The following is a 57,671-nucleotide window of genomic DNA, read 5'->3' as shown; positions in this document are numbered from 1 at the left end:
ACGAGGAAGGCTGCATGTCGATGCCGCCCTTCGAGATGTGGATCCGCGGCAAGGAATATTTGTCCGCCTTCTATTCGCTTACTCGCTGGCATTGCGAAGGATCGCGATTTGTGCCCATTACGGTGAATGGCGGTTATCCGGCGTTGGCCCAGTATATGCCGGGCAAAGAGGGCTCTGGCCTGGTACCCTGGGGCATCCACGTAATCGAAACCAAAGAAAATCAAATCCTGCACGTTCAAAACTTCATTCATACGCCATTATTTTCGCGATTTGGGCTGCCTGAGCGAATTGACCAATGAATTTCGTCATTGGCTTACGTCTATATCATTGAGAATAACCAAACGACGAATTTCATGAGAGAGGTGTCTATTTAAAATGGAAACGAGTCAACCGACGAAAGTAACCGTGCAAGCCGTCATTCAAGCCCCTGTCGAGAAGGTATGGCGCTATTGGACCGAGCCGGATCACATCACGAAGTGGAATCAAGCGTCCGAGGACTGGCATGCGCCGAGAGCCGAAAACGATCTGCGGGTCGGCGGCAAGTTTCTGACACGGATGGAAGCGAAGGATGGCAGCATGGGCTTTGATTTTGGCGGCGTCTACGATGTCGTGAATCGGCATGAGGCGATCGGCTACACCATGGAAGACGGAAGAAGAGTGGATATTGCTTTCGTCGATCAAGGGAATGAGACGAAGGTCATTGAAACGTTCGACGCGGAAAGCTCCAATCCCATCGAGTTCCAGTAAGCAGGCTGGCAAGCGATCAAAGCCTATACCGAACAAAACTAATCATCGCGAAGAAGACGCCGGGAAAGATGCCCGGCGTCTTTCTTTTTGAACCCTAGTACGAGCGTGCTCTCCGTTAGCCTTAACCTTGTGCCGCATCCATGTTCATGTAGTTAATGGCCCACAGATGGCCGTCCAAGTCCACGAAGCCCCAATGATACATGAACCCATGATCTTCAGGTTCAGCGTGCAATTTCCCGCCCAAGGAGACCGCGGTATTCACGATTTCATCGACCTTTTCCCGGCTCTCGAAGGCCAATGCGATCGTCATCTGCGCATACTTGCTCGTATCGACGGATTCCTTCTCCGTGAGCGTATTAAAGAATGCTTGATTGATCAGCATGACCTGCAGGTTGTCGCCGATCACGATGGCTACCGAATTCTCGTTCTCGGGGAATTGCGGGTTGAGCTCGAATCCGAGTCCGGTGAAGAACGCTTTCGATTGTTCTACGTTTTTTACAGGCAGGTTGAAGCTCGTGAATGCGGACGTTAATGCCATTTTCAAAACACCTCTTCATCAAATTAGTTTGTGTTCATTTATGCCTTCGTTTATATAGACGACAGCCGATCCGGGAATTCATCGGTCTCATGGATTCGGAAGCGTAAATTTTGAAAAATAACTTGGTATTGAGTTCGGATACCCGCCATTCCCGTAAGGTTGCTTATTCTTATTGTGCAGGGATAAAGATTGAACCTCTCTAAAAAGGAATTCGTCTGAATATATGACAATTAAAGGGTGGGTATCGAGTGACGGAATGAGGAACGGTATGGAAATTAATGATAAAACCGAAGTACGAAAGAAAAAGTTCGAAACCGTCGCCATTTCAGTATTAGGTTAAATGTCTTTTTCATGCTTACATTTCTCCTGTTCTCTTCACTAATCGTACGTTTTGCTTATCTGCAGTTCGTCGAGGGTCCGAGTCTCTAGGAACGCCAGACAAGCATGATCACGAAGGGCGTATCCATCCCGCCCATCCGCGGCAATATTTACGATTCTGAATGGCGGTTATCCCGCTCTGGCACAGAATGTGCCGGGTAAGGAGGCATCCATCCTAGTGCCTTGGGGCATTCACGTGATTGAAGTGAATGATAATCGGATATTCCATGTTCAAAATTTTATAAATGCAAAATTATTTTCCCGATTAGGGCTTCCAGAACAAATAGACCGATGAATTCGGAGATTGGAATTCGTCTATATTAATGAGAAACAAAATTCCCGTAAAGAGGTGTCCCCACAATGGAAACAAGCAATTCAACGAAAGTAACCGTAGAGACTGTCGTTCAAGCCCCTGTAGCAAAAGTATGGAGCTATTGGACCGAGCCGGACCACATTACAAAGTGGAATCAACCTTCCGAGGAATGGCATGCGCCAAGAGCGGAGAATGATTTGCGAGTAGGCGGCGAGTTCCTGACAAGGATGGAAGCGAAGGATGGCAGCATGGGTTTTGATTTTAGCGGAATTTACAACGAAGTGAAGCTGCATGAGACTATTGCCTACACATTGGGAGACGGACGGAAAGTGGATATTGCGTTCGTCGATCAAGGCGAGGCCACGAAGGTCGTTGAAATCTTCGATCCCGAGAGCACTCACCCCGTTGAATTCCAACAGGCGGGTTGGCAAGCGATTCTAGATAGTTTCAAACAATATACGGAAGCATCATAATAATAACGAAACGCGCTCTGCCTCCAAAAGATGGCAGAGCGCGTTTTGTCTGGATGAAAGAGCAATCAATCTTCGTTTGTTTTGTTCCCTATCCATTGTTGTTATTGTGCTCTATCGGTAGACGATAGCATGGCGACATGACGGCAACCGTCGTGTGATCACGAAAGCCTATGTTATTCTGCTAACGGAAACGATAGCTCCATAACAAAGATCAAGCAGGCTGCCGAAGATTCGCTCGGTGGCCTGCTGTGCTAACGAGATTAGTAAATACATCAAAGTATTGATATGGGAAATAAAGGATAATGGATAATGCCTCTAGAATGTATTATGCAAAAAAATATTCACCTGACATAGTCTGAAAGGAGTTATTACGGAATGAACCCCGAAAACCAAGTGCAACTGCTTGAATTGCCAGAGATAAAACTTGTAGGCTTGTATGTTACTTCCTCTTTTAAAGGACACCTTCCCGAAAGAGTAGAAGAAATGAAGCGAGAGTTCCACAAACGAAAAGGTGAAATACGTAATGTTATACGTCCTGAACGATATATTAGTCCGAGTTTTTCTTCAGAGGTTCTATTCACTTACTTGATCTGTATGGAAGTCGAGGACCTTTCGGATGTACCCGAAGGAATGATCGGATTTATGATTCCTCCTCATCGTTATGCGAAAGTAAAGTCAAAAGATGATCCTTATCAAGTCATCCATGACTATTTGGATGCTAACGGCCAACAAAATGACAGGAGAGCACTTTCTTTAGAGATATACCGTTTTGAAAACCCTGTTTGGCCTGACGAAGCTGAAGTTCTTATCCCTCTACACTAATCTTCTCACTAACGGATTAGAGAGCTTAATAAACAACAAGTCGAGGCTGCCGCGAAACGTACTAGGCCAGCCTCATTACGTTAACGGGCAGATATGCTCGATAATAAAAAAGGAAAATAAAGGGTATGTAAAGAATTTATCTAATAATTAGGGAAGTAGTATTTGTTAGAATTCTATCGTGCTTGGCATCAATTATATGTAAGGAATACTATATTTGGAGGGATTTCACTTGGTAGAAGATAAGGCTCTTCAACAGATTAGAAAATTAAGACTAAAAACTCTGGGATTGCTTGAGGCAGTAACAGAAGAACAAGCGTGCATTATTCCTATTGGATTTAAAAACCATGTTTGGTGGAACGCAGGTCATATTTTGGTTGCCTGGGATGGTATGACTTTCTCGTATTTAAATGAGGATAGAAAACTCTCAAGCATTCACTATAGAATGTTTAAGAAAGGAACCCGCCCCAGTGAATGGAATGAGGCTCCACCATCATATAACGAGGTTCAAGAACAATTAAAAAACCAAATAGAAGAAGTAATTAATTCTTGTAGAGGAAAACTTGATAACCCTCTTGCCATACCATTTATCCCAAGAATAAATACGATTGGAAAGATGTTGAAATTTTTAATTAAAGAAGAGACACACCACTTTAATGTTATTTTTAAGATAAAGGAATCTATAGAGCAACAACAAAACAAGTTTTCTGAGGGAGTACTAAGCTAACGCAAGCGATAGTTGAAAAAGAATACTAAAACAAGCTACCACTGATTTAATCTCGGTAGCCTGCCGCAAAACGGGCAGTAATGTTCAGTTAACCAACTACGAGTGAGCAAAAATTATAGCAAGGCATTTAGAAGTGGGACATGATTTCATCAAAAAAACCAATGGAGCTCCAATGGTTTTTTTGTATGGCTATTTTTTTCAACACCTTATTCAACATCATAACAATTTATAAAGAAACAGTCTATACTTTTAGTTGGATTTTTTATATAGTTTGGTTGCCGGCAAAACCTAAGAAACGGAGTGTTGTTCATTGAATTTCAAATGTCACCTTGCTCAATCTGATTTGCAAGAGTATATGGAAAAAATCTTTGGAACCAGTTTTTTAGTTTCTGGTGTAACGAAAATGCATGGTGGTGCACAAAAGGTGGTCTATAAGATCGACTGCAGTAATGGATTTTCCTGTATTCTGTATGTGTGGGATCTCACCATGAATTATTTTCAAGAGGAAATAGCGAACGGTGATATACATGAGCAATCATATGGTGGTGATTTATTTGAATTAAATAACAAGTATTTAACACAACAAGGGATTCAAACCCCTATTCTTTATGATCTGAATAAGGAAAGAAACCGTTATCCTTATGATTATGCTCTTGTTGAATATATAGATGGACAAAAGGCAGAGGTCTATTTCCAACATTCTGATTCACAAGTTAAAGATAAAGTGTTTCAGCGGCTAGGAGATATGCTGGCAGACATGCATGCCAACGAGAGACACACCCATGGGAAAGTGAATCAAAGTGGGATCAACACGGAAAAATGTCATCAATTGCAAATGAAGAATGCAAAAATAGATTTAGTTTATGCATACCAACATATTGACAGCATCAGGGCTAGTCATAGCAAGCTTCTCGATAAATTGTATGAGCTTGAATCAAAAATTGAGCCCAGAAGTCGTTATGGATTTATACATGGGGAACTAGGCCCTGATCATGTATTATTTAATGACAGACTAGAACCCTATTTGATTGATATCGAAGGGGCCGAGTTCTTTGATATTGAGCATGAGCACAGTTTTTTACAGTTTCGATTTGGGGATTATTATCGATATTTAAAGAATGACACTCTCGATCCCAACAGGATGTTATTCTATCGATTCCATCATCATATATCGTTAACTTCAGGTGGGTTGAAGCTTCTTCACAGAGGATTTCCGGATCAACAATTTGCAAAAGATCTTACCGACCACCATTCCCGTTTTGTACTGCGTTTTATTGATGGTTGATCATTCGGCTAAATATCATCTTTCCTTATAACGGCTCAACTAACGGTAACGATAGCTCAACAACGGGAAGAAGGCAGTCGATCACTTTTGGATCGTCTGCCTTTATTCAGCTAACTGTAGTAACGCTGCTTCGATACGTTTAGAATTTAAGTATCTGCAACATTATTTGGCTTGGTTCCGTTATTTAGACAGCAAGGAATATGAGAATACGGCGTCAAACAAGAAGAATATGCTTGTCGCCTCGTGTCTGTTACCTGTAAATGAGACAAACAGTACACTTCGACGAACAGCTTTTTCTTGCTGAATTATTCGTTGCAGAAGATTACAGTTAATAAAATTCTCAATAATTACTAAACAGGACAAATGTAACATTCTTAACAAATAGAACGTCTATGAATCATCATAGAAAAAGGGGAATGTGAAATGAAATTTCGTATTATTGTTTTAATCCTAATAATCGTGACAGCAATAACAGCCTGCACTAATGGAGAGAAAAAAGAAAATAAGTTAACGGTAGAAAATGTAATTACGGCAATTCGAGCAGAGGGTCCTGAGTTATTATCCAAAGGTCAACTTGATGATGAATTTGTTGTTCTTAACAAGGTGAAGCCAAATGTATTCAGTATTGGAAGTCCAATTGAAGATACAGCTAAGCTTGAGAACATCCACGTTTATATCTTTGATTCTGAACAAGCACGAAAAGATGGGCTTATAACATTTAATAAGCACCTTGAAACTGCCAAATTAGCGTTTTATGTAAAGGCGTATGAACAAAAAAACGCATTGGTCATATATTATAGCTTACTTGAGAAGGATTCAAAGTTCGGTGATAAGATTCAAAGAGCGATGGAAAAGTTATAAAGTTATTTTGGGAAACTATTGTCAATTTAGCCGCCTTCAGCGTAAGGCGGTTATTTTTTGGTCAATTATCAACATGGGTTTTAACTTTTTCGGCAAACGATATATGTTCTTGTTCGAAAAGCGTTAAGCATGTGGCCGAAAAAAATTCCGTCTCTTTTAACTTTCTTTCTTATCTGACATATGCTCCCCCTATTTGACTTGCTGCGGCTTTGCTTATTATGTAGGAGGACAAGATCATATATCCATTTGAATCCGCGATTTGAGCGGATTTTTTATTTTATGGATACAACTTCTTGTCTTTTCTAAAAAACAAGAAGTTGTATTGTTTTCCAATAAAGGACACTAAGTTGATACCTTCCCCGTAGTTGCTAAACGATACAGATTAGTGGTTTATTTAACATTATACAATACATCTTCATATCCTAAAATTCGGCTTTCATTACATGTTAATATTGAAACATAGCGATGCGAAAAACAGGCTCAAACTAATACAAAGGATAAACGGCCATAATCGGCTGATTTTGTTCAACGGGCAGTTTAGCGTGGAGCATCGATATGATAATATCCTTATAGAAACACTGACTGTGGGCAGAAAGTAGTCCTCGACCTGATCGAGGAGTGCTGTTGGAAGTGCCCCGCTGTGGCGCAGGACTACAAGATCTTGCTGCTTCTTGATGATCCTCATTATTGAATTCCTCCTGAAAACAAAAATGACCCTTCGAAGAGGGGGCTTGGTCTAGATCACGAATATGATATATGTAAGAAATTGTATTTGATTCCCTTATTAAGCTAACAGGCAGCATTCCTAGATATGAAGTAATAATCACGTGTAGATTTCAAAGTAGGAGATGATACATTGAAAAAGATTAGCGAGGGTCGAACAGCCGAAGTATTTGCTCAAGATCAGGAGAAGATATTAAAGCTCTATAGGGACGGATTTCCAATGGAAGCGGTGAAATATGAATATGAAGTAAATCGGATTGTGGCCTTCCTTGGAATTCCTGCTCCAAGAGCGTACGATTTGATTGACTTTGATCATAAGAAAGGTATTGTGTTTGAACGGATTGAAGGCTTAACACTGCTTCGTATGGGTGTCCAATATCCTAACGAACTCAATCGCTTGACCCGAGAGTTTGCTGATCTACATTATCGAATACATAAATATGAAGTTGATGTGGAACGAATTGGAGGATCATCCGTCCTTAATCAGAAAGAGGTTTTGGCTCGTAACGTTCAGAACGCTTCCCAACTATCTAACGAAGTGAAGCAAGAGATCATTGATTATTTGAAAAATCTACCGGATGGAAACCGTCTATGCCATGGTGATTTTCACCCGGAAAATGTTATGATCGGTGAGCGTAACTGGGTAATAGATTGGATGACAGGGATGATTGGTAATCCTGCTGGTGATGTCGCTCGCACTTTGCTATTATTCCGTTTTGGTACGCTGCCTGATGAGGCCCCAAGTAGCGTTAAAGATGCACTTGAACTGATGAGGGATAAAATAAACGAAGTATACTTGGAACAATATCTTTTATATTCTGGTCTGCAGTTCAGTGACATTGATGAGTGGATGTTACCGATTGCAGCGGCTAGATTATCGGAATGGATTCCTAACGAAGAGAAAGCGCTGCTGTTAAACTTAATCGAAGAACGATTGAAGTAACGAAAAACAACGGTTTTTGAGCGAGACAGATAGCGCGGTGATCCGTATCATAAATGAGAAGTATGTCGTTAAGCTAACGGAAACGATAGAACAACATATCAAGTAAGGCTGCCGGTCATCGGTACCCTTGCTGTATTTACGAGCAGAATAGTATTTGACCAATGAAAAGCTTCCTTAACCGATCGACATTCGGGTTGTTGTATATAGTTTTCCATTTTCAATTGGATAAAGTCTGACTTCGCAATCAGGTATCCAAATTCCCTTTTGCTCTATTGCAATTAAAGTCTCCTGTAATATCCGTTCGCGTTCTGGACGTTTTAATTGTCGTTGATGCTCGAGCATTAGAGAGATCGTTTTACTTCTGAGTAAGGAAGCGATCCACTCTTTTTGTCTCAGCTTTAAAGCGGAAAACTTCTTGTTGGTTTGAAGCAATCTTCCATTNTAGAGAGATCGTTTTACTTCTGAGTAAGGAAGCGATCCACTCTTTTTGTCTCAGCTTTAAAGCGGAAAACTTCTTGTTGGTTTGAAGCAATCTTCCATTTACTCGTATATGATTTTTCAACACTTCAAACCCCCAGTTTTTTGACGTTCATGGTATGAATCAACGATACCATGCCTTTTTTTTATTATAACTGATATTTCGATCCGCCACGACAAATGGAGGAGAGCTATTTTAACTAACGAAGTAATCCAACCAGTGACCCGTGATGCCGTTAAACTATCGGGCAAATTTGTACAACAACGGGGCAGGTTACATAGTCCGTTTGTCGAATATCATCATAATGCAACTCATTATTTTGGAGATGATTGTTTGAAACTATACGTTGTGAGACATGGTCAGACTGAATGGAATTATGAAAATCGAGTTTGTGGAAAGACTGATGTCCAATTAACGGATACAGGTGAAAAGCAAGCAGAGGAACTATCCAAAATATTACATGAGAAACAAATCAACATCATAATAACATCACCCTTGTTTAGAGCAGTTAAAACGGCTGAAATACTTTCAAGTGCCGTTAGTAAAGATCTTGTAATTGACAACAGACTTATAAAGCAGGACTACGGGGTATTTGAAGGGATTAATCGAGACAGTGAAAATTTTAAAGAAGCAAAAAGACATTTTCCAATTAAGCTTTCTAGAGGTGAGTCGATTCTACAAGTCGCACAAAGAATTTTTAATTTACTTGATGAAATAAAAGAAAAATATAGAAATCAGAATGTTCTAATTGTAACTCATGGTGGCGTCTGTAGAGTAATTAATGCCTATTTTAATGAGCAGACGAACGAAGAGTTTTATCATTTTCATATCGGAAATTGTGAATTGAAAGAGTATGAATTTCAATGGAAAAAAAACTTTTGATAGAGCGAAGAACGAGAGTGAATGACGGGGGCAGTTGCCACTTTGACCTGCCCAGTTCGTTGAAGTAATGGCAGCATTGTTGAACTAGCAACATAACAGAATAACTGGAGGCTATATGAAACCAATAAGAAATTCTGCCAAAGCAATTATTATTGAGAATGAGAAGATTTTATTGACGAAGAACAAAGATGACTTTGGTTTCTTTTATTTATTCCCAGGTGGCGGACAAGACCATGGAGAAGAACTGAAGGATGCCGTACAAAGAGAATGCTTAGAAGAAATTGGGGAAAAGGTGGTTGTCAGTAATCTTGTTTATGTACGAGAGTATATTGGCAAAAATCACGAATTCGCAGCATGGGATTCAGATGCGCATCAGGTTGAATTTTATTTTCAATGCTCATTAGAGTCAAGCGATTCAACATTCATGAACGCTACGAATCCAGATAAAGACCAAGTGGGTGTTGAGTGGATTGATATTAAGAATCTTGAAGAGATTAGATTATACCCCAAAGCACTCAGTAAAATTTTCAAAAACAATGAATTGGAAATTCGTTATCTCGGTGATGTCAATTAATAACTTTTCATAACTAACGCTAACGGAAAACTGGAGCAGCTGCGGAACGATTCCGGTAGTTCCATTGAGCTATCCGGCAGTTTTGTTCAGGAGAAGGACTATAAACGCCAATATGGAATTTACTTACTTGGGATTTCGTACCAATAAGGAGTGGGTTCGTTATGAACAAAGATGAACTTGGAAAATTATATCCAATAACAGTTGTCCCTTACGATGGAAATTGGACTTTATTGTTTAAAAATGAAAAACAATTTTTAACCAATCTTCTTGGCTCAGAACTAGCTCTAAGAATAGAACATATCGGAAGCACCGCTGTACCAAATTTATCAGCCAAGCCAACAATTGATATTTTAGTGGAGATTCCAAATGAAAGTGGAATTTGTGAATTGATAATGAGCAAGATGAATGAAAATAACTATATACACATGAAAGAGCAGAAAAATCATTTGATGGTTATTAAAGGCTATTCTCCGACAGGATTAGAAAAGGAATCCTTCCATATTCATATGGGGTCAAAAGATTTGGACTTTCTATGGGATAGAGTGTATTTTAGGGACTACCTACGTGAGAACCCTACTGTTGCCAAACAGTATGAAGAACTAAAGCTTAAATTAGCGGAAACTTATAAGTATGATAGGGAAGCCTACACTGACAATAAAACGGAATTCATTAGACAAATAACCAGATTAGCAAAAGAGAGGTAATAAATTTTGTCTTTATTGAACTATCGGAAACTTTAGCTGAATAAAGGACTCTATATAAGCGAAAAGGAGCTGCCGCGGCGGCTCCTTTTGACATATTTAATTAATAGGTTCAGACCTAGTAACGAAGCTAAACGGGAGCTTAGTTTAGTATTTGTTGCTTCTCGTTAAAAAAATATGGACTACCTATTTCCTATACATGGTAAAATTGAGTTATTTAGAATATATTGATGCCATCATTTTTTATATTGATTTTTTAACTTTTTTGCTTTCTTGAATCGTATTGCTCTTTATGATGTGAGGATCAATAAAATATAAGCCAATCCCCTAATGCTAAAGCACTTGTAACCAAGTTATTTTTTTTTTTTTTGCAATTTTGTTCAGTAACTGTTGTGGAGTGGCATCTACTTATATGAAAGACCTAAATATCTAGGAGGGCCGGCATGGGCGCAGATCATGGCAAACAATTGGAGATTGATGAGCGATCGACGGTAAATCAACAGGCGCTTCGTGACCGTGATCTTGCGGAACGGGCGAAGCTCGGTGATACTGAAGCATTCGGCGAGTTAATTCATATGCACCGGGGGCGGGCCCGGCAGTGGGCGGAACATATGACCGGCGACCCACATTTGGCAGATGATGTTGTTCAAGATGCGCTAATTCGAGCATTTCTACATGTGGGTACGTTGGCGGATACGAGCCGGTTCTTGCCTTAGCTGCATCGGATCGTACAAAACCAGGCCAAGATGCGTCTACGACGTGGAGGCCCGTTTCGGCGTGAACGACCGATAGGGGGATGGAATGAACAGGATACAGTTGGCGGCAGAAACGTGGATTGGGAGAATCTCGAATCTATCTTATATCACTTGACCCGAACAACCTCGATGGCAGCGGATAAAGAAAACAACCCCGAGGAACTATTGCTAAGGAAAGAACTGTATGAAACGATTCACATTCTGCTTCATTGCTTGAACCGTAAAGAGCGCGGTATGTTTGAAGCGCATTTCTTTCGGCAGCTGTCCCCAAATGAAATTGCGGCGATGTATCATACAACGACAGGTTCCGTACATACGTATCTCCATCGTTCCAGGCGTAAGCTCCGCCAAGCCCATGTTCGTGTTGTGTTAGGCTTTCCGCCAGAGAAAGGAGGAGCCGAAATAATGCATGCAAAGAAAGTCCTCTTGTCGGAATGGCCAGTGACTTCGGCTGTTCTTACGACGTTCATCGATCGTATAGGACACATGCTTGCTACAATGGGTGACCAGCGGATGATGTCAGAGTTAATGGGTGTGTCGGGATTTGCTTTTCGTTTTAAAATCTCTGACAAGACCACATATGCCGACGGAATTTACATCTTTGACTGGCGCCATACACTCAGTACTTTCATGGAGGAGTTGGGCTATAAAGTAAGTATTCTATGTGGCCAATTGTCGCAAGCAGCGATACCGTTGTTGGCAGCTGCAGAACGTTTTCCAGTCGTATTGCCAATTGAAGAGGCGGTCCTGCCGTTCATCCGCAAGTATGTGGATACAGGTAAACCGGTGTTGTATTTTGACACTTTGGCAACGTCCCCTCATGTCCATGAATGGACTTTAATCTATGGATATGACGACAACAAGCGGGAAGTGTATGTGACAGATATCATGCAACCGGAAGGAAAAACGTTGTCATACGAAGACTTGGCGGAAAACCCCTTGCGATTTCTGGCAGGGATCGATGAAAAGAATGAAGTTAAGAAAGAGTCAAAGGTAGGAAGGGCGATTAGACAGCTTCGGTTTGCTGTTAGCTATGCCCGTTCGGGATGCGATTATAGGCCGATGACCGTCTATTTATCATATACCTCAGGGCTATCCGCCTATGATCGCTGGATTGGGCACATGAATAACCCCTCCGTTTTTCCAAATCGTTATGGTATGGGGCAATTGTCTGCTGTGTATGTTGAAGCGAAGCAATATGCGGCCAAATTCTTGAAGACTGTTCCTTTAACAGGAGAAGCTATGCGGTTGGTACTGCTCGCTTCGGAAGCATACTTGCAAGCCGTTGAACAACTTGAGATGGTGAGTAGAAAGTTGCCTTTTTTGCGCAATTCCACTTTATTATCACCCGAGACTAGAAAAGAGTGCGCCGAACTATTGCAAAAGGCGAAAGAGTTTGAAACGGCAGCAATTGGCTATTTGGAAAATGCGTTAAGTACATGGAATCGGGAGGAAAATATAAATGAATAAAGTACAAATACGGTATTTAACACAATTTGAAAATGTGAATCAATTAATGATGGCAAAGGAATCTTTCGAAGCATCTCATCCAGATGTTGAGATCATTGTCGAACAAGCGGCTGATAACTTTGAATCTATGCGTGTATTTCAAACAGAAGCGCCAGACATCATGGATTCAGGTGGTTGGTGGCTGTTTAATCAAAAAGGGGTCTTTATCGATTTATTGCCATTCGTTCGGGAGACCCCGGGGCTTGAAGACGATCTGAACGCAGGCATAATGCGGGTGGCAACAAAGGATGGCACATTGCCAGGGCTTCCCGTCGATGTGGCGGTTCCGCTCATCCTCTATAAAAAAGCTATGTTGGATGCGGCAGGCATCGCTTATCCGACGGATGATTGGACATGGGACGACATGATGGCCATGGCGAAAAAGTTAACCCTACGCAATGAATCAGGCGTTGCAACACAGTTCGGCTTTGGTATCGGACCGGATATTGAGGATTACGAACCGTTCATCATGAGGAATGGTGGAGGTTATTTAGAACCGGACGGTTCGACTGCACGGGGGGCTATCGATAGCGATGCAACGGTCGAGGCGTTTCGGAAAATCATCGACATGTACCGCGAACATAAAATCACGAGGAAACCAGGGGAACCGTCGGGAGCAGGAGAGTTGCATCAACGTTTTGCCCTCGTATTTGGCTTTACTTGGTTTGCAGGCGGGTTGGAAAGAGCTGGTATTGGTGAGCTGTATGGGGTCGTTGGACTTCCGCGTATGCCTGGAGGAGTGGAGGCTAACATGATTTACATGGGTGCTAGTGGTGTTACGACGAAGTCTAAACATCCCGAGATTTCGTGGGCTTTTCTTAAACACTACATCTTGGAGCGGATGGAAAACTTTCAGCAGCCTCGGACTTTACCGATTACGAGGACACTATCCGAACAAAGCCGTATGAACAGGCATAGGTTTTGGTCGCGCTATTTGAAAGAATTGGATTCCGTGCAGGTTAGCGGCTTCTATATCAACGAAAAATGGAACACGTCCCGCCAACTCATCAACGATGACATTAACAAAATGATTAATAATGGAATGGACGTAAGGCAGATGTTGAAGTCGTGGACGCGGTTTTCATAGAACATCACGGACTATTGAATAACATAAAAATCTTTGGAGAGTGTCATGGATCATATTATTGTTCGACAAGCACACCTGCATCACTTGAAATATGTCGATGTGGACATACCGAAAGGAAAGCTCGTTGTTTTTACAGGAGTCAGTGGTTCTGGTAAATCTACACTTGCGTTTGATCTGCTGTTTGAAGAGGGCCGCAAACGATATTTAAATTCCATTGGTTTATCGACAGAGAGTGGGTGGAATGAAGGTGAGCCATTTACTAAGATTCGTGGTCTTCCTCCGGCAATTGCGGTTGCTCAGAATACCATTCGTCAGTCGAATCCCCGTAGCACTGTTGGTACAAAAACAAGGATTCTCGATTTATTATGTCGTTTATACTCTATAGAAGGAAAAGATTCTAATAGAAAGTTAATGAAGCTTCCTTCAGAGTTGTTTGCATACAACCGACCAGAAGGAATGTGTCCGGGGTGTTACGGCCTCGGATATGTGATGGAAGTCGATCAGCGAAAATTGATTCCAGACCAAGATTGGGCCATGGATAAGATTTGCAGAAAGTTCGGACACGTGCTTGCAAACACATTATCACATTTGGGTGAGGCGACTGGAGTCAATTGGAAGACCGCTCCCTATCGTTCACTAACTGAGCAGCAGAAACATGATTTTTTATATGGAGTACCTCATGCATTCGAAGGAGTCATTCCTTTTCTTAATGCTCGTAGAAATACTTCACCTATCTCAAGGGTACTATTCGAGAGACGGTTTTACTCCTCTTCAATCTGTAGTCTATGTCATGGCTATCGTGTGAAGGAACAAGCTTTGAATGTCAAAATTGAAAACAAGCATATTGGAGAATTGCTTCTGATGCCAGCTTCTGATTTAGAATCGTTCCTGCAATCATTAAATAGCCGCATCAGGCTTCAGCCAGAAAGTAAACCTATTATAGATTTCGTAATTTCGAAATGCGAACAGCTAATTAATGTAGGTCTAAAGTATTTAAATGCATTACGTTCTATTCCGTCTCTAAGTGGGGGAGAGTTGCAACGACTCTACCTCATGCTCCATCTACAAAGTGATTTTGATTCGCTTCTGTATATATTTGACGAGCCTACTGCTGGGCTTCATGAAGTTGAAAAAGGACCATTCTTGGAACGGTTGCGAAATCTAACAAAGTCTGGAAATAGTGTAATTATCGTGGAGCATGATGCATCAACGATTCTAGCTGCCGACTATGTTATAGAAATGGGACCTGCTGCTGGAAAAAACGGTGGAGAAATCATTTATTTTGGATCGGTAGAAAGAATGACTGAAGACTCTCGCTCGGTAATTAGCCCTTATTTAACAGGTGCAAAGAAGTATCCTCCGAAAGAGAATAGAAATAACATGACGGATACTGCCCGATTCATGATACGGAATGCATCCTTGCACAACTTAAAAGACATTACAGTTGAGTTTCCAATTGGCGTAATGGTTGGCGTCTGCGGAGTTTCAGGTAGCGGAAAAAGTTCATTAGTATCCGGAACGCTTGTCCCGTTACTAAAATATTATTTTGATATGGGTAGTGATGAGATTGAAGGCGAAACATCTGAAGGAGAGGAAAGTGATGTTGCAGAGGCGATACAGGAATTAGGTAGCCTCGAAGGTTGGGAATTCATTAAAAAGTGTGTAGTGGTTACGCAAGCTCCCATTGGTCGGAGTGGAATGTCAACACCAGTAACCTATATAAACATTTGGGATAAGTTGAGAAAACTTTTTGCCGAACAGCCTCAAGCTGTCGTACGCGGGTATACCCCCTCGCACTTTTCCTTCAATACGGAAAGCGGCGGATGTCCAAATTGCAAAGGTGAAGGGACTGTTTCCATTAATCTAGGCCCGATCGGGACCATCAATCACGAATGCCCGGCTTGTCATGGAACACGTTATAAAGCTGAAATTCTTGAAGTGAAGTATAAAGGACATTCAATTTATGATGTACTTATCGCTGATGTAGAAGAAGCTTTGACATGGTTCTCTGAGCATAAAGCGATATTCAAAATGTTGGAAACCCTAGTTCGGGTAGGGCTTGGTTATCTATCACTAGGTCAACCGGCTCCGACGTTGAGCGGTGGAGAAGCTCAACGAATCAAATTAGCCAAGGAACTTGGAAAAGTAAATAAGCCTGGTACTGTATACGTATTAGATGAACCGACTAACGGTCTTGGTCCAACAGATATCGAGCGGCTATTGTCTTTGCTTAAGGAGTTAGTAGACCAAGGGAATACTGTGATCTTAACCGAACATAAGGCAGATGTGCTTTCTTGTTGCGACTGGCTAATAGAAATGGGCCCTGGCGCTGGTTCGGAAGGTGGTTCAGTCATTGCACAGGGGACGGTTGAGCATCTTATGACTCACCCAACATCACAAATAGGTCAATATTTATCGAAATAATCGGGTGTGCTTCCAATAGGGAAAAGTATTCTACACGATACTTCAATAATGATGGCTGCTAAAATGATCGGCAGCCTTCGTTGCGCTAACGGGCAGAATACTTTCAAAATTGATCGATCCGAAGTTCCTTCTTAGTATTAAGTAATCCAACATATATTTACTTGTATACTTTAATGCGGTAATATATTAGAGAGGTAAAGTGAAAAAGTAAATGATTTTTATTCGAATCCATTCAGTTAGCTATACCAAAGGGGAATACAAAAGTATCATTTTTGTGACGGAGGCGATAGGGGGAAATGGGCGGTTCGAATCAATGGGATGCAGAATGGGAAGTATCGAAGGATTTGGCTTATAAATTAATAAGTAGTCAATTTCCTCAGTTAGCTTCAAAAAGCGTAGAGAAACTAGGACACGGCTGGGATAACACTGTTTTTCTTGTCGGGGGCGAATATGTATTTCGCTTTCCAAGAAGGAAGATTGCACTTAGTTCTTTAAGGATGGAAGGAAAGATATTACCTAAGCTTAAAGATTATATCTCCATATCCTATTCTTTACCCATGTTTTTTGGGGAAGGGGACTATGATTATCCTATGCCCTTCCTTGGCTACCCCTATTTATCTGGGGAGTTTCCAGTCGGATTAACTGATAAGCAACGTACGTTTTCAGTAACAACGCTCGCACGATTTTTAAAAGGTTTGCATGCATTCCCTGTGAATGTAGCACAAGAAATTGGAGTTCAACATGACCATAGAAATCTGACTGATATAGCAATGCGTCGGGAAAAGATGCATAAAATCATTTCCGACCTTGCCCCTCATTTTAGTAAAGAAGAGTACCAAGCCATAACGAATTATTTGGAACAGCTCAGAACTGAAAGAGTGAAACAAAAGTACGTATTCCTACATGGTGACCTTCATTTTAAAAATATTCTGGTTGATAAGAACGGAAAAGTTTCAGGGGTTATTGACTGGGGCGATGTCAATATAGGTCATCCTGCTTGTGACTTGAATGTTGTGTATAGCTTTTTACCCTCGGATGCGCGTGCTGACTTTTTCAATGTATATGGGGATGTAGATGAAGAAACGAAGGTATTAGCTCGATTGATTGCCATGTATATTCCAACTGGGATAATGATGCAGGCTATTGATGATAAAGATGAAGTGTTAATCAATGAAGCAAAAACGAACATCATACGAGCTCTCGCTGATTAATATACCAATTGAATAGGCGTGATAAAATGATCCACAAACAAACTGTAAGCAAGATTTCTCGTATTTGTTTTACTTATATCCCCTGTAACGCGCTTTAGATAATTTCCTGTAACTACTTACGAATGGATGTAATTTGATATGGCACGTACCAAATTGAGTTTCAATTGTAAGTTTTGTTGTTTATACATTATAAGTTCATTACGCTACGGTAAACGATAGCTTAATATAGACACCGCGGCAGACAACACATTACAATCGGCTGCCGTTTCCACGCTAAGGGGACAGTATAGCTAAAGTGTTATTAGGAATAAGAGGAGAATTATTGTTATCATCGATATCCTGACATTTTCGTGCAGAAAATGCACGGTATTCACTTTTGAACTGCGATAAAATATATCTTGAAGGGAGGAAAAACGATGGATTGGTTGGATAGGATGAAAAGCGCCATGGAATATATTGAAACAAACCTAGCGGACAATATCTCATATGATGAAATAGCGCAGAGAGCCTGTTGCTCTACTTATCATTTTCAACGAATGTTTCCTTTTATTACTGGGGTATCGTTATCTGAGTACATTCGACGTAGGCGGTTGACATTGGCAGCATTTGAACTACAGACGACAGATGCAAAGGTTATTAATGTAGCTTTGAAATATGGATATGATTCGCCAGAAGCGTTTGCACGGGCGTTCAAGAATCTTCATGGGATAATGCCAATATCTGCGCGCGATAAAGGTGTTACTCTAAAAGCCTATCCTCGAATGTCCTTCCATATTTCAATAAAAGGAGATGTCGAGATGAATTACCGCATCGAACAAAAAGGTCCTTTTGAGATGTTTGGAGCATATGGTATGGTCAATTCTGATCCCCAAAAAGTATATTCTGAAGTTGCTCAGTTCCGTCAACAATGTGATGTAGATGGAAGTGTTGAAGGGATGAATGGATTATTGGGACGCTTTAGTAACACCATCTTGCACGCTGCCTTATATGATCATACTGGAACATCTTTTAAATACATGGTGAGCTATTTCTTACCAAAAGGACTTGAAATTCCGGAGAGATTTACAAAACTTTCTGTCCCGGCACTAACGTGGGCGATTTTCCCAGAACCGCAATGTGATTTAATAAAGTTATGGGGAAGGATTTATTCCGAATGGTTTCCGACATCGGAATACGAACAGGTTGAAGGCCCTACCTTTGAAATGTATTATGGAACGGCAGGGTATGTGTCTGGGGAGATTTGGATTCCGGTTAAGAAAAAATGACTTGTTACCCCAAACGCTACGCATGTGTTTCTCATCGTGCTTATGTTGTACTATATTGCACTAACGGTGAACGATAGTACAGAACAATAAAACGGCAGCCGATCAGAGGATCAGCTGCCGTTTTTATTGAACTAAAGGGAGTTTAGTGCGAATGTTCCCTGACTCCATTTATGGGTTGTTTAATGTAAAAACCAGCACAATGAGTGCTGGTTCTGGACAACCCTAAAAATGCCATGGATAAAGAATACTATACAAAAAAAATCAACATAAGTCTATTGTTTTTTTGGAATATATTGTATTGTAGTTATGCGACCGCGGCGCAAAGGATAACTGATAATGACACAAAAGTGACGTGTATTGTGCAGGAAGGGGTTAGCTAAATGGACGGTTACTATTGGGATAGCAAAATTGATTATTTAAGCAGGACTAGATGGTTGTATTACAATGATGATTATTTAAATTTCCTACTAAGTAATGTTTGGAAAATCACATCCCCTGTCCGAATCATCGATTTTGGGTGTGGTTACGGATATTTAGGAACTAAACTAATGCCGCTGCTTCCTGAAGGATCCACGTATACGGGTGTTGATGCTGGTGCCAGGTTAATTGAACACGCAAAGGAGATATTTCAACAAGCTCCTTTCAAAACTGAATTTATCCTCAGTGATATTCAAGAAATGGATTTTAATCAGCAGTACGACATAGTAGTTTGCCACGCCTTCTTATTGCATGTAGAAAACCCGAAAGAGATTCTTCAAAAGATGACAGATTGTTTGGTGGATCGAGGCAGGATTATTTGCTTTGAAACTCACTGGATCTCAAGTATGGCAAGCTATTATCTTGACGGGTTCTATCCATCAGATGTGGTTCAATTAGGATTTCTTAGGAGTTATTTGAAAGAGATACACAACGATGTGGGAAAGATGGTAACGTAGGTATAAAGGTACCTATTTATTTAAGTCAACTAGGAGTCAGGCAAATCGAGTGCCGAGTCAGTGATAGGGTTAATTTTTTAGATCCCAATTTTGAATCTGAAAAAAACAATGAACTATACAACTCTCTTAAGGAAGATGGCTTCGGGGCGAATCCCGGGGAAGAAGAGTTGTTCGTTACAAATTTGTTAAAATCGAGGGGCTACTTTAGACGAAGCGCAGAAAGAATTTAAGTTGGAATCTTTCTTGTCAAAAGTATTCAATAAAGATGCCTTCCTCACTTTTGCCCCAAATATGAAGATCACCACGGGGATTATTGAAAGATAGGTATTAACTATTTTGTTAAGTTAAAGCTGAGCGATAGTTGAGGAGCTTGCATCGCTTTAACATTATTTTTTCGTAGATGTAGATATTTGTTCTTAATTTGCGTATGCAGGTTGTTCCCAAAATTGCATGAATTACAATAAAGGTATTAAAGGGAGAAGATTTACATGATTTCGCTAAAAAAGATAACTCTCGAAAACAGGCGTGCCATGTTTAACATGGAAGTTTCAGAGGAGCAACGGCATTATGTTGCGTCTAATCTCTCCAGCGTTGCTTCTTGTTATGTTCTCTTAACCAATGGGGGACATCCATTCCCATTTGTCATTTATGCGGATGAGCAACCTGTCGGGTTTGTTATGTTGGCTTATGGAATTACTGGATACGAAGAGCCATCAATCGCAGGGCGAGCACAATATTGCTGGATCCCTTATAAATCCGATAACGTCGTTGCCAAAAGGCTTTATGAAAGTTTCGGCTTTCGTGACAACGGTGAAGTTTTTAACAACGAATCAATAACTGTATTACGACTCTGACTTAAGCGAACTCAAAGAAAGAATCATTCCGCTAACTGGGTACGATAATTCAATCACGACATGACGGCAGCCGGCACACAATGGGCTGCCGTTGTCCGTTGAAGTAACGGGCAGATTGCTTCATCAATTGTCGAATCCTTTGTTCGCGAATATTTTTATTAACGGGGGTTGGGTATGGAAATTAAGATACGAGAAGTTGTATCAAAAGATTATACTGAAGTTGTTTTCTTATGGAACGATGTACTTGGCGTTCGTACTGTTACGGATGAGAACTTTCGCGTTACGATGGAACAGATGATCAGAGCCGGCAATTACAAAACGTTTATAGCGTTACTTGCGAATCATGTTGTTGGTTTCATATCTATTGTTCATGCATTAGCTGTAGGGTCTGCGAATGGTTATCTACATATAACCGGACTTGCTGTTCATAATGATTTTCAGCGTCATAAGGTAGGAACTGAACTGCTACGATACACTGAAAATTATGCGAAAGACAGCGGAATATCCAGCATTATTCTATGTACCGGGATGAAGCGAACTGATGCCCATGCTTTCTATGAGCATAATGGCTATGACAAAGATTCATACTGCTTTGATAAGATTATTAAAATTGACTAATGGATAACCATTTTAGCGTTAAACTCCACATGAGTGCTTCCCGAAAGGGAGCCACAATCTGTGATGCACCGTGATCGTTGGAGTCAGACTAACGGATGGGCTCTAAGGCACCATAGTTCATCGACCTTCCTCTCCCAGCCATAGTAGCAGTATTGACAGATTTTTCACTCCATTTTTATCATCTGTGGTGCGGCGCTTGCGCTGCATGTATGGCTAACGGGCGGTTTTCTTCAACAAGCCTTAGAATCTTAAGTATAATTAATTCAAGAAGAATGTTTCCGTAGGAGGCTTTATCCCCATGAGACCAAGCAGTCAAGCACTTATCGAACAATTAGGAACAGATTATATTGATGAAAGGTTAAAGGGATTTTCATACGACCATGCATCACATTTAGTTCAAATAACGTATGGCGATTCAAATAACAATGAAAATAACAAGGTAATTATATTTAGGGATTGTTTTTCGGTAAGTATTAACACATGGCTGGAAGGTATGAAGGGGAAAATTCCTCGAAAACCAGATGAAATGGAGTTCTTTTTTCATGAGATAACGATTGAGGATATTGAAATTAATGGAGTTCAACTTTATAAGTGTTCAATGATAATACCCATGATGGATTGTAATATCACATGTGTAACGATTGAAATAATTACTGATTATTGAACTAACGGAAACGATAGTGGAATCACCTGGAAGCAGATCGTCACGGCAGCTGCTCCTGTTTTCATTAAGTAACGGACAGGAGAGTTAAATAAAAGGAAATTACATAAAGGGATTGCCTTCCAGTTTCACGAATGCTTTTTAGTAATATTTGAGTTTTTATGAAACCTGTGAGAGAGAGGCTTGTTGATGAAGACTGTGATGTTTTTAACTAGGCACGGTGAAACTGAATGGAATGTAGAAGGAAAAATGCAAGGTCTCAAGGATTCTCCTTTAACCAAATTAGGCAAACGTCAAGCGAAATAGTTAAAATCATCTCTAAAGGATATTAGATTTGATGCTATTTACTCAAGCCCTAGTCCAAGAACATTCCAAACTGCAGAAATAATTCGAGAAGAACGGGAAAATGAAATTATTATTTGTGATAGCTTGAAGGAGATCAGCCTAGGCTCGTGGGAAGGACATAAAAAATTAGATATTGAAAATCTTTATCCAGACGAATATAACGCCTTTTGGAATACTGCTCATTTATATAAACCTTCAAATGATGGAGAATCCTTTTCTCAGTTACAAAATAGAATCATTCCAACAGTATTAGAAATTATAAATAGACACAAGGGTGGTAATGTTCTAATCGTTACTCATGCAATTGCACTTAAAGTAATCATGGCTTACTTTAGAGGAGATTCATTTGAAAAATTATGGAACCCTCCAATAATTCAGCCTACATCATTAAATAAGGTTGTTATTAGGGATACCGAATATAACATTGAATTGTACGGGGATACTTCTCATTACAAGACAGTCCGTAAAGCGGTTGGGGCTATAGTATTCCAGGGGAATGAATTCTTGATTGTTCATAAATTATTGAATACTCATAAGGATTCTAGGGTTTGGGATTTCCCAAAAGGCGGGGTCGAAGATGAGGATTTAAGCCCAAAAGATGCGATTATGCGTGAATTATTTGAAGAAACTGGGACAGATAAATACGTTATTAAACAAGAACTACCTGGAAAAATAAATTTTTATTTTGACAACGAGATAAAGAAAAAAATAGGTTATGAGTACCAAGAAACTACTATGTTTCTAGTTGAGTTTGTTGGTAATCAAAATGACCTAAAGCCATGTGGAGAAGAAATAGATGAGATATTGCTAATAAATTCGAAAAACCTTCTAGACAAATTATCTCATAAAGAAACCACTGAATATATCCAGAATCATTGTCTTTTTTTATTAAACTAACGGAAACGATAGTAAGACGAGCAGACTGCCATAGCGGTCTGCTTTTTCTTAAAAGAAACGGACAGCATACTGAGCACAAATATCCATGTCAAAAATGATATATTTCCATTTATAACCATGGCGGCAGGCTTTAGAATTAAAGCATTGACGATCGAGTAAGAGATGAGTGACTGGAAAAAGAACATATTTAAGAGCAAACGAAGAGACGATTGAAATTACGAACATTTGAGCTCAATATCAATAACATGAGGGTGCCGAGACAATCGAAATAGCTACCGCATTGTAAAGGCAGAATAGTTCAACCACATTCAGATGGGGGGGGGCTGATAAGTAGAATAGAGACTATTTAGTTAATTATCATATTCATACTCATACTTGGCTAGAAAAATAGATAAATAAGATATTATTATCTTAATAAAGGGCTTTATTAGTGGAGGTACTCTAAATGAAAAAATCAGAACCGATCGCGAACATCTATGATAATACGATATTAAACAATCTTTATATTCTGAAAATTCTTATCAAAATATCCCCAATGAGGGTAATCGGCACCTTTATTGACGCCTCTGTCAGGTACTTTGGGTGGGTTTTTTATATGATCATTTTCACCCGTTATATTTTAAGATCCCTTGACGAGCAAATAGATTTTAAACAAATAACTTTGTTTATCGCCTTCTCCATGGTTATTTTCCTTTTATTCGAGCTTTTTACGGCATGGTTCAATCAAAAATATAAACCCATAAGCGATCAAGAAATCTATTATAAGATGAATAGGATCTTGTTTGACAAGGCCAGCTCGGTTGATATTAGTTGCTTTGAAAACCCCGATTTTTACAATAATTATACGACAGCGATGTCGGAAGCCAAGGAACGCGCTATTTTAGTTCTGGAAAGCATGGCCAATCTTATTGTTTCTACTTTGTCATCCATATATGTCATATACACCATGTTTACGTTAGACAAATTCATAGGGCTGCTCGCCGTTGTACCCGTCATTGGAAGTTTTGTTTTTGGAAAAGTATTAAACCAATTGAAATATCAAAACGACATGGACGATGTTCCATTCAATCGCCAATCAGGATATGTCAATAGAGTCGTTTTCCTGCAAAAGTATGCGAAGGAAATCAGGCTTTCTAAAGTCTATCATATTCTTGTTGCTATTTACGAAGCATCCTACAAAGGCATTTTGAAAAATGTAGATAAATACAAGAAAAAATCATTCACATTGGGGTTTATCCAAAGTATTATATGCTATCCTGCTATTTTCGAGGGAGTTTGGATTTATGCCATCTATAGAGCACTTGTGCTTAAAAATCTCAGTGTAGCCGATTGTGTCGTACTGGCAAATGCAATGGTTGCGGCATCTAATATGCTCCTGGCTGTAATGGGTAATGTTTTGAAAATTTCAGAAAATGGCTTGTATATTAAAAATTTCAGAGTGTTTTTAAACTATAGAGAAAAAATCTCGGAAAATCAGGATGGTTGCCTTGTAGAGGGTAATGTCCATACTCTCGAGTTTAAAAATGTATCCTTCATTTACGATGGTCAAACAAAACCAATATTGCAAAATATAAATATAAAAATTAATTCCAATGAAAAGATAGCCTTGGTTGGTCATAATGGAGCAGGCAAAACAACTTTAGTCAAATTGATGATGCGTTTGTATGACGTTACAGAAGGCGAAATACTGTTAAATGGCATTAACATCAAAGACTATAACTTAAAAGAATACAGAAAGCTTTTTGGGACGGTATTTCAAGATCATCAGATTTTGTCTATGTCTGCATTAGAAAATGTATTCATGTCAGAAATATCGAATGAAGATCAAAGAAATACTGGCATTGATGCTATGAAAAAAAGCGGCATTTATGAAAAGCTTATGTCTCTCAAAAATGGTTTAGACACCGTACTTACAAGAGAATTTGATGAAGAGGGAGCCGTTCTTTCGGGTGGCGAGCTTCAGAAGATTGCCATTGCACGGATTTTTGCCAATTCAAACAGCATCATTGTTCTTGACGAACCTTCCAGCGCTCTTGATCCAATAGCCGAATTCAATATGTACGAAACGTTTACCAAAACATTCGGAGATCAAGAACAGTCCAAGATGGTTGTACTGATCTCCCACAGGCTTTCCTCGGCTGTGTTAGCTGATAAGGTTTATGTGCTTGAAAACGGTAAAGTGGTGGAACAAGGCAGTCATGAAGAGCTTATAAAAACAAATGGAAAATACGGTGATATGTTCAGAAAACAAGCCAAAAACTACATTGATGAAAAAATTCACCTGAAAATGAATAAATTCTATGACATTGAAGGGGAAGCCGTATGTTAAAAAAACAGATGAAAGATATAAAAAAAGTAGTCGATAATAATAGATTCCTGCTGCAGCACGCTTTCAGAACAGTTCCCATGTATGTAGTTTTCGTTTGTACATTACCGGCATCTCATGTCATTCTCCAATTTTTTGAATTTCGATATATGCCTAAAGTTATGATCGATTCTATTCAATTTTCCCGGCCTTTATCTTATGCTGTAGGCTACTTAGCTGCAGTATTTATTGCGGCTTCGCTTTATCTCTTTGTTGCTGGTCTTTTCGGAAGCTATTTAAAGAAGAAAGCGCAAGCAAAGCTTAATAAACATTTGCAGCTCACCATCTATCAAAAAGCCTCTAGCATGGATCTTGAATGTTACGACAATCCTGATTTTTATACGGATTTTGTTTGGGCAATGAATGAAGTCACAAAAAGAACGGATGCAGTTCTTGAAACCATTGCTCTATTCGGAGCAAGCGTTGCTCTTATTCTGTCATCAGGTATTTTCATGCTATTCTTTGATGTATTTGGCATAATCTTTGTCGCGACTTCGTTCATCCTAACTTACTTTGCCAATATTCTCATCAATAAACTCCGTTTTGAACTTGATGTAGCAATGAACCCAATCCAGCGGAAAAGAGATTATATAAGCAGAGTATTTTATTTAAATGATTTTTCAAAAGAAATTCGTTTAAACGATATTAAGAACAAATTATATAAGGACTTTAAAGCGAGCAATGACGAATTAGTCGATACGGTAAAAAAACGGACGAACAAAATCACCTTTTTTTCCTTTATGGCAAATTATGTCTTTAATACGTTTATTATTAACGGGCTGTATGTTGTATATGTCATGTTTAAAATTCTGGTTTTAAAAGCATTCAGCTATGGAACTGCTTTCGCGCTGATTCAAACCTCATGGGGACTCAAACAAGGGTTAAATCAATTCTCTCAAGTTTTCCCGCAATTTTTGCAACATAGTTTATATATAGAAAAATTAAAAAAGTTCATTGATTACAAATCCAAAGTAGTAAACCATGAAAATGCAATAAGCATGCCGGAAAACCTTTCCACAATTGAATTCAAGAATGTCGGATTTTCCTATAATAATGGAGAGAAGCCTATACTGAAAAACATTAATTTAACCATCAGGCCCTATGAAAAGATTGCATTTGTTGGACATAATGGAGCAGGGAAAACTACTCTGACCAAACTATTCATGCGGCTTTACGATGTCACTGAAGGCGAGATCCTTTATAACGGCGTTAATATCAAAGAGTATGACATTGAACAATACCGCAATCATTTTGGTTCGGTTTTTCAAGATTATCAACTGTTTGCCGCCAGTATTGCTGAAAATGTGATGATGGATCAAATCCCTTGCAATGATAACGATATTGTGGAAGCCTTGAATGGAAGTGGATTCAGTGAAAAACTTGCAACTTTACCTAAAGGTATCCATACGAGGCTTACTCACGAATTTGATGACGATGGAATAGACTTGTCCGGTGGAGAAGCTCAAAAAGTAGCTATTGCTCGCGTACTGTTCAAGAACAGTAACATCATCATTCTGGACGAGCCATCAAGTGCTCTTGACCCTATCAGTGAATACCATTTGAATGAAACCATCACAAAGGCAGCTTATCACAAAACGGTTATATTTATTTCCCATCGTCTATCCACAACACGCATTGCCGATAGAATTTATATGTTAGACAACAGCGAGATTATTGAAGAAGGCAGTCATGATGAACTGATGAAACTTAACGGTAAGTATGCTTTTATGTTTAACTTGCAAGCTGAGAAATACCGAATTGAAGATTCAATAAAAGAAGATGATTTACAAATTGTATGAAAAGGGGTTAGACGGTGGATTTCAAGCCATGAGTGAAGGGCCACCGGCATCGGGAGGAATACGTGGAGCAGACGTATTCCTGAAACGATAGAAGAATTAAATAATCCTGTTCCGAGGTCGATTGGAATATCCGAACATGATGATGTTTACTTTATCACTAAGCCCTTAATTTCTTATTTAACCGATCGATTTCCCCGATCTCTGCCAAAATTGTTGCAGCAATTTTAGTGCCAATACCGGGTATCGATTGAATTAAATCATGTAACTCTTCTGCCAGGGCATCTACCGATTTAACAAGGGTTGCTAAATGCTCCTGGTATTGAAGAAGCAATTTGATGAGCAACTGCAAGGAGATCAAGTGACTTGGAAAAGCCATCTCCTTAAAGGGATTTCGCCTTGCCGCAGCTGCTAAGATTTGTACGCGTTCCAAACACCACGAAGTGGATTTGTCGCGTCCCGTAAGACGCCCGATTGCAGTTGTAATCTCCAGCTCAGACATTTCTAGGACCTCTTTAGACGTTGGGTCCAGAAACTGAACAACGGGGCTATGATAATGGCCTGTTGTTTCCATAACAATGGATGGGCGCATCCCTGCAGCTGATTCAACTCCTCTAACGTAATTAAGAAAAGACGCTAACCCTTCAAGATCATGCTTAAACCTAAAGATCTTCCCATGAGGTACTCCACGCTATTGATTGATGACGCCCCTCATTATGCCAAAGAATTCTCTCTACGAAATGACGTGCTAAATATTAGAGATGGCATTACGCTAACGGAAACTATAGCTCAATAACAACAGGCTGCCGGCTTATTCGGCAGCCTGTTGAACTAAAGGGCAGTTTAACGCAACTAAATGATTCGATTTTCTTTTATAAGTATGAGGTGAATTAAGTTATGAAAAGGATTTCTTTATTATTGCTTATATCTCTAAGCATATTTGTAATTTATCAAATTCAAAAACCCATCCTAACTGAAAATAATGCTATTATCAAAGCAAAAGAATATGTAAAAGTAATCAACGAAAAAATGAATGGTGATTATGATACGGAGAAACAGGCTGCATATTGTTTACTGGAGAATGATTCATTCTGAAACAAAATTATAGGGAATAGGCAATGGTCTGTTATGATTGATGGTCTTGCTGTTAATATAAAGGCTACTTCAGGAGAATTTGTGGAGATGGTATTTCCTTTGGATGGAGTCATTAACGAACTCCCAAAGTAATGGTCTCACCATTGAACTAACGGAAACTAGTTCAATAACGAAAGGGCTGCCGAATGGCAGTCCTTCGCTACGCTAAATGGCAGTTTTGTATGGAAAATGAAGGTAACCATCAATGATCAACGAATTAAATAACAGTGGCATCTACTGGGGGGGGACATTACATGTTAGATAAATCGATTCCATATTTTAATGTTATTATGAAAAGAGCAGCAGGAACCCCATTATCTCATTATGGGTTACCAATTGGCTTTTCATTTGGCATGTACNGATAAATCGATTCCATATTTTAATGTTATTATGAAAAGAGCAGCAGGAACCCCATTATCTCATTATGGGTTACCAATTGGCTTTTCATTTGGCATGTACAAATCTGGTATGGAAGTGGATTGGGCAGTAATCGAAGCATCAGTAGGTGAATTTGATAATGCTGAAGAAAGCCTTAACTACTTTAAAAATGAATAACCACACACTGAAGAACTAAAGCAACGGCTGTTAGAAAGAGAAAAATAAATCGTATGAAATCGTTTACTCCGATGAATATTGCAATGAATGTTTTTGATAACCCAAGCGAGGAAAATAAGCAACTCAAACTAATGATTGATCGTTATGTATCAAAGTTGCGATTTTGATTTTTTAAACCCCGTCGATTATTAATTGACGGGGTTTTAACTTTTTCGGCAAACGATATAAATATGTTCTTGTCAAAAGCCAATGACAAGAACATATATCGTTTGCCGAATGATGACAAGAACTTGTATTGTTATGCGCAACTGAAAACCTTTCTCAACAACAGGTTAAATTAGATGAATTTATCCATGTTCACTATGCTTCCAGCAAAGGCGGGTGTTTTTGATAACCCAAGCGAGGAAAATAAGCAACTCAAACTAATGATTGATCGTTATGTATCAAAGTTGCGATTTTGATTTTTTAAACCCCGTCGATTATTAATTGACGGGGTTTTAACTTTTTCGGCAAACGATATATGTTCTTGTCCTTTAACGATATATGTTCTTGTCATCCGACAAGTGTCGGGTGACAAGAACATTATCTCATTAAAGGTCGCGTAAATCGCGGCCTTTTTGTTTTATGGGATAAAGTTCTTGTCAAAACCAAATGACAAGAACTTTATCCCATTCCCGATTTTGATAAGAACTTTATCTCATTCCCGACAGACGGCTTGAAGCGGATTGGTGGATAAACGAAAACTTCGAAATCTGGCTGTACTGATTAAACTTGACGGGCAGATTAGTTTAATAACATGCTTGAAAATCCCTTTTTATGGTATCATAAATTATGTATTTCTTTAGGTAATTGCGCATCGTAAACAGATAATCGATATTTGAAGGTGGATCTATGATGCAAGAATTTATTAATAAGTTCAAACAAGCTGTTTTCGAGGATGATATTTACATTCGACCATCTCATATTTCTGAGAAAAATGAAAATCTTATAATTACTTTTGATGTCTTTTTATATGGAACGGAGAAGTTAATTCAAAGTTGGAAAGTGACCTGTAAAAATTTTGAGAATTATAAGCTGGTGAATGAATTTATTGGAGATATAGATATATTCCAGGATCACGTCCTGCTATGGGAATACACTGAGTTACATACGGCACTGTTTTATAATGGAAAAGCAAATAATAAATATGAATTGATTGGTGAATTACTTAGTAAACATCTTGAAATAACAAAGGGATGGATCGACTACAATTATTATTTAAATAAATCTTTAGAATGGAAGTCATTAGACTGGCTGTTTAGTGGGGATAGTGGGTTAGTAGCTTCAGGACCATCCATCTTATTAAATGAATATAAAAATATTTTAGAGAAGTTTGGGCTAAAGACATCGATCATTCCAAATAAGAGACAACAAACGAAATATGAAGTCATAACATTCAACAGTTCCTATGTAATTGCTGAAGAATTTATTTTTGAATTAATATTTGAAAGCAATATTTCCGAAAGTGCAGAGAGCATTTAGAGGAAGAGGATTCAGGCGCTTTGTATAGATAACGAGGAACGAGGGTGAAGGAGTTTGCTCCGCTGGAGTTCCTCTTATTGTTCATTCAAGTAACGGGCAGGATAGTTTGATCACTTGGCGAATACCTTGGTATGGGAAAGTTGGATATTTATAACGATTATTATTTTCGAGCACATCCATCAACATTACGAAAAACGGAGGTAGTTTCGAATGAAAATAGCGGTTGCTCAAATGATGCCCCAAAAGGGTAACATCTTGAATAATATCGAAAAACACAAAGCACTTATCTCTCTTGCAGCATCTGGCCAAGCAAGTGCAATCTTTTTCCCGGAGCTATCTGTGACGGGCTATGAACCCGAACTTGCAATGGATTTAGCAACAGACCAATATGATCACAGATTTGATGATTTTCAGCACATTAGCGATAAAGATCTTATTACNACACCATTGCGCAAAAACGAGGGCAATGGATTTAGCAACAGACCAATATGATCACAGATTTGATGATTTTCAGCACATTAGCGATAAAGATCTTATTACGATCGGGWTCGGCGTACCGACGAAATCCATTTCAGGAATTCTAATCAGCATGGTAATYTTTCAACCGAACCAACCCAGACAAACGTATTCGAAGCAAAAATTACATGCCGATGAATTCCCATACTTCGTTGGTGGMYGTGAACAAATAGTTTTGACTCTAGATGGTACAAAGGTTGCTCCTGCTATTTGCTATGAGTCTCTGCAGATCGAACATGCAGAACAAGCAAATAAGCTGGGGGCAGACGTTTATCTTGCAAGCGTAGCTAAGTCTCAAAATGGAGTTGGCAAAGCAATGAGCCATTACCCYCATATTGCAAAAACATATTCAATGACGGTTTTGATGACRAATTGTATTGGGCTTTGTGACAATTTTGATAGTGTTGGGCAAACAGCAGTATGGAATAATCAAGGACATTTAGTTGATCAGCTTAATGACTCAAACGAAGGAATTATCATATATGATTTAACAACGAAATCACTCATAAAGAAACAATATTTAGATGTGTCTGACTGCTAACCGAGCAGGTTGCATGGATGCTTAAGTTTAGATTGTTACTACCTCATAAGTTCATTACGCTAACGGAAACGATTGCTGAATAACAAAAGGTCAGTATGCTTTTGCAGACTGGCCTTTTGTTATTGTTTTCATCAGGGGGATCGCTATTATAAGGTCGAATTATAGCCCTTTGCTCCGCTAAATATGAAATAACGCTTCAAGTACAACCGCTACACCGTCATCGTCATTTGTCTCCGTTATTCTGGCGGCGTTAATCTTCAGTTCATTAATAGCGTTCCCCATTGCCACCGGATACCCGCATAGATCAAACAGCTCTAGGTCATTGTAATCATCCCCGAAAACCATCACCTGATCCGGATGAAGTCCTCTTCGTCTCAAAACTTGTCCTAATGCACCCGCTTTGGATACGGAAGAATTCATAATCTGAACTAGCCTGCTTCCATCTGTTAGAATTAGCTTAACCCGGTGCGAGAAGCTGCTTTTCAGCTCTGCGTAAATATTTTGCACATTAGGAAACAGCAGCTTTGAAGGACATAGCTGTCTAATTTCTTCTCTGGACAGTACCGTAGGGACCGGAGCGTCTGAAGGCATGCCGAGAATATCAAAATGCTCCGAAGCCAAGGAACGATCACTGAACATGGCGTCCTGCGCTTCAAAGCAAACTAGAAGCTCACCACTTAGGGCGGTAATGGCGTCATAAAGATCAGAGACAGTTTCATGGTCAATCAGCACATGGTCCTCCGTTTGGTATGAAGAGTCCACGGTATGGGCCCCGTTGTAGTAAATCATGCAGCCTAATTGCTGAAGTGCTTCCGGCAGCAGCATTCGCACCGACCGCGAAGGCCTTGCAGTAGCAATAATGATTTGAATCCCGTTTTTGTGACAGTCCAATACAGCTTGAAGGTTTCGCTGGGAAACCTCACGACGGGTATTCAACAACGTTCCGTCTAAATCCAAAACAACAGCAAGTATATTGTTCATGACGCCTCCCATTGAAAATTTTATCTATAGTATCACAGGATAGCTTCTACTGTAAATCATTAGTAGAATAGACTTTGCGCTATTGTGCTAACGGGAACCATTGAAGTAACGGGCAGGTTAGTTCCAATATGTGGTATTATTTGTCTAATGAACTACTTTAAAGGTTTATTGCTGAATGCACTCATTAACTTTCGAGGTGACCGTTATGGCAATATGGGATTATCAGTTTATTCTGTTTCCATTGGGGAACGTTCCTTCTCTCTCGGATAATGTTATCGAATTTGTAGGATTTAACAAATTTAGTTTTTATCAAGCCGTAGATGTTCTCAACAAGTCAGCCAATATAAAGAATGACCCTTCTTTGAAATCGTGGAAGTCCTTTGACGATGAATGTTATTTTCTATATTTTGATGGTAAGCACAAGGTTGAAGTTGAGCTTAATGCTGGGAGTGCTACAGAAGAAGCAGAAGAGATATCGATTAGGACTAACATTTATCAAGATGAGGGTAGTGTAATCGTAGCTTTACAAATATGCCAGCTTTTATGTGCCTCTTTGAACTTAGGATGCTGGAATATGAAACTTCGAGAGATAATTGATTTACAAGATGTTTCTAATGGTACTGCTACAATAAATCACTACAGCCAGCTACGAAATAAGAGTTAGTTTCCCAAAAAGGCTGAAATAAACGGTGAACGTTAGTTCAACAAACTATAAAGTGAGGCTGCCGCGAAATTGATTGGCAGCCTCATTAAACAAAGAGCAGGATTGCAGAGTAAACGTTATATAATATTGCATAGTATTTTGCAAAATTGAGGTGTCTGGTTGTGATATTTTTTAATAAAATAGAAGTTATTCCGAAGAAGAGCGAATACTGCGATATTGAGCATCACACAATCGTTATAGATGGTATTCCATTGGATTTATTGCTTCATAGTTATCACCCTTTAAGTCATCTTAAGGGTTTGATCCCAACAATTATTGACTGGATTGACAACCCACATGAGAAAGAATTCATTAAAGGTAGGTTCAAATCAACTAGTAAAGAATTCGTCTTGCCAGTATTGATGTGCCCAGACGACTGTGATTTATGGTGTACAAAAATTGTTGCAAATGTAGTAAAGTTTGATGGGTTTATCACATGGAAGCAAATTGGCATCGATAAAATTGCAAGAGAAGAGCTGCTTCTGGGATACGAAGGTATCGGAATAAATGTTGAATGGTTTGAAAATATCCCTATTATGACATTCGAGGAAACACAATATAACTCCCAACTTAGCAAGATCTACGATTAAACTAACGCAGAAACGATAGCACAATAATAAAACAGGCCGGCATACTCGGCAGCTTGTTTTATTATTTGGCAGATTAAGGTAGGAATAGAGGATTTCATCTAGACGGCTCATATTTTCCTATGTATAATAAAGGGAATTTCTGGTATGCGTAACTGGCGAAACGTAGAGGACTACGGGGGAGCGCATATTGCATACAGCCGATCGCCTGGGCAGAGCGTTTGATCCGATGGGTCAGAGGCTCTTTTTATTTCTAAGGAGATGATGTCGATGGAGAGGGCAAGGCAGGTTGCAGTTGTGCTGTACGATAAGGTGGATACGCTGGATTTTACCGGTCCTTATGATGTGTTTGGGGTGGCTGGATACTTGGGCCGGGATTTTCGGGTCTATACGGTAGCCGAAAAAGAAACTCCGGTGACGACCGTTAGCGGCATCACGATCACTCCCCAATATAGCTTTGACACTTGTCCAACGGCGGACATTCTCATCGTCCCCGGAGGTTTGGGGTCTCGTACAGAAGTAGCCAATGCGCGACTGATCGCCTGGATTCGCGAGGCGACGGGCAACGCAGTGATCGTGCTTTCGGTATGTACCGGTGCCCTGCTGCTGGCGAAAGCCGGTTTGCTGGAGGGGCTTCGGGTGACCACGAACAGGACGGCATACGACCTTTTACGGGGCATGGTTTCGCCTGGTACGACTGTTGTGGAGGATGTTCGGTATGTCGATAACGGAAGGATCGTCATGTCCGGCGGTGTCACTACAGGGCTGGACGCGGCGTTGCATGTCGTGGCAAGGTTGTGCGGCGAATCGCGAGCGATGGAGACGGCTTCGCGGCTGGAGTACCGCTGGCATACGAAGCTGGACATTCGAAGAGCCGTGCATGAGGATGCGGAAGCGGTGCGCGGGCTTTTGATAGGTGCGGCACAGTGGATTCAGCGGACGCAGGGCTTTGTCCAGTGGCGGGAGGAGAGGTTTACACACGCGTATGCGGCCGATGTGATAGAACGGTATGAGGTTTTCGTGGCGCATATGGAGGGTGTGCCCGTCGGCTGCCTTTCCGTGCAGTGGGGGTATGAAGAGATTTGGGGAGATCAGTTCCACGAAAATGCTGGCTATGTACATCGGCTGACCGTCTCCCGGGATTGTCAAGGCATGGGGATCGGCACGCGGCTGATCAATTGGGCCGAGGGTTATGTCAAAGACCAGGGCAAATCCTTGCTGCGTCTGGATTGTATGGCGGATAACACGGCGCTCAATCGGTATTATGTCCGTCAGGGATTTTCGTTTTGCGGGCGCTATGACGGTCAGGGTTGGAGTGCGCACTTGTACGAACGGTACATCGCCGGAAGGCCAGATGCAAAACAAAGTGAGCATGGTAATGTAAGGGTATTTTTACTTGATTAGAAACTAAATTTTCAAAGTAATTAGGATGCGTTCACTTAACCGGGTGAACGCTTTTTTTAGCAGGTGATCATGTTAAATGAACGAATCTTTTTTAGGCGGTGTTTGTAGTGTGTTGGCCGCACAGCGATTAAACTAAACGGGCAGTATACTTAGGTAGTGGCATTTCTCAAAACTGATTGTGCTATTATATAACTATGCGATACATCGGTTTATTTAATGGGTAGAAGGAATAGTTCTTCTAGAAAGTAATGATATCTTCGAAATGGTAAGTACCAGAAGAGGTGAGACTAAGTGATATTTATTGAAACTCTAAATCTGTTGAAATATGAACTAATTATCATTATTAGCGCATTAATTTTGATTTTTTTGTTAAAAAGGAAATTAAATTTAAATTTTAAAGCAAGTTTATTTGTGCTACTCCCTCTTTTACTAGTTGTTTTTGCAATTAGTAATAAATATTTTTACTTAAAAGCAAACAATGTTTTTCCTTAGACAGCATCTATTTATGAAAGAGATGCCAAGAAATATATGAAGGAAAAGTATGGGGATTCAAACTATAATTTAGTTTCAGTAAAGCAAAAATGGATGATCTTAAAAGGTAAATACGTTCTGGTAAATATGATCTCTAATAGAGAAAATAAGGATATTAGCATTGTTTATTACCCAGGCGGAACCGCTGACTTTTTGAGTGACAACAGTTTGAATTACAATATAAGTAAACTGCCATTTGATATTTGGGGACAAGGAGTTGTAATGCCTCCAACCGTCGAGAATCACTAGGTTCTGGATCATTGTGAACAACTTCAAAAAAACTAGTACGGATCTTTACGCTAACGGAAACGAGAACTCCATAATCATCAAGAATAAGCTGCAGGTTCATCCGACAGTTTGCTGCGTTTAGTAAGACTGCGAAATGATTTAATTGTCCATATGGAAAGGTGAGTATTATGAAACAAGGACAAATGAAAAAGATCAATTTATTCGAGGCTACAAAAAACATAAGCGATTATACGAACTTTGTGGTCAGCGAAGTTAACGATCATGTTTTAAGAGCCGCTGTAATCGATGGAGAATTCCATTGGCACAAACACGATGACTGTGATGAGCTCTTTATTGTAATTGAAGGAGAATTATTTATAGATTTTGAAGACCAAACTATAGTTTTGAACCAAGGAGATGTTTTTACCATTCCCCAAAACGTCATTCATAGAACACGCTCTAACGGAAGAACTGTCAATCTTTGTTTTGAGAAAGCAGATAATAATTTTAAAGGAAGCTAAGGAACATAAGCAATAATCAATAGCAATTAAGCTATGCGGTCCGTTATTAAGCTCTAACGGGTAACTATATAGCTTAACAAAGGATAGGTTAGACTAACATCCTATAAAGGAAAAATGCAACGAATCATCGATGTATAATCGTTCATAGAAGTTAAGGAGGCTATCGTTTGATCGGTGAGCGGAAGAAAAATAAGCGATTTGAAAGTATTAAAATACTTGTTGATGAATTGTTATTTTCTATTGAAAGTATGGTTAACAGGCATGAAGCAACGGTTTACTTGTACGGGGTATCTACATTTGCTTCAATGCTCGCCATGAAGCGAGGACAAAGTCCAGAACTTGCTGCGATTGCTGGACTGCTTCATGATTATTATGTTTTTAAAACTGGAATCGCTGAGTTTCCCGGTCCTAATAGTGCTGAGGCAGTGAGAGTTATTATACGGGATATTGGTATGTTTACCGAAGAAGAACAGATCACTATTCTCCGGTCTATATTCTACCAGGATGATAGTAGTCGAAGCCATGACACCTATGAAGAGATCGTTAAGGATGCAATTATACTTCAGTTATATTTTCAAAGTACAGTCCGCAAGTTACCTCGAATGGATGTAAACCGGCTAAGAAATGTGCTAGGTGAACTGGAAATTCAGGACGAATTTATAGAAGAGCTATTCCACAAAGAGAAGGAAACTAAACCCCAGCTCAACGAGGACAAACGCCTTAAGTTGGCTGATATCGCAGAAATGCTTGCGGGGCAAGACATAATCGGCGAACCAGGAGATGAACACTATCGGGAAATATGCAGATATTGGCCGGATACGAGTATATATAAAGTGCTAAAGAATAGTTGGTGTGCTGCGTTCGTGTACCACAGTTGCAGACAAGCCGGATTTCTTTTGCCGATACGGTATCCGAATGGGAGCCATAGGCTAGCCGGCGTAGGTGCATGGCTGGAATGGGCTCAGTTACCCGATACTGGGTTCTTCTATCATGACGAGCAGGATGGGTTTACGCCTCAACGCGGTGACATCGTCATTTATGATAAGCTTCTATCTGATCACCCACATGATCATATTGGGATTGTTCTTGCTGTCAACGAGATAGAAATTTTGGTAGCAGAGGGCAACAGGGATAATAAAAATTACTCTAGTATTTTTCACAGGGATAGAAGGCTTTGTATTCTAGGCTATATCCGTATCGACAATAATTATCAATATTATTTCAGTGGGGACTATAATCCGCTCTAACATCGAGGTGCTTTATTGAACTAACGGAAACGATAGTTGAATAAACATTAATTGACGAAGCTGCCGGCTCGATCTGCAGCTTCATTACGTTATCGGGCAGATAATAGGAACTTTCCAATTAACGGAAACGTATTAGAAATATCACAAACAACAAAGGAGGCGGTAACATTGTCTAATCAAAAATTGGGACTAAGAATTGCATGGATTATTCCGAATGTTTTAATGTACATGTTTTTCTTAGTTCTCTCTATATTTGTGTTTTATAATGCAGATGGGCTAGATGATATTAATCGACTGAGCATATGGCTTATTACTCTTATTTTGTTGTTGTTTATTTCACTGTTCGGTTCTTTTCGAATTTGGTCTTGGATAAAGCAAGGTAAGCTATAAATAACCCTTTAAGAGGGCGACCTTTTTTTCAACTACCTGTAACTATACTTAATAAACAACTAAGACGCGGGATGAAGAAGGAGGGACATTACTTGCCTAAGAAAAAAATAGTCATTTGGTTTGGTTTGATCATTTTTTCGATTTTCTTAACAATACTTGCACTGGCAAAGGAGTACCCCTTCACTATACCAAAGGCAATACTTTACATAGAGACTGGTAATGCACGTTTAGTACCCCTAACATCAGATGCCAGTAAATTAATTGGGAGACGAGGGCCATCCGAACAACAACTTACTGCTTATCTGGCTCAACGGGGCTGGAGGCATAAGGAAACACTCGGTGACCATATCATCTACGAAAAGGACAATGTTACATTAAACGTCTATTCTCGTTTCCGAAGAGGTTACTGGTGGTACATTCTTGACAAAGCCCCATAAGCTGAAAGGAATGCTAATCGAATAGTTATCGGGTAGTTTAATGCGATACATGGCGACTCTCTTTTTCAGAGAATCGTTTTTTAAGTTATGAATTGACACCAAACGTCGGCGGATATATTATTTTAGTAATGGAAGGTAATGATAAGTAATTAAAAGTAATGTAAATCGGGGGTGTTATATTGTTATACGCACCTGTTTCAAATAATGGGTTAGTAACCTTGCCGAAAATAGCTAGAGACTATTTAGAGCTAATTTCAGGAGAAGATGCGATGAAATTAACACCCGTTACTGGCAATTGCATCTTAATTGCTAAATATAAGCAAGATGAAGAAGCAGGACTGGCTAAGCCTATAAGATTAACGAAGAAAGGCCAATTTACTATCTCAGGAAAGCACAGAAATTGGTTGCAATTAGATGAGGGTACTGAAGTATATTTCTCTATCCAGAATGATAAACTCGTGATGTCTAAAGCAGCTAAGTTTAAAGTTTGTTTAGTTTGCCAGATGACAGGAAGCATTCATGGAATTGAATGCTGCATTTGTGAGGGATCGGGTAATATTAGAACTCACTCACCAGATATATTAACTGAGATTTTTGTTGCGTTCAAAAATGGTCGAAAGTATGGAATGGTTTATTCCCTAATCAACCAAGAACAACTTCCAGATGGTAGTAGTGAACTAAGAGGCTTACCTAAGCTTACTGTCCGCTCCTCAACAAAGCCTTACAAATATGTGCTAGCCATCCAAGAGCATTATGAAAAGTGTATAAAAGAAGAATTCTTTAAATTGAATTTTCAAGTAGATGAGTGGGAAGGGGGAATGTATCGTGCAATCGAAATTTAAAGTCGCTGCAGGCATATCAATTGTAGGGTATGTAGTAAGTCTCCTAACTGCTCGGCTTCTGCCTGACACAATTAACTTATTAGTGCCAACTTCTTTTTCGATAGGAAGTATTATCGTACTTAGTCGTCATTTTATCGGGTTAAATAGGCAAAGTATTCCAGGACCAACTAGCGATTCCACACAAAAAATACCTACACGTAGTTCCAAAGCTGATAGGGAAATAGAACTGAAAGGTGAAAGTGATCCATTCTGGGATCCAATTTCTGAGTATATACATGTTATCGAAGAGACAGTTATCTCTGAGGGGCAGAAGAACACATTAGATGATGAAATCGTAGAAAAGACGCTTAGCTTACTTTCAAGAGTAGGCCGGCTAGTTCCTCAGCTGAAAGAACTTAACGATGCAAACATGAATCATAACATACAGCGTTTGATCTTCAAGGACCTTAATGGCGCTATTAATCCATTTTTAAAGTTGGGAGGGGAAGCAAAACGATTAAATCGCCGACTTCTTCTTACCGGGATCAAGGATATCAACTCTAAACTCTCCACTTATGTAGAGACTATAGAACAAAAAGATTTAATCGAATTGCAGACACGAATGGAACTCATCCAACAACGCTATCGTTCAGCAGACTAAAGGAGGAACTTACAATGACAACCCAATTGGTGCAATTGAAGTCTACAGATTTGCTGAAAGTAGAGCAGGAAGCGAAACAACTGCTCCAAAAAGTATCTACTACCGATACTATGGAATTAGAAACCTTAATGGATTCCATCGGACGAATGGGTTCAAAAACCATGGAACAGGCTGGACAATCTTTAGCTATGCTAGAGCGTCCAGTTAATGAATTGATGTCGGGTAAACGTTCAGAGGTCCAAAACAACATTTTGAGACTACGTGGCGAAATCGATTCATTGAGTAAGAGCAAACAGCTTGGTTTTTTCGAAAAGATGATGAAAAAGACTCCACTAAAGAATTATATATACAAGTATCAATCTGTGAAGACAAACGTTAATGAAATTGTTCAATCACTTCGAAATGGCAAGGAAACACTCGAAGAAAATATGGCATATATGAAAACACTGAAGAAAAATTCCATAGAGTCTGTCTACAATCTTCAAATGCGGATAGCAATGGGTGACAACTTAAAGCAACTCTTTGAACTTGAGATTACTAAACAAGAAAACGAAAGCCGTAAAACCCATCTTGAGAGAGGGCTTCGCAAAGTCGTGACGCGTATACAGTCATTTCAAGAAATGGTCATCCTATATCAGCAGGCGATTGCTGGTACTGACATCATCAATGACAACAACGATAAGCTAATCGATGCTGTTGATGCAACAATCGATAAAACACAGAATCTTCTTACCGTATCTGCTATGATCTCTATGGCCATCGAGGATCAATTACAGACAATTGAAGCCGTAAATTCAGCGAACTCGACCCTTAATAAAATGTTTGAGGACAACTCGCGTTTGTTGAAAGAAACAACTCAGAAGACTAACGATTTGCTTGGAAAGCCAGGGTTACAAATGGACTCGATTGAACGAGGTATGACCGATCTCTTTGCTGCATTGGATATGTTTGAACTGTCCAATCGGACAATCATACAATCAGCTACGGAGCACACCAAACGTCTTGGGAACATTAGCCAGCAGATGACACAGCGTCTTGGCTTAATGACTGGAAATAAAACTAATGCAGAAATTAAAGCATCAGAGTTAAATGGGCTTCTTGAATAAGTGTAGAAACATGAAGAATTGAAGCATGTACGGATTCTTCTTTGAAATATTGCAAAAGGAAACAGCCTGCCGTAGAGGTCAGGCTGTTTTCACAATTTAGAGTGAAGGTGAAGCGTATCACAAGTGATGGTAAGTTTTTGTGGGACTGTGTAATGTTGTTTTAAGATATTCATTGCCTATATCCCACGCAATTTCAATGATATTCTTACCCTATATCAGATGCGCAGCTGATGAATCTATCTAAAAATCGTGAAACAATTTCGTGAATCAATACGTCCAATCAAAGGAGCAGTTCTGTAACGAATCAAAGGGGGAAATTAAATTGATATCGAAGTATATATTGCTATTATGCGTTATGCTAATTTCGTTGACTGGATGTTCTGGTGCAGAAAAAAAAGCAAGCATTACTGAATTAGGTAAAATCCAGCAGCAAGTAACGGAACAAATAGACGAATTTAAAAGCCAAGGAATTATAATTTATACGGTTGGAGTGGATGAAGAAAAACGTAAGGTTATAGTAGGAGTCGAAAGCATAACGGAGGAGAAAAGAACGAAGTTGCTTAAACAATATGGTCAGAATAAAATTGATTTTGTTAAAGGAGAACGAGTGAATCCAGCACGAAACTAAAGATTTAGAATTGGATGGAAAATAAGGGTTCGTAAGACCATCACCAAGACACCTTGATTGCGATTCATTATTAAGCTAACGGATACGATAGTTAAACACTAAAGGGCTGCCTCGTGGCAGCCCTTCGCCCCGTTAACGGGCAGATTAATTGAGTTCTTCTCTTGGACGTGCTATTGGAACAAGTCTACCTTTATTAAATAATATTTTTAGCTGATCCGAACTAGAGGTAGAATCTAACTTAACTATAACAGAGCAACCTACAACCTACCATCCACTCACACCCTTGATTTTCGAGATTACTAAATACATATGTATGATCAGGGTCATAATGCTTTGAATAATTCATTGCTTGTTTCTTGTAGTCCCAGTAGTCCCAAAAAGATAAATTATGTTTTTTGTAAAATACATAAGAACTAGATAAGATAACAATTATTAATAATGTAATCATTGTAATTGTAACGTGTGTTGATTTTTGCATCTCGTATTTTAAATTTACTATTACCAAGATAATAAAAATGAGCCCCAAAATAAAATTAATCATAGCAGATCACCTAATTCATGGAATTTTTCCAATCCAAATTTAAGATTACCATAGAAATTCCATAATAGGGTATTTGATTAACAATAAGTGTTGATGGTATTAAGCTAAAGGGCAGATTTGTTACAGAAAAAGGAAAAAGTTACGGCTATATTGAATATATAATCCATTGATAATGAATTCAAAAAGGATTTTCTTTTCAAAAGCAATGCGCGATGTAAACTATTGACCTTAAGCTATTCAATGGGAATCGAAATGAAATTAAAAGTGATGAGGTGAATTTTTGAAATATAAAAAGAGCGTGATCATTCTTTTGGCGGTGCTGTTGTTTATGGCAGTCAAGGCCTACCAATTATTCGAACTGGATGGGGCTCGTTTCTCCGCTATTCAAGCAGCACGTGTACATTTTGCGGTTAAAGGGAAGAACCCACAGCTCTTTGCAAAAGTGGATTATCCGTGGGGTGGAGTGTTTTTGTTTCATACCGATAACGGAAATCGTACCGTAATGGCCTATAAAGAGAAACCTAGTAGTTGGTTCTATTACGCACGTTGGGCAACGACCTTTAACCAAGTGCAAGATCAAGACGGGATTAAAACAATAGGTTGGATCAATGGAAATACAAATATCCCCGGCGTCCAGGCTTGTGTATTTGCGGTTGAGGTGTCAGATCCGAATATTGATTCTATCGAAATAGGTGTAGGCACAGATCGGATCAACAAGAAGATAATAATAGGTCAACCGCTTGTCTTTTCATGGTCAAAAGCTTTTATTGGGGCCGTTCTAAATCCTGTTGCTCTTTCCAAGGACGGAAGAGTGCTTTATGAATATCGATATAAAGTGGCGAATGTAACAAATAGTGATGATTTACGGTGGTATTCGACCAAAGATTAATATTTAAGGCTACCTATTCTTCGTTATTTGCTAAACTTAAGGAGAACTGGAAGTTATTAAAGTAACAGTTCCTCTTGTAAATAACTACATAGCTGAAAGGAGCCATTCCGGTATGATTGTGATCCCCGATACATTTATTAAAAGAATGCACGAACTCCACGGTGAACAAGGTGTCGCCTGGTCGGAGGCACTCCCTAGGCTAATCACCGACTGTGCAAGCCGCTTCGACTTTAGCCCTCAAGCTCCATTTTCAAATTTATCATATAACTTTGTGCTCCGCGCAACGCGCAGCGACGGGAGGCAAGTTGTCCTTAAATCATCTTTCATGAAAGAGGAGCTGTCCAGAGAAGTTAGCGTTCTTCGCGCTTATGAGGGCCGAGGGGCGGTACATGTGCTTGATGCAGACGAGGAATGGGGAGTAGCATTGCTAGAGGAGGCCGAGCCTGGCATACCTTTGTCGACAATTGAGAATGATGCACTTGCGACAGACATTTTTTGCGAAGTATTTCGCCGACTTCACCTTTCGCCACCAACTGATAGCCTGTACCCGTCAATGAAGCGGCATTTCGTGGCAATTGAGCGATACAGAGAGCGATTCAAAGACATGAAAGATGACATGCCACTGCCTCCGAGCTGGGTGGAGAATGCCGAAGAATGTCTGGAATATCTCATCGCGACCACGAATGAGAATCTCTTACTGCATGGCGATCTGCATCATGATAACATCCTTCGGCAAGGCGAAGAGAAATGGGCTGTCATTGACCCCAAAGGTATTATCGGCGACATCCATTTTGATACGATCCAGTATCTGCTTAACTACGAGGATCGGGGGGGTGACTGCGAGCAGGTGCTACGGGACCGGATAGCGAATATGACCGATCGCCTAGGTCTTGACCCTCGTCGAATCGCGATGTGGGGTGTGGCGCGAGGCGTGTTGGAGGCGTGCTGGACGATTGAAGACGGAGGAACGGATTGGCACAGAGGCATCCAAATCACAGAACGCTTTGCCAAATTTCTGGATTGAGGTCTATCAAAAAAGGTAATTGCGTTGACTTTAGACATTATGTTTCGTCTCCGCCAGATATCGTTACGCTAACGGACACTATAGTTGTATAAAACATCAATGGACGAAGCTGCCGGCACGATCGGCAGCTTCATTACGTTAACGGGTAGATACTTATAACGAAAAAAAACTACCTACGTGTTTGATTTGAGGGTTAAAATTGTCTGAACACATAAAATTATTGGAGGCACATATGCGAGATATTAATTACAGCAATTATTTCTGGCAGGATGAAGCAATAAGATTGCGTTCAATACAACCAGAAGATTGGGAGAATCACTATATCAACCGTTTTGATACTCCTGCACGGCGCCTTTTAGAGTGTGCGGTTGAACTGCCTCCTACAGTTACAGAGGCAAAATCATTTGCAGAATCATTTTCTGACTTCTCATCGAATCGTCTTATGTTTACTATTGAAAACTTGAACGGTGAAAATGTCGGCGGGATCAACCTAAACAACATCGACGAAAGAAACGGAACGTTTAGCATCGGTATTCAAATTGACAGAGACCACCGAGGCAAGGGTTACGGCACAAGAGAAGTAAACATACTTTTAAAGTACGCTTTCTTTGAACGTAGACTAAATAAGTTCAATGATTGCGTACTTGAAGGAAACGAAGCCTCCACTGCAATGATGAGAAAGGTCGGATGCATTCAAGAGGGGGTTCGTCGCCAGGTATTCTATACTAATGGACGATATTTTGATTCCATTTTGTTTGGGCTAACCAAGGATGAATATGTTGAGCATCTCTCAAAGATCAACTAACTGGGAACTATAGCTCAATAACGCATGATAGAGAAGAACTATACATGATGACGCAGAGTTTTTTCAAATGTCCTGACTGCCAAAGACTTGGTTATTTTGGGATGGATTCGATAAGGAACCAAAGGAGTATCTATCTGCAATAAAAAAAAGAGAAGTTCCATAGGGCCAGCAATGTTTAATAATGAGGGAAGGGTATGATGATGTGTTTCGATACCATGTAGCTGTCAAGAAAAGAATATATAAGTCAAGTTTGGAAGATATTAATCATCAATTCTCAAAGCTTAAACTGTCAATATGTGATGAAATAATTGACTTTGGAGAAAAAAACAATATATCAGACAATACATTAATCAACAAATATAAAGAAAATTTATCTGAACATATTGACAATGTTGAAAAGACTTTCTTAGAATTGAACGAAGTAGTTAAAAGGATTAATAATGAAAATTTGATACAAAATAAAGAATTTAATCATAATGGAAAAGTATTTAGGGTCTTTCCTTTAGGAAAGTCTGTGGAAGTAATTTATTTAAGTAGCTTTGACAGTTTTACAAATTATTACATGTATGGTTATTTAAATTTAATAGAAAATAGAAATAAGTATCTGGCTGAGAATACTGAGGTACTTTTCAGTTTAGTAGAAAATTTAAATGAATTTAATCCGTTTGAACATATCGCTAAATTAGTAAATACCTTAAAGGTATCGAACACGTTACAAGAAATAAATTCTCATAGAGGTAATATTGAACAAGCACTGATTAATTTTTTTAATGTTAAAAGCTATAGGGAGTTACTTGATAAAAATGATGGAATATTTACATATGAGGAATACTTAGAGCTAGCAAGGTTGATTGGTACTGAGTTCAGAAGGAGCGAAACAAAGATTTCTTTATTGGAAAAGGGAGTAAACGAATATACTACTGACTTAGTGGATTTAATAATCGAAAAAAGACATTATGACGAACTTATTGATAAAAAAGAATGGTATACCAATGAATTGGGGCTTATTGATTTTGATAACGTTATTGCAAAAAAACTATTAAGTATTGAAAAATTAATGAAGGACTTAAAAATGGATATTATAAGTCTCCAAAACCTTATGGAATGAAATTTTTTTGTCCTATTTTATATATTTTTATTAATTAAAGAATGTTATTTTCACACAAAAAACCTTGGTAAATCAAGGTTTTTTTCTTCTTCGTGTCCAACAATATATGGCACAATGTACGATTACAGGTAGACGCGGTTTTAGAATACAAAGATCATGTTACTAAGTAGTGCAAATAGGATAGATGCACATAAATTCTTAACGAAAAACGGATATAGTGGGACTGTCGAGGAATGATAGCACAATAAACAGGGAGCAGACCGCCGCGGCAGCTACCCCCCTGTTTTCATTGAGCAAATGAACGTTTCCATTGGAGGATTTTTATGGAAAACACCGAATGATTTAACGAAACTAATACCAATTAACAAATGTGGGGGACAGTATGAATATAGTTCTTGTAGGTATGTCTGGAGCTGGTAAAAGCACTTTAGGTGTGTTGCTTGCGATATTGATGGTATTGAAAAATTTATGCAAGTCGAAGAAAAAATTGTATCAGAATTGCAACTAAAAAACTCCATTATTTCTACAGGTGGAAGTGTTGTATATTCAGTTTAGCGCGGGATTGTCCAAGCAGTGTTAGCCCGTTCGATGTGATAAATGGTGTTTTGTAGATTAAAGAAAAACAACCATTACTGACATATTGGTGTCAGTAATGGTTGTTTATAATGGCAATAAAGATCAGAAATAATTATCTTAGGAGGGAAATTGATTATGAGCACAAAACAAACATTACGAGGATTTGCGACTATCAGTTATTGGGCGGATGATATGGAGGCGGCAAAGGAGTGGTATTCTGAGTTGCTAGGCAGAGCGCCTTATTTCGAACGTTCAGGACCTGATGGTAAACTAGTATATGCTGAGTTTCGCATAGGGGATTATCAGCACGAGCTGGGGCTGATCAATCGACGTTTTGCACCGTCAAATGCAGCAGTTGGTCCCGGTGGTGCCATAATGTACTGGCATGTTGATGATATAGAAGCCACACTTAACAAATTGAAGGCCATGGGAGCGGAAGAGTACGAACCACTCGTACACCGAGGAGAGGGATTCATCACGGCTTCCGTCAAGGATCCATTTGGTAATGTTCTTGGTATTATGTATAATTCTCACTATTTAGAGACGCTGAATTCCAGAATTCAGGGTGACTAGAATATGGAAATAGATAGTACAAGCACACACTTTTCAAGAATGGTTTAAGCTATAACGGCTACGGAACTTAACAACACACAACGAGGCTGCCGCGAGAATGATCGGTAGCCTCGTTAAGCTATCGGGCAGGATAGTTGAATCATTTCACGAATACCTCAAATATGGAAAATTTGCGAAATTCATAAATAAGGCGTTATAAGAAATGGCCGAAAGGAATTAAATATGAAAAGCCTATTACCAAAACAATTAAAAGAATTTATAAAAGAAGAAAACCAAAAAGTTTATTTTCAAGATTCATGTACAGATTTTGTTGAGTTTTATAAATTATCTGAGATTAAGAAGTTCGAATGGAATGGTATCGAAGTCTACGACTTATTAAAGGAAGTCGAAAACTATGAATCTATCGGCTTTTTAGTTTGGATTCCTAAATTTAAGAGTTTAGGTAGCATTGATATAGAGCACGACAACTTGAGCTTATTCCAAGGAATTTCATTTTCTAAGTTTTTCAAGGAAATGGGCTCGTATTTATCGAAGCTCGTAGATGGCTTATTTGAAGTTGAATTAGAAGATTTATTAAATTCGGTTACTCAGTATAGCCCAAGTAGTTCTATCTATGGAGAGTTGGTAAAGAGGATACAATCTTCCTCTATTGCAACAATGAAATTTGACTTCATCTCTGAGGGGCAGTTTTTATATGAAGAGAGTTTTGGTTCTGCAACATTATCAATAAGATATTGGCAGTATAAAGGTGATTCGACTAGAAGAATATATGCAGCATTTGGTGGTTATTTTCCAGGTTGCGATTATAAGGGAAGTCTCGGTGAGTTTCGTTATGTTTTTAAGAAGGATGAATATGAATTACCTGGATTATTTTATGAGAAGGTCGAGAAGTTGTTTAGAAGTGTTCATAAGAAATATACGGAAATGTTTAATACATTGCAAAGCCATATCTAGCTTATTCCAAGAAGTCGGTCACATCTTATAACACCGTATTCACGCTTCGGGTTAGCGCCCTCGGTCTGCCAGAGGCGTTTCGGAGAAGCAGAGTCAGGCAGACAACCCTGCACCACCTAACCGCAACGCATCATTAAGCTAACGTATACGTTAGTTCTGTAAAAACCGCCCTTACATAGCGGTCTTTTTTTAACCGTATAAATCAACACTAAACAAAAACAGAGCCATTTTATTAATAAGGGATTAACTGTAAATTCTGATATAATAAACATATAAAATCGATTAAGAATAATAGGAGTTGCTCTATGATAGAAAAGTTTCAAATTCAAATGACTTCATTCTTTCAAGACCGAATAATAAGGGTATATTTACCACAGGATTACAATGAAGTAACCGATAGGTATCCTGTGCTTTATATGCATGATGGTCAGAATGTTTTCGAAGATGAGGCAGCATTTGGCGGAATTTCTTTGGGGCTCAAGGATTATTTAGATAACGAGCGTTTAGACGTAATAGTTGTAGGAATTGATAGACATGCTTCAAATGAAGAACGTGTCAACGAATACTGCCCTTGGAAAAACGGAGAATATAGTAAACAACTATTAGGTCAAGTCGATCCATTAGGCGGAAAAGGCAAAGCGTATTTGGAATTTATCGTACACGAACTAAAACCATTCATAGACAGTAAATATCGTACCATTTCAGATGACACTTCGATAGCTGGCATTTCATTGGGTGGACTTATATCTACTTTTGCAGCATGCTGTTATCCTCATATCTTTAAACGCGTATTCGCTATGTCTTCGGCGTTTTATCGAAACCAAGAAGAAATGGAAAATCTCATACGGAATTCCGAGCTTTCTTCCATTGATAAATTTTATTTAGACTGTGGAACTAATGAAGCTGGTAGTAATGAAATGATAAGCAAAGAATTTTTAGCATCTAATAAAAATATATTTGATATTTTGAAAACCAAGATAACAAATACACAACTTGAAATTTTAGAAGAAGCTGAGCATAAATATATATATTTCAAAAAAAGAGCTCCTGATATTTTTTCATTTCTGTATCCTAATCTCGTTCTGAAATCACAATAGTGATAAAGGATACCTCCTATTTATCTATCGGGTTTCGTACTGAGGTGTAAAAAGTGAAATGACAACGTGATCGGATTCGGGCGACCGTTGAACTAACGGGCAGGATAATTCCGATGTAAGGCATCCCCTAATTAATTTGTGAGTATAATTTTATCAAGGGGATGATTGGATGAGGGAAATATTAGAGGTGCTTTTTAAGGTTTCAGGGTATGTGGTTGCTTTCACTGTATCTTTAATTTGGAAGAAAGAAAAGAGAAATAAGTAGCCTACATTCATTAAACTAACGGAAACTATAGCTCAATAAACATCAGGAGAAAGCTGCCGACAGCAATGGATCGGCAGCTTTCTCAACTAATGGGCAGGTTTGCGTGGTAGAGGTTGAGAGTAAAAAAATATGTAGGAAAAAAAGTTAATTTAAGCGAATATACTTAAGAAGAATGCTTAGGGAAATGGTGTGGTCAAAAGCAATTGTTTGAATCTAGAGGAGGTCAGGATGGGTAGTTTTGCCTTAATCAGTTTAATCGTTCTAACTCTAATAACTGTTGCAATCTTTTATGCTTGTTTATTATTGGACTTTATCAATCCAAGCGCTCTGCAAGTTCAACTTTTAGGTGTCATTCTTATTTTGTTCGGAGTAATTGTTTTGTTGGCTTTTGAAGGTTCTTCTGGATATGGATTTACTTTTGGGTTAATTGGGTTTATTACAGGCGTATTTGGTTCATTTAGAGAATCCAAAAGGTCTAATGAAGAAAAAGATAATTGAACTAAAGCAGAATGAGAGTTCAATAACAACAAGAAAAGGCAGTTCACCCTAGTGGATCGATTGCCTTTTCTCAACTAAAGGGCAGTAGATCGTGGTGTATACCTCGAATGATTAAGCTATCTTTGACCTCATATTTCGACTGGTGATTTATTCAATTAACAATTCAGTTTGGAAAAGAAGATATATCTGGAACATACGTTCAATAAAAGCGTCTAAATTGATAAACGGTTTATTAAAGGGGTAACAACTCATGAAATACGTGTTAATCTTGTTGTGCACCTTAACGATAATAACAATCGCTTTTATTCAAACTGGAGTAATTAACTTTAATGGTAAAGACAATACCGTAAAAAGTCCTAATGAATTTATTTCGATTCCAGACTCACTGCATCCAACTAGCCTAACCATTGAAGAAAGGGTGAATTGCAACAGGTAAAGAAACAGCCGCCTGCCATATACCAAACAGATGATTCACAATTGACAGAACAAATTTACAAGGCATTAATGTCCTTTGAACCAGTTCCACCCAATGCAATTATCAGTTGCCCTGCTGATTCTGGCATCTCATATGACATGCATTTTTATGAGAAAGGGAAAGAAGTATTTCTCATCAATGCAGAAGGCGGGGGCTGTCAATTCATTCATCTTAAAGAGGGAAATGCACTTAGATCAAAAGATTATTTTTGGAAAATGGTGCAAGAAGCCACTGAAATGAACGCTAAGCAACTTTTGGGGTTACCAGGGTCATTTTAGAAGCTAACGCAGAACGAGAGTGCAATAATAAAAAAGTAGCTGCTGGCACCATTGGCAGCCTATTCAAGTAACGGGCAGTTATGTTCGATGGGTGTAAAAGTAAACAAGAGGTGAACAGATGCAAGATGGTGCATTATTTAAAGCGCTTTTAAATCGGTATGTTGATGGACGATTTATTTTAGGTTTAGATGGGTTAAGTCGAGCGGGTAAGACGACCATTGTAGAAGACATACAAAAAAGGTTAATTAAAAATGAAAAAACCGTTTACGTTTTTCACATTGACGATTTCATCGTGGAACACAAGAAGAGATATGATACGGGATTTGAAGAATGGCATGAGTATTATAACTTGCAATGGGATGTTGAGCATTTAAGGCAGCAGTTATTTGTTAAATTACGAGATGCCAAAGAAGTGACTCTCCCATTTAACAATTCGAACCATGATGAAATAATCCATAGGACGGTTGTAATACCACATGACTGCATTGTTATTGTGGAGGGTGTATTTCTTCAACGGAAGGAATGGCGGGAGTTTTTTGATTTCGTTGTGTATTTGGATTGCCCGAGGCAAACTCGTTTTGAACGTGAATCTGCAAAAACCAGACAGCAAGTCGAGAAATTCAAAACAAGGTATTGGAAAGCAGAAGATCATTACTTAAATACGGTATTCCCGTTGTCCAATGCTGACATGGTTTTAAGTTCTTGACGTCATCTCGCGGGATTCAACGGGCAGATTAATTCCAAAGACAGTGACCAAAATGCTTCTATTTCATTGTATAATATTGGGGAAAGGTAAGGGGTGAACGTTATGTTTGAACGTATTACAGATTACGATTTTAGAATTTACTCTGAAGATAAAGAATCATATATAACATTCACTCTTGAGCAATATTTACATAACAGAATGCCTAGTTTATCTTGTACCATAGAAGTATTAGACAATAATTTCAGAGGCTGGAATATTAACGTTTGGTTCGCCTTAGATGAGTTGCTTAGTTTTATTAAGCGGTTAGATGAGCTGAGTAAATCAAGAAACGGTGAGATAAATTTAACTGCAATGACCCACGAAGACTTTATCTTGAATATCAAGAATCATAATAAATGATTTTAGAAAACTCACATCAGTAGCAAACCGACAAACATTGTCGGGTGACAAGAACATTATCTCATTAATTGCCGCGTAAATCTCGGCTTTTTTATTTTATGGGATCAAGTTCTTGTCAAAACCCAATGACAAGAACTTGATCCCATTCCCGATTTTGACAAGAACTTGATCTCATTCCCGACAAAGCCATTTCAAGATCATTATTGTTACGGGCAGGATAGTTTAATGATTTCGCTCAGCAAAGGTAAACAACGATTGAATAAAAATTCACAATAATTTATAATTATGCAAAAAGTCTTATGTTGATTCTTATTCAAGGAGTTGTTTATGTGCACTTATTGGACGTCAATCAATTGTCTTCTTCTCAAATCACAGAGATTTTTACCCTTACTGCAAGATTAAAAGAACAAAAAGAAGGACCATTATTAAATAGGAAAACCTTTATTCTATTCTTCCCTGAGACAAGCCTGAGAACGCGAATTACTTTTGAGAAAGGGATTAAAGAATTGGGAGGGGAGTGTATATTATTTCCTCCAGAAACACTTGATCGCAGGGAAAAACTCATTGATACAATCAAATACGTTGAGAATTGGGCGGATGGTATAATTGTTAGGCATACAGATATTTCTAAGATTGAGGAAATGGCAAAACATTCAACTATTCCCATTATCAACGCCATGACTTCCGATAATCATCCATGCGAGATTTTAGCGGATTTATACTCAATAAGTGAGAAAAAAGAGAAATATAAGGAACTTGTTTATACATTCGTTGGTCCTGCAGGTAATATCTCTAGGTCATGGACAAATATTGCTAATATAATGAATCTAGAATTTAATCATGTCTGTTCAGCTGGTAATGAACTTACCAAGCATTCGCATAACTATAAATTCCATACAGAACTTGAAAGTGTATTGAAGAAAAGTGATGTAATTTTGACAGATTCATTACCGAATCAATTTCGAACACAGGAGTATATAAATAAATATCAAATTACCTTAGAAAGAATGAAATTAACTAAAAAGCACTCAATATTGAATCCTTGCCCTCCTTTTTTTCGAAATGAAGAAGTAAGCGAAGATGTAATATCCTCAGATTATTTTGTTGGTCATGAATTTAAAAAGAATTTAGTTTTTGTACAACAAGCAATCATCTTATATTGTCTATTCAACTAACGGAAACATGAGCTCAAACGAAGTTACCACGGGATAGATCAGCAGTCTCGCTCCGTAAAAATGATAAGATGAATCCAAATTAAGGTAGATGAAAAACAATGAGAAATCCATTCAAAAATTATAAAGATAAATTAAGTGATCTATATTTCCACGATAGTGAAATAGCATCGGTTGAACTAATATCGAATGTTCAGTTTAACAGAAAATGTATTGTCAATATAGATTATTATAACTGGGAAGGTAACAAAGAGAACTCAGGGGTATGGGTGTGGAAGAAACTCAAACTTACTATGAATTTCGTTGCTCATTTTGATTGGAATGTCCCTGACTTTATTAATCAGTCATTTACAATTTATGATGCCGAATTTGATCTATTTTTAGATGAGTTGGATGTGAAGGAACAAACTAAAAAGTATAAATATACTGGCTATAAATCTCCATTATTAAATGATGAAGTGGAGTATCTCTCTATAAAATTTATGTTAAATAATTTTGAAGAGGGAATAAAATCGGATGAAGGTTTTTTATATTTAATCGGATCTGACATCAATATTGAATGGATTGATGAAGATCGAAGAATCGGGCAAACACATATACCTATTTCAGGTTTAGATTGATTTTGAAAATATAATTTGTTATTCGTTAAACAAACGGAAACGATAGTGGGGAGCTTGCTTGATAGCGACTCCTTTTCAGTTTGTTGGGAGTAAACGGGCAGATTAATTCAATAATGAGTCTACCATCTGTTCCACTCTTAGGTTATTATTGGAAGAATAGTAATCAGGTTATACTTTTGGAGGGGTATAGATGTCTAAAATACATGCAATTGTATTGGACTTGGATAGAACTTTACTCAGCAGCGACAAAACCATATCCACAAGGAATTATCAGACTGTTAAAAGATGTTTTGATTCTGGAATTCATATTATTGTTGCCACGGCGCGACCGCCTAGAGCGGCTAATCAATTTGTAAAGAATTTTCCTTTTGTAGACTACTTGGTTTATTACAATGGTGCTCTAATAACATGCAAGTCTAAGCAAACTCAGCGGCACATTAGTATCCCAATGGAAATTAGCCAACAGATTAACAATTTCATCGAGTTACATGCACCTCAATCGTTAATTTCATACGAGGTCAATGACTCATGGTATACGTGTACACCAGTTCCCGACTCGCAACTTGGTCATTTCGGTATCCGTTCAAATGATCCTAAACCCCAGGTTGTTGATAAGGATTTTATTAGTTCACTATCCCCGACCAAAATATTGGTTCTAGGTTACAGCACATGTAGGGATGTTATCGAGCAATTCGGAGACTATGTGAATGTAATCGCAACCGATGGAGGAGTATTGGTTCAAATAATGCACAAATCAGCCTCAAAGGAAGATGCCGTGCAATGTGTGTTAAGCGATATCGGGGTGAAGTCAGAAAATGTAATGGTATTCGGGGATGACTTTAACGATTTAGGACTATTCCATAAGTGCGGATTTCCGATCGCTATGGAAAACGCGATAATTGAGCTGAAAAATTGTGCAAAGCACATTACCGAATCTAATGATAACGATGGTGTTGCTGTTGCCCTTGAGAAATTTGTGCTGTGAATCACAAGCTGATAATGATTCAACTAGCGGAAACCTATAGTTCAATCACGACATGACGGTAGCCGGCACACGATCGGCTGCCGCGGAATGATGCCGGCGGCTCCATTAAGCTATAGGGCAGTTTACGAAGTCATTAAGGGAAATTTAATTGGAAAAAATTTAGATTGACAGGAATTATTTGGGATTATATACTAACATCATTATCTAAAATTGTATATTTGAAAACGCAATGATTGGGAGTATTAAGGAATAACTATTGCCCAGCGAACTGTCGGGTCGGTGCGAGACAGTGTATAGGTTCCCCAACTCACCCATAAGCGGTAAGACTGAAATCAGTAGGTCTTAACGGTTAACCTCCGTAATCGGGTCCTAAGGATTTGTGATTTATTTTGTTGCGAATCAAGAAGAGTGGTACCGCGAAGGTAAAATCTATCGCCTCTTTGAAGGCGATGGGTTTTTTGTGTTTCCAAAAAGGGAGGGAAAGAGTGTGAACAACGTTATTGAGTACTATTCTAGTTTTGATGAGTGGGGAAGGTTAGATAGGGAGCCCCTAGAATTCACAATTAATTGGCATTACATGAAGAAATACTTGCCAAGTTCAGGTAATGTTTTAGATAATGGTGCTGGACCTGGAAAATACTCGTTTGAATTAGCGAGACATGGATATAACGTGACCCTTTCCGATATCACACCTAAATTAGTCGACATTGCAAAAGAAAAGGCAAACGAGTTGGGATTAATTGAAAAATTTAGCGGATTCCATTCGTTGAACGCTACCAATTTGCAGGGAATTTCAAATGAAACGTACGATGCTTCTCTAATGTTGGGGCCCCTATATCATTTGCAAATAGAAAACGATCGATTAGCCGCTGTTAGGGAATTACATCGTGTGACCAAAAATAACGGTATCGTTTTTGTAGCCTTCCAAAGTCGAATGAGGATGGTACTTACCTCCCTGCTCTTCCCACAATTTTGGAAACCAAATGATAATATGGGTTCCATCAATAATTTTATAGAGGATGGAATATTTAATCATACTGATAAAGGTCGTTTCACAGGAGCTTATTATTACAATGTTGAAGAAATCAAACCATTTATGGAGAGCCATGGGTTCGAAACCGTTGACTTGATTGGTTCTTCGAATATCGGTGCATTAATAAATAGTGAACAAAAACAATATTGGACCGAGCAAGGGGAAAAGGAAAAAATGATTGATCTGCTCATAAGAATAGCTCGGGATCCGTCAGTTTTAGGAGTATCATCCCATTTGCTGTACATAGGGAGAAAGAAGTAATAAGTCGATTTCTTCAACTAACGGAAACGTTAGTTGCATGCGTTAAAGGCTGCCGACAAGATCGGCAGCCTATTACGTTAATGGGTAGGAGAGTACGATAACCTAAACGAATATGTATTAAATCAATGTCTATGGCATTTGTTTCCTTACTATTAATTAGAATGAGTGGTGTTAATGAAAAAGAAGATAGCGATAACCGGAATTGTTGTTTGCACCCTTATTGTATGCATCCTTACTATAAGTCTATATTTATGGTTCTCATTCAAACCGGGATTTGTATATGAAAATGGAACATGGAATTATGTTTCCTATGATGCGGGAGCTGGCAGAAGAGTTAATCCGATCAATGTAAAAAAGGATGAATTCAAGGTTCTAAAGTACAGTGATTTTGCAAGAGATAATAACAGTGTGTTTTTTAAAAACCATAAAGTAGAAGGGTCTGATCCGGAAACCTTCAAAATTATTAGCACCAAAGGCAGAAATCATTACGCAAAAGATAAGAATAATGTATATATTTACGATAGTAATGACTGGTCCATATTTAAAGTAATCAATGCAGACCCAGATAGTTTTAAAGTACTGGGGTATCCTTATTCAAAAGATAAAAACGACGCTTACTGTGGTAGCTTACCACTTTTTGTAGATGATGTTTCTAAATTTGAAGTCATCGAGATTGCACGTTTTTCAACTCTGTCTTCGTTTAACAGCTTCTTGGGTAAAGAAAATGACCCGAGAGAAAAATCATCAGAGTATGAACGAAATAAGCACGAATATAATCGTAAAAAGTATGGGTTTATTACTGAGAGTGTTATTTATTCTGAGGATGGAAAAGCAAAAACGGATAAACTTACTTATATAGGATATAAATTAGTGGAAGATAAAAGATAAAGAATAAGTAAGATTAAAAGTTATTGAACACAGATACTGCTGAGAACCATTTCATTCATAAAAACTAACGGAAACGATAGTACAACAAGTCAAGTAAGGCTGCCAGTCATCGGTAGCCTTACTGTATTTACGAGCAGAGTAGTATTTGACCAATATCGACAATCGGATTGTTGTAGGTAGTTTTCCATTTCAATTGGATGAAGAATTATCTTCAGATAAAGCCTGTTGTTTGTAAAATGATTTATAGTATTGCTGAACCTTGCTATCATAATAACGACTGACTTCGCAATCAGGTATCCAAATTCCCTTTTGCTCTATTGCAAATAAAGTTTCCTGTAATATCCATTCGCGTTCTGGACGTTTTAATTGTCGTTGATGCTCGAGCATCAGAGAGATCGTTTTACTTCTGAGTAAGGAAGCGATCCACTCTTTTTGTCTCAGCTTTAAAGCGGAAAACTTCTTGTTGGTTTGAAGCAATCTTCCATTTACTCGTATATGATTTTTCAACANGTAAGGAAGCGATCCACTCTTTTTGTCTCAGCTTTAAAGCGGAAAACTTCTTGTTGGTTTGAAGCAATCTTCCATTTACTCGTATATGATTTTTCAACTCTTCAAACCCCCAGTTTTTTGACGTTCATGGTCTGAATCAACGATACCATGACTTTTTTCTATTATAACTGACATTACGACCACGGCAAATGGATGAGAGCTATTCTACGCTAACGAAGTACTCCGATGCCGTTAAACTATCGGGCAGGATACTTCCAATATGTGTTAAAATGTAGTGTGAAGGTTAGTCTTGTGGCAGGAGGGAATTCTGATGAATCGGTGGGTCGGTGCGGCAGCTA

General features: G+C 38.8%; 57 protein-coding genes, 4 pseudogenes, 1 riboswitch and 1 other annotated feature (1 of these 63 running past the window's edge). Of the genes and pseudogenes, 58 read left to right on the top strand and 3 right to left on the bottom strand.

Annotated features, from left to right (window positions below):
* Together ASG93_RS22175 and ASG93_RS22170 are read left to right on the top strand one after the other, a co-directional pair.
* A protein-coding gene (locus ASG93_RS22175; RefSeq protein WP_056835382.1) for a sigma-70 family RNA polymerase sigma factor crosses the window boundary here: on the top strand, positions 1-299 show its end. It extends 658 nt beyond the left edge of the window; only the last 299 of its 957 coding nucleotides appear in the window; the start codon falls outside the window, past its left edge; the stop codon is at positions 297-299.
* A gap of 76 nt (positions 300-375) precedes the next feature.
* Positions 376-747, top strand: coding sequence for an SRPBCC domain-containing protein (locus ASG93_RS22170; protein ID WP_056835381.1), 372 nt, complete (start codon positions 376-378; stop codon positions 745-747).
* A gap of 121 nt (positions 748-868) precedes the next feature.
* Here the strand turns inward: ASG93_RS22170 and ASG93_RS22165 are convergent, their stop codons facing one another.
* A complete protein-coding gene (locus ASG93_RS22165) occupies positions 869-1,285 on the bottom strand; it encodes a VOC family protein (protein ID WP_007729208.1) in 417 nt (138 codons plus the stop codon).
* A gap of 738 nt (positions 1,286-2,023) precedes the next feature.
* On the opposite strand from ASG93_RS22165, the gene ASG93_RS22160 reads away from it, so the two are divergent.
* The 23 genes and pseudogenes from ASG93_RS22160 (at position 2,024) to ASG93_RS22045 (ending at position 27,167) form a co-directional block, all read left to right on the top strand.
* Positions 2,024-2,449, top strand: a complete 426-nt coding sequence (locus ASG93_RS22160) for an SRPBCC family protein (RefSeq protein WP_056835380.1) — start codon at positions 2,024-2,026, stop codon at positions 2,447-2,449.
* A gap of 375 nt (positions 2,450-2,824) precedes the next feature.
* Positions 2,825-3,271, top strand: a complete 447-nt coding sequence (locus tag ASG93_RS22155; protein WP_056835376.1) for a GyrI-like domain-containing protein — start codon at positions 2,825-2,827, stop codon at positions 3,269-3,271.
* A 229-nt stretch (positions 3,272-3,500) separates the two neighbouring features.
* Positions 3,501-3,995: a DinB family protein gene (locus ASG93_RS22150; protein ID WP_056835375.1), complete on the top strand. Its 495-nt coding sequence runs from the start codon at positions 3,501-3,503 to the stop codon at positions 3,993-3,995.
* Positions 3,996-4,350: 355 nt separating this feature from the next.
* Entirely contained in the window at positions 4,351-5,280 is a 930-nt protein-coding gene (locus tag ASG93_RS22145) for a phosphotransferase (RefSeq protein ID WP_056835414.1), read from the top strand.
* A 423-nt stretch (positions 5,281-5,703) separates the two neighbouring features.
* Positions 5,704-6,141, top strand: a complete 438-nt coding sequence (locus ASG93_RS22140) for a hypothetical protein (RefSeq protein ID WP_056835373.1) — start codon at positions 5,704-5,706, stop codon at positions 6,139-6,141.
* A gap of 856 nt (positions 6,142-6,997) precedes the next feature.
* A complete protein-coding gene (locus ASG93_RS22130; RefSeq protein WP_056835365.1) occupies positions 6,998-7,807 on the top strand; it encodes a phosphotransferase family protein in 810 nt (269 codons plus the stop codon).
* A gap of 811 nt (positions 7,808-8,618) precedes the next feature.
* Positions 8,619-9,167: a histidine phosphatase family protein gene (locus tag ASG93_RS22120; protein WP_056835361.1), complete on the top strand. Its 549-nt coding sequence runs from the start codon at positions 8,619-8,621 to the stop codon at positions 9,165-9,167.
* Between the two features lie 115 nt (positions 9,168-9,282).
* Positions 9,283-9,741, top strand: coding sequence for an NUDIX domain-containing protein (locus ASG93_RS22115; RefSeq protein ID WP_056835359.1), 459 nt, complete (start codon positions 9,283-9,285; stop codon positions 9,739-9,741).
* A 161-nt stretch (positions 9,742-9,902) separates the two neighbouring features.
* Complete coding sequence (locus ASG93_RS22110) at positions 9,903-10,445, top strand: GrpB family protein (RefSeq protein WP_056835357.1); 543 nt, start codon at positions 9,903-9,905, stop codon at positions 10,443-10,445.
* 440 nt (positions 10,446-10,885) lie between these two features.
* Positions 10,886-11,158, top strand: a complete 273-nt coding sequence (locus ASG93_RS22105) for a sigma factor (RefSeq protein ID WP_056835355.1) — start codon at positions 10,886-10,888, stop codon at positions 11,156-11,158.
* Positions 11,159-11,188: 30 nt separating this feature from the next.
* Entirely contained in the window at positions 11,189-12,667 is a 1,479-nt protein-coding gene (locus tag ASG93_RS22100; protein WP_156411002.1) for a sigma factor-like helix-turn-helix DNA-binding protein, read from the top strand.
* Positions 12,660-13,793: an extracellular solute-binding protein gene (locus ASG93_RS22095; protein ID WP_056835353.1), complete on the top strand. Its 1,134-nt coding sequence runs from the start codon at positions 12,660-12,662 to the stop codon at positions 13,791-13,793. The genes ASG93_RS22100 and ASG93_RS22095 overlap by 8 nt, the downstream gene beginning before the upstream one ends.
* Before the next feature lie 45 nt (positions 13,794-13,838).
* Complete coding sequence (locus ASG93_RS22090) at positions 13,839-16,217, top strand: excinuclease ABC subunit UvrA (RefSeq protein WP_056835352.1); 2,379 nt, start codon at positions 13,839-13,841, stop codon at positions 16,215-16,217.
* A 296-nt stretch (positions 16,218-16,513) separates the two neighbouring features.
* Positions 16,514-17,428: a phosphotransferase gene (locus ASG93_RS22085; RefSeq protein WP_056835351.1), complete on the top strand. Its 915-nt coding sequence runs from the start codon at positions 16,514-16,516 to the stop codon at positions 17,426-17,428.
* Between the two features lie 416 nt (positions 17,429-17,844).
* The gene (locus tag ASG93_RS22080; protein ID WP_056835349.1) at positions 17,845-18,693 is read left to right on the top strand and encodes an AraC family transcriptional regulator; all 849 of its coding nucleotides are present in this window, start codon (positions 17,845-17,847) and stop codon (positions 18,691-18,693) included.
* 380 nt (positions 18,694-19,073) lie between these two features.
* A pseudogene (locus ASG93_RS22075) lies at positions 19,074-19,952 on the top strand (class I SAM-dependent methyltransferase).
* 164 nt (positions 19,953-20,116) lie between these two features.
* Positions 20,117-20,482, top strand: coding sequence for a hypothetical protein (locus tag ASG93_RS22070; RefSeq protein WP_056835347.1), 366 nt, complete (start codon positions 20,117-20,119; stop codon positions 20,480-20,482).
* Between the two features lie 174 nt (positions 20,483-20,656).
* Positions 20,657-21,100, top strand: coding sequence for a GNAT family N-acetyltransferase (locus ASG93_RS22065; RefSeq protein ID WP_056835345.1), 444 nt, complete (start codon positions 20,657-20,659; stop codon positions 21,098-21,100).
* Between the two features lie 298 nt (positions 21,101-21,398).
* Positions 21,399-21,764: a hypothetical protein gene (locus ASG93_RS22060; protein ID WP_056835343.1), complete on the top strand. Its 366-nt coding sequence runs from the start codon at positions 21,399-21,401 to the stop codon at positions 21,762-21,764.
* A gap of 186 nt (positions 21,765-21,950) precedes the next feature.
* Positions 21,951-22,538 (top strand): annotated as a pseudogene (locus tag ASG93_RS35960) (histidine phosphatase family protein); the annotation flags it as partial.
* On the top strand, positions 22,536-23,003 hold the full coding sequence (locus ASG93_RS22055) for an NUDIX domain-containing protein (RefSeq protein WP_056835412.1): 468 nt from the start codon (positions 22,536-22,538) through the stop codon (positions 23,001-23,003). The pseudogene ASG93_RS35960 and the gene ASG93_RS22055, both read left to right, overlap by 3 nt.
* 445 nt (positions 23,004-23,448) lie before the next feature.
* Positions 23,449-25,332: an ABC transporter ATP-binding protein gene (locus ASG93_RS22050; protein WP_056835341.1), complete on the top strand. Its 1,884-nt coding sequence runs from the start codon at positions 23,449-23,451 to the stop codon at positions 25,330-25,332.
* The gene (locus tag ASG93_RS22045) at positions 25,326-27,167 is read left to right on the top strand and encodes an ABC transporter ATP-binding protein (RefSeq protein ID WP_056835338.1); all 1,842 of its coding nucleotides are present in this window, start codon (positions 25,326-25,328) and stop codon (positions 27,165-27,167) included. The genes ASG93_RS22050 and ASG93_RS22045 overlap by 7 nt, the downstream gene beginning before the upstream one ends.
* Positions 27,168-27,324: 157 nt before the next feature.
* Here ASG93_RS22045 and ASG93_RS36505 read toward each other — a convergent pair whose 3' ends face one another.
* Positions 27,325-27,666, bottom strand: coding sequence for a transposase (locus ASG93_RS36505; RefSeq protein ID WP_056835336.1), 342 nt, complete (start codon positions 27,664-27,666; stop codon positions 27,325-27,327).
* A 395-nt stretch (positions 27,667-28,061) separates the two neighbouring features.
* On the opposite strand from ASG93_RS36505, the gene ASG93_RS22035 reads away from it, so the two are divergent.
* From ASG93_RS22035 to ASG93_RS22015, 5 genes and pseudogenes are all read left to right on the top strand, one after another.
* Positions 28,062-28,259: a hypothetical protein gene (locus ASG93_RS22035; protein ID WP_056835335.1), complete on the top strand. Its 198-nt coding sequence runs from the start codon at positions 28,062-28,064 to the stop codon at positions 28,257-28,259.
* Between the two features lie 399 nt (positions 28,260-28,658).
* Positions 28,659-28,853 (top strand): annotated as a pseudogene (locus ASG93_RS22030) (hypothetical protein); the annotation flags it as partial.
* A gap of 891 nt (positions 28,854-29,744) precedes the next feature.
* The gene (locus ASG93_RS22025) at positions 29,745-30,374 is read left to right on the top strand and encodes a hypothetical protein (protein WP_156411001.1); all 630 of its coding nucleotides are present in this window, start codon (positions 29,745-29,747) and stop codon (positions 30,372-30,374) included.
* A gap of 210 nt (positions 30,375-30,584) precedes the next feature.
* Positions 30,585-30,814: pseudogene (locus tag ASG93_RS35310) on the top strand (nitrilase-related carbon-nitrogen hydrolase); the annotation flags it as partial.
* A 26-nt stretch (positions 30,815-30,840) separates the two neighbouring features.
* On the top strand, positions 30,841-31,431 hold the full coding sequence (locus ASG93_RS22015) for a nitrilase-related carbon-nitrogen hydrolase (protein WP_056835321.1): 591 nt from the start codon (positions 30,841-30,843) through the stop codon (positions 31,429-31,431).
* Positions 31,432-31,608: 177 nt separating this feature from the next.
* Here ASG93_RS22015 and ASG93_RS22010 read toward each other — a convergent pair whose 3' ends face one another.
* Positions 31,609-32,412, bottom strand: a complete 804-nt coding sequence (locus tag ASG93_RS22010) for a Cof-type HAD-IIB family hydrolase (protein WP_056835319.1) — start codon at positions 32,410-32,412, stop codon at positions 31,609-31,611.
* Positions 32,413-32,617: 205 nt separating this feature from the next.
* Between ASG93_RS22010 and ASG93_RS22005 the strand changes: the two genes are divergently transcribed.
* The 28 genes from ASG93_RS22005 (at position 32,618) to ASG93_RS21860 (ending at position 56,823) form a co-directional block, all read left to right on the top strand.
* Positions 32,618-33,076: a hypothetical protein gene (locus ASG93_RS22005; RefSeq protein ID WP_056835317.1), complete on the top strand. Its 459-nt coding sequence runs from the start codon at positions 32,618-32,620 to the stop codon at positions 33,074-33,076.
* 161 nt (positions 33,077-33,237) lie between these two features.
* Positions 33,238-33,705, top strand: coding sequence for a hypothetical protein (locus tag ASG93_RS22000; RefSeq protein ID WP_082615023.1), 468 nt, complete (start codon positions 33,238-33,240; stop codon positions 33,703-33,705).
* A 138-nt stretch (positions 33,706-33,843) separates the two neighbouring features.
* Positions 33,844-33,923, top strand: a riboswitch (ZMP/ZTP riboswitch).
* 49 nt (positions 33,924-33,972) lie between these two features.
* Positions 33,973-35,106: a GNAT family N-acetyltransferase gene (locus ASG93_RS33680; RefSeq protein WP_063891943.1), complete on the top strand. Its 1,134-nt coding sequence runs from the start codon at positions 33,973-33,975 to the stop codon at positions 35,104-35,106.
* Between the two features lie 528 nt (positions 35,107-35,634).
* On the top strand, positions 35,635-35,886 hold the full coding sequence (locus tag ASG93_RS21985; protein WP_056835313.1) for a hypothetical protein: 252 nt from the start codon (positions 35,635-35,637) through the stop codon (positions 35,884-35,886).
* Positions 35,887-36,068: 182 nt separating this feature from the next.
* On the top strand, positions 36,069-36,386 hold the full coding sequence (locus ASG93_RS21980; RefSeq protein WP_056835408.1) for a cupin domain-containing protein: 318 nt from the start codon (positions 36,069-36,071) through the stop codon (positions 36,384-36,386).
* Between the two features lie 167 nt (positions 36,387-36,553).
* Positions 36,554-37,633: a CHAP domain-containing protein gene (locus ASG93_RS21975; protein ID WP_235550939.1), complete on the top strand. Its 1,080-nt coding sequence runs from the start codon at positions 36,554-36,556 to the stop codon at positions 37,631-37,633.
* Positions 37,634-37,801: 168 nt separating this feature from the next.
* Complete coding sequence (locus tag ASG93_RS21970) at positions 37,802-38,023, top strand: hypothetical protein (RefSeq protein WP_056835310.1); 222 nt, start codon at positions 37,802-37,804, stop codon at positions 38,021-38,023.
* 92 nt (positions 38,024-38,115) lie between these two features.
* Positions 38,116-38,460 carry a hypothetical protein gene (locus ASG93_RS21965; RefSeq protein WP_056835308.1) on the top strand — a complete coding sequence of 115 codons (345 nt, stop codon included), beginning with the start codon at positions 38,116-38,118 and terminating at the stop codon, positions 38,458-38,460.
* Between the two features lie 179 nt (positions 38,461-38,639).
* Complete coding sequence (locus tag ASG93_RS21960) at positions 38,640-39,302, top strand: hypothetical protein (RefSeq protein WP_156411000.1); 663 nt, start codon at positions 38,640-38,642, stop codon at positions 39,300-39,302.
* Complete coding sequence (locus tag ASG93_RS21955; protein WP_056835303.1) at positions 39,286-39,942, top strand: hypothetical protein; 657 nt, start codon at positions 39,286-39,288, stop codon at positions 39,940-39,942. Before ASG93_RS21960 ends, ASG93_RS21955 begins: the two co-directional genes overlap by 17 nt.
* Positions 39,943-39,956: 14 nt before the next feature.
* Entirely contained in the window at positions 39,957-41,048 is a 1,092-nt protein-coding gene (locus ASG93_RS21950; RefSeq protein ID WP_056835301.1) for a toxic anion resistance protein, read from the top strand.
* A gap of 322 nt (positions 41,049-41,370) precedes the next feature.
* Complete coding sequence (locus ASG93_RS21945) at positions 41,371-41,676, top strand: hypothetical protein (protein WP_056835300.1); 306 nt, start codon at positions 41,371-41,373, stop codon at positions 41,674-41,676.
* 821 nt (positions 41,677-42,497) lie between these two features.
* On the top strand, positions 42,498-43,106 hold the full coding sequence (locus ASG93_RS21935; RefSeq protein ID WP_056835295.1) for a hypothetical protein: 609 nt from the start codon (positions 42,498-42,500) through the stop codon (positions 43,104-43,106).
* A 112-nt stretch (positions 43,107-43,218) separates the two neighbouring features.
* Positions 43,219-44,130 (top strand): aminoglycoside phosphotransferase family protein, encoded by a 912-nt coding sequence (locus tag ASG93_RS21930; RefSeq protein ID WP_056835294.1) that lies wholly within the window; start codon positions 43,219-43,221, stop codon positions 44,128-44,130.
* 232 nt (positions 44,131-44,362) lie between these two features.
* On the top strand, positions 44,363-44,935 hold the full coding sequence (locus tag ASG93_RS21925; protein WP_056835292.1) for a GNAT family N-acetyltransferase: 573 nt from the start codon (positions 44,363-44,365) through the stop codon (positions 44,933-44,935).
* Between the two features lie 181 nt (positions 44,936-45,116).
* A complete protein-coding gene (locus ASG93_RS21920) occupies positions 45,117-46,043 on the top strand; it encodes a hypothetical protein (RefSeq protein WP_056835290.1) in 927 nt (308 codons plus the stop codon).
* Positions 46,044-46,754: 711 nt separating this feature from the next.
* On the top strand, positions 46,755-47,192 hold the full coding sequence (locus ASG93_RS21915; protein WP_056835288.1) for a VOC family protein: 438 nt from the start codon (positions 46,755-46,757) through the stop codon (positions 47,190-47,192).
* 222 nt (positions 47,193-47,414) lie between these two features.
* Entirely contained in the window at positions 47,415-48,146 is a 732-nt protein-coding gene (locus ASG93_RS21910) for a hypothetical protein (protein WP_056835286.1), read from the top strand.
* A 305-nt stretch (positions 48,147-48,451) separates the two neighbouring features.
* Positions 48,452-49,243, top strand: coding sequence for an alpha/beta hydrolase (locus ASG93_RS21905; RefSeq protein ID WP_056835284.1), 792 nt, complete (start codon positions 48,452-48,454; stop codon positions 49,241-49,243).
* Between the two features lie 493 nt (positions 49,244-49,736).
* A complete protein-coding gene (locus ASG93_RS21900) occupies positions 49,737-50,006 on the top strand; it encodes a hypothetical protein (RefSeq protein WP_056835282.1) in 270 nt (89 codons plus the stop codon).
* A 423-nt stretch (positions 50,007-50,429) separates the two neighbouring features.
* Positions 50,430-50,759 carry a hypothetical protein gene (locus ASG93_RS21895; protein ID WP_056835280.1) on the top strand — a complete coding sequence of 110 codons (330 nt, stop codon included), beginning with the start codon at positions 50,430-50,432 and terminating at the stop codon, positions 50,757-50,759.
* 118 nt (positions 50,760-50,877) lie between these two features.
* A complete protein-coding gene (locus tag ASG93_RS21890) occupies positions 50,878-51,465 on the top strand; it encodes a kinase (protein WP_056835279.1) in 588 nt (195 codons plus the stop codon).
* 102 nt (positions 51,466-51,567) lie between these two features.
* Complete coding sequence (locus ASG93_RS21885; RefSeq protein WP_056835277.1) at positions 51,568-51,864, top strand: hypothetical protein; 297 nt, start codon at positions 51,568-51,570, stop codon at positions 51,862-51,864.
* Positions 51,865-52,193: 329 nt separating this feature from the next.
* The gene (locus ASG93_RS21880; protein WP_056835274.1) at positions 52,194-53,039 is read left to right on the top strand and encodes an ornithine carbamoyltransferase; all 846 of its coding nucleotides are present in this window, start codon (positions 52,194-52,196) and stop codon (positions 53,037-53,039) included.
* 98 nt (positions 53,040-53,137) lie between these two features.
* Positions 53,138-53,656 carry a hypothetical protein gene (locus tag ASG93_RS21875; protein WP_056835272.1) on the top strand — a complete coding sequence of 173 codons (519 nt, stop codon included), beginning with the start codon at positions 53,138-53,140 and terminating at the stop codon, positions 53,654-53,656.
* Positions 53,657-53,846: 190 nt separating this feature from the next.
* Positions 53,847-54,641 (top strand): Cof-type HAD-IIB family hydrolase, encoded by a 795-nt coding sequence (locus tag ASG93_RS21870; RefSeq protein ID WP_056835271.1) that lies wholly within the window; start codon positions 53,847-53,849, stop codon positions 54,639-54,641.
* 220 nt (positions 54,642-54,861) lie between these two features.
* Positions 54,862-55,084, top strand: a binding site (T-box leader).
* 44 nt (positions 55,085-55,128) lie between these two features.
* Positions 55,129-55,935, top strand: coding sequence for a class I SAM-dependent methyltransferase (locus ASG93_RS21865; RefSeq protein WP_056835268.1), 807 nt, complete (start codon positions 55,129-55,131; stop codon positions 55,933-55,935).
* A 174-nt stretch (positions 55,936-56,109) separates the two neighbouring features.
* Positions 56,110-56,823, top strand: a complete 714-nt coding sequence (locus ASG93_RS21860) for a DKNYY domain-containing protein (protein ID WP_056835266.1) — start codon at positions 56,110-56,112, stop codon at positions 56,821-56,823.
* Positions 56,824-57,671 lie beyond the last annotated feature (848 nt).

The organism is Paenibacillus sp. Soil787, assembly GCF_001429545.1.
Lineage (GTDB): Bacteria > Bacillota > Bacilli > Paenibacillales > NBRC-103111 > Paenibacillus_E.
Note: the sequence above shows the minus strand (reverse complement) of the source record. Positions and strands in the feature narration are given on the sequence as shown.

Bases quoted from the DNA above. Each gene is read 5' to 3' on its own strand.
- ASG93_RS22170 (WP_056835381.1), top strand. From the start codon at position 376: ATGGAAACGAGTCAACCGACGAAAGTAACCGTGCAAGCCGTCATTCAA.
- ASG93_RS22165 (WP_007729208.1), bottom strand. From the start codon at position 1,285: ATGGCATTAACGTCCGCATTCACGAGCTTCAACCTGCCTGTAAAAAAC.
- ASG93_RS22160 (WP_056835380.1), top strand. From the start codon at position 2,024: ATGGAAACAAGCAATTCAACGAAAGTAACCGTAGAGACTGTCGTTCAA.
- ASG93_RS22155 (WP_056835376.1), top strand. From the start codon at position 2,825: ATGAACCCCGAAAACCAAGTGCAACTGCTTGAATTGCCAGAGATAAAA.
- ASG93_RS22145 (WP_056835414.1), top strand. From the start codon at position 4,351: ATGGAAAAAATCTTTGGAACCAGTTTTTTAGTTTCTGGTGTAACGAAA.
- ASG93_RS22140 (WP_056835373.1), top strand. From the start codon at position 5,704: ATGAAATTTCGTATTATTGTTTTAATCCTAATAATCGTGACAGCAATA.
- ASG93_RS22115 (WP_056835359.1), top strand. From the start codon at position 9,283: ATGAAACCAATAAGAAATTCTGCCAAAGCAATTATTATTGAGAATGAG.
- ASG93_RS22110 (WP_056835357.1), top strand. From the start codon at position 9,903: ATGAACAAAGATGAACTTGGAAAATTATATCCAATAACAGTTGTCCCT.
- ASG93_RS22105 (WP_056835355.1), top strand. From the start codon at position 10,886: ATGGGCGCAGATCATGGCAAACAATTGGAGATTGATGAGCGATCGACG.
- ASG93_RS22100 (WP_156411002.1), top strand. From the start codon at position 11,189: ATGCGTCTACGACGTGGAGGCCCGTTTCGGCGTGAACGACCGATAGGG.
- ASG93_RS22095 (WP_056835353.1), top strand. From the start codon at position 12,660: ATGAATAAAGTACAAATACGGTATTTAACACAATTTGAAAATGTGAAT.
- ASG93_RS22090 (WP_056835352.1), top strand. From the start codon at position 13,839: ATGGATCATATTATTGTTCGACAAGCACACCTGCATCACTTGAAATAT.
- ASG93_RS22085 (WP_056835351.1), top strand. From the start codon at position 16,514: ATGGGCGGTTCGAATCAATGGGATGCAGAATGGGAAGTATCGAAGGAT.
- ASG93_RS22080 (WP_056835349.1), top strand. From the start codon at position 17,845: ATGGATTGGTTGGATAGGATGAAAAGCGCCATGGAATATATTGAAACA.
- ASG93_RS22070 (WP_056835347.1), top strand. From the start codon at position 20,117: ATGATTTCGCTAAAAAAGATAACTCTCGAAAACAGGCGTGCCATGTTT.
- ASG93_RS22065 (WP_056835345.1), top strand. From the start codon at position 20,657: ATGGAAATTAAGATACGAGAAGTTGTATCAAAAGATTATACTGAAGTT.
- ASG93_RS22060 (WP_056835343.1), top strand. From the start codon at position 21,399: ATGAGACCAAGCAGTCAAGCACTTATCGAACAATTAGGAACAGATTAT.
- ASG93_RS22050 (WP_056835341.1), top strand. From the start codon at position 23,449: ATGAAAAAATCAGAACCGATCGCGAACATCTATGATAATACGATATTA.
- ASG93_RS22045 (WP_056835338.1), top strand. From the start codon at position 25,326: ATGTTAAAAAAACAGATGAAAGATATAAAAAAAGTAGTCGATAATAAT.
- ASG93_RS36505 (WP_056835336.1), bottom strand. From the start codon at position 27,666: ATGTCTGAGCTGGAGATTACAACTGCAATCGGGCGTCTTACGGGACGC.
- ASG93_RS22035 (WP_056835335.1), top strand. From the start codon at position 28,062: ATGAAAAGGATTTCTTTATTATTGCTTATATCTCTAAGCATATTTGTA.
- ASG93_RS22025 (WP_156411001.1), top strand. From the start codon at position 29,745: ATGATGCAAGAATTTATTAATAAGTTCAAACAAGCTGTTTTCGAGGAT.
- ASG93_RS22010 (WP_056835319.1), bottom strand. From the start codon at position 32,412: ATGAACAATATACTTGCTGTTGTTTTGGATTTAGACGGAACGTTGTTG.
- ASG93_RS22005 (WP_056835317.1), top strand. From the start codon at position 32,618: ATGGCAATATGGGATTATCAGTTTATTCTGTTTCCATTGGGGAACGTT.
- ASG93_RS33680 (WP_063891943.1), top strand. From the start codon at position 33,973: ATGGAGAGGGCAAGGCAGGTTGCAGTTGTGCTGTACGATAAGGTGGAT.
- ASG93_RS21985 (WP_056835313.1), top strand. From the start codon at position 35,635: ATGAAGGAAAAGTATGGGGATTCAAACTATAATTTAGTTTCAGTAAAG.
- ASG93_RS21980 (WP_056835408.1), top strand. From the start codon at position 36,069: ATGAAAAAGATCAATTTATTCGAGGCTACAAAAAACATAAGCGATTAT.
- ASG93_RS21950 (WP_056835301.1), top strand. From the start codon at position 39,957: ATGACAACCCAATTGGTGCAATTGAAGTCTACAGATTTGCTGAAAGTA.
- ASG93_RS21930 (WP_056835294.1), top strand. From the start codon at position 43,219: ATGATTGTGATCCCCGATACATTTATTAAAAGAATGCACGAACTCCAC.
- ASG93_RS21925 (WP_056835292.1), top strand. From the start codon at position 44,363: ATGCGAGATATTAATTACAGCAATTATTTCTGGCAGGATGAAGCAATA.
- ASG93_RS21920 (WP_056835290.1), top strand. From the start codon at position 45,117: ATGAGGGAAGGGTATGATGATGTGTTTCGATACCATGTAGCTGTCAAG.
- ASG93_RS21915 (WP_056835288.1), top strand. From the start codon at position 46,755: ATGAGCACAAAACAAACATTACGAGGATTTGCGACTATCAGTTATTGG.
- ASG93_RS21910 (WP_056835286.1), top strand. From the start codon at position 47,415: ATGAAAAGCCTATTACCAAAACAATTAAAAGAATTTATAAAAGAAGAA.
- ASG93_RS21905 (WP_056835284.1), top strand. From the start codon at position 48,452: ATGATAGAAAAGTTTCAAATTCAAATGACTTCATTCTTTCAAGACCGA.
- ASG93_RS21900 (WP_056835282.1), top strand. From the start codon at position 49,737: ATGGGTAGTTTTGCCTTAATCAGTTTAATCGTTCTAACTCTAATAACT.
- ASG93_RS21890 (WP_056835279.1), top strand. From the start codon at position 50,878: ATGCAAGATGGTGCATTATTTAAAGCGCTTTTAAATCGGTATGTTGAT.
- ASG93_RS21885 (WP_056835277.1), top strand. From the start codon at position 51,568: ATGTTTGAACGTATTACAGATTACGATTTTAGAATTTACTCTGAAGAT.
- ASG93_RS21875 (WP_056835272.1), top strand. From the start codon at position 53,138: ATGAGAAATCCATTCAAAAATTATAAAGATAAATTAAGTGATCTATAT.
- ASG93_RS21870 (WP_056835271.1), top strand. From the start codon at position 53,847: ATGTCTAAAATACATGCAATTGTATTGGACTTGGATAGAACTTTACTC.
- ASG93_RS21860 (WP_056835266.1), top strand. From the start codon at position 56,110: ATGAAAAAGAAGATAGCGATAACCGGAATTGTTGTTTGCACCCTTATT.